The following is a 56,042-nucleotide window of genomic DNA, read 5'->3' as shown; positions in this document are numbered from 1 at the left end:
GGGCCGTGCAGGTCCAAGAACGGGCTGTTGAGCACCAACCCCCCGACGGTGGCGTGGGCCGCGGCATCGCGGCGGCGAAGCCGGTCCAGCCACAACGACACGATGAGCCCCCCGGCGGAATGGCCGTACACCAGAACCCGGGGGGACCGGTCGTGCTCCCGGATGACGGCCAGCGCGTGTTCGAGTTCGGCGTCGTAGTCGTCGAGATTGGTGATGAAGTGCGGCGTCTGCCCGTCGCGGCGCGACCGGCCGCATTTCTGTAGGTCCAGCGCGTAGAAGGCGAAGCCACGATCGGCGAAGTGATCGGCGAGCGCCGTGTTGAAGAAGTAATCGGTGTAGCCGTGCACGGCCAGGACCGCGTGGCCCGGGCCGGGCCGCCGGGCCGGCTCACCGCGCCGGATCAGCGTCGCGACGATCTCCCCTTCGCCGACCGGGTCGGGCCCGAGGGGGATGGTGCGCTGCCAATAGCCGGGCAGGACATCGGGTTCCCAGCCAGTCACCCCGCCACTCACCAGGCCAGCTTAGAGGTTTTGCTGGCCACCGGGGGGCGCGTGCCGTTCGTGCCGGGTTTACCTCGGGATAGCCTGAGTGTCGGCGCAGTCGAGGAAAGGACCAAGGAGCAGGTGTCGTCGCTGGCCAGAACCGCACGCACGGACGTCGTGCTGGTGGGCGCGGGCATCATGAGCGCAACGCTGGGTGCGTTGCTGCGCAGGCTGCAGCCCGACTGGTCGATGACCGTTGTCGAGCGGCTGGACGCCGTCGCAGCGGAAAGCAGCAGCCCCTGGAACAACGCCGGCACGGGGCATTCCGCGCTGTGCGAGCTCAACTACACCCCGGAGAACGCCGACGGTTCGATCGACATCACCAAGGCGGTGCGCATCAACGAGCAGTTCCAGGTGAGCCGCCAATTCTGGGCGTACGCCGTCGAGAACGGGATGGTGACCGATACCGGCTTCCTCAACCCGCTTCCGCACGTGAGCTTCGTCCGCGGCGCGCGGCGCGTCGAGTTTCTGCGCCGACGGCAGCGGGCCCTGGCGCCCAACCCCCTGTTCGCCGGCACCGAATTCATCGACGACCCGAGCGAGTTCGCCCGCCGGCTGCCGTTCATGGCCGCCAGGCGCGACTTCTCCGAGCCGACCGCCCTGAACTGGGCCTCGCACGGCACCGACGTGGACTTCGGTGCGCTGGCCCGCCAACTCGTCGGCTTTTGCGTGCAGGGCGGCGCGACCGCGCTGTTCGGCCACGAGGTCCGCGATCTGACACGGCAGTCCGACGGCACCTGGACGCTGCTGCTGCGCAACCGGCGCACCGGCGAGAAGCACCGGCTGAACGCCAAATTCGTCTTCGTCGGGGCCGGCGGCGACGCGCTGCCGTTGCTGCAGAAGTCCGGCATCGAAGAGGTCAGGGGTTTCGCCGGATTCCCCATCGGCGGCCGGTTCCTGCGCACCGACAACCCGCAGCTCGTCGCCGCCCACCGGGCCAAGGTGTACGGGGTGCCGGCACCGGGAGCCCCGCCGCTCGGCGCTCTGCACCTGGACCTGCGGTTCGTCAACGGCAAACCGTGGCTGGTGTTCGGGCCGTACGCCGGCTGGTCGCCGAAGTTCTTGAAGCACGGCCGCCTGTCCGACCTGCCCCGCTCGGTGAAACCCGACAACGCGGTGTCCATGCTTGGGGTGGGCCTCACCCAGCTGAAGCTGGTCAACTACCTGATCGGCCAGCTGCGGCTGTCCGAACCGGACCGCATCCACGCGTTGCGCGAATTCGCGCCCAGCGCGGTGGATTCCGACTGGGAGCTGACCGTGGCCGGTCAGCGCGTGCAGGTGATCCGGCGCGACAGGCGCAAGGGGGGCGTGCTGGATTTCAGCACCACCGTGCTGGCCGCCGCCGACGGCAGCATCGCCGGGCTGCTGGGCGGCTCTCCGGGAGCGTCGACGGCCGTGTCGGCCATGCTCGAGGTGTTGCAGCGGTGCTTCGCCGACCGCTACCGCTCCTGGCTGCCCGCGCTCAAAGAGATGGTGCCGTCGCTGGGCGTCGAGCTGTCCAATGAGCCGGCGCTGTACGACGAGGTGTGGTCCTGGAGCACAGACGTGCTGGGGTTGAGGTCCGATTCGGGGGTTCGGTCATGAGTGAAGCTTTGCGTCGGTCCTGGGCCAAAGACCTTGGCGCGCGGACCCTTTACGAGCTGCTCAAGTTGCGGGTGGAGGTGTTCGTGGTGGAACAGGCCTGCCCGTACCCGGAGCTCGACGGGCGCGACCTGCTCGCCGAGACGCGGCACTTCTGGCTCGAGACGCCCGAGGGCGAGGTGATCTGCACCTTGCGCTTGATGGAGGAGCACGCCGGCGGCCGAAAGACGTTCCGGATCGGCCGGCTGTGCACCAAACGCAGCGCCCGCGGGCAGGGCCACACCACCCGGCTGCTGCGCGCCGCCCTGGCCGAGGTGGGCGACTACCCGTGCCGGATCGACGCGCAAACCTATCTGGCCGACATGTACGCCCAGCACGGCTTCGTGCGCGCCGGTGATGATTTCGTCGACGACGGCGTCCCGCACGTGCCGATGCTGCGCCCGGGCTCCGGCCTGACGGAGCTACCGTGAGGCCGTATCCGTTCAGCGCGATCGTCGGGCACGACCAGCTGCGCCTGGCGCTGCTGTTGTGCGCGGTTCGACCGGAGATCGGCGGCGCGCTGATCCGGGGCGAAAAGGGCACGGCCAAGTCGACGGCCGTGCGCGGTCTGGCGGCGCTGCTGTCCGCCGCCAACGGTAGCGAGGGGGCCGGACTCGTCGAAATGCCGCTCGGCGCAACCGAAGACCGGGTGATCGGCTCGCTGGACCTGCAGCGGGTGCTGCGCGACGGCGAGCATGCCTTCTCGCCGGGGCTGCTCGCCCGCGCCCACGGCGGGGTGCTCTACGTCGACGAGGTCAACCTGCTGCACGACCATCTGGTGGACGTGCTGCTGGACGCCGCCGCGATGGGCCGGGTGCACATCGAACGCGACGGCATCTCCCATTCGCACGAGGCCCGGTTCGTGCTGATCGGCACCATGAATCCCGAAGAGGGCGAGCTGCGCCCGCAACTGCTGGACCGGTTCGGTCTCACCGTCGACGTGCACGCGTCGCGCGACGTCGACGTGCGGGTCCAGGTCGTCCGCCAGCGCATGGCCTACGAGGCCGACCCCGACGCATTCGCCGAAAGCTACGCCGACGCCGAGGCCGAGCTGGCCCGCCGGATCGCCGACGCGCGGGCGCTGGTCGGTCAGGTGGTGTTGTCGGACAACGAATTACGGCGCATCGCCGCGGTGTGCGCGGCGTTCGACGTCGACGGGATGCGGGCCGACCTGGTGGTGGCCCGCACCGCCGTCGCGCACGCCGCCTGGCGCGGGGCCACGTCCGTCGAGGAGCAAGACGTCCGGGTCGCCGCCGAGCTGGCATTGCCGCACCGGCGCCGGCGGGACCCGTTCGACGACCCCGGCCTCGACCGCGATCAGCTGGACGACGCGCTGGCGCAAGCCGGCGACGGCGATCCCGACCCCGAACCCGACCCCCAGCCGCCCAGCGGGAGCGGCGACTCCGCCGATGTGAGCGCGCCGCAAGCCAATTCGCCCGCACCGACGAAGACCAGGCCCAGCGCGCCGCCGTCGAAAACCTTCCGCACCAAGGCGCTGACGGTGCCCGGCGTCGGGGCGGGAGCGCCCGGGCGGCGCTCGCGGGCCCGCAACTCCGCGGGCAGCGTCGTCGCGGCCGCCGACGGCAATGACACCGGCTCGGGCGCGCACGGGCTGCACCTGTTCGCCACCCTGCTGTCGGCCGCCGAGCGCGCCGCGGCCGGACCGTTGCGGCCGGCCCCGGATGACGTGCGGCGGGCGATCCGCGAAGGGCGCGAAGGCAACCTGGTGATCTTCGTCGTGGACGCGTCGGGTTCGATGGCGGCGCGCGACCGGATGGCCGCGGTGAGCGGCGCGACGCTGTCGCTGCTGCGCGACGCCTACCAGCGCCGCGACAAGGTCGCCGTGATCACGTTCCGCCAGCAGGAGGCGCGGCTGTTGCTGCCACCGACGTCGTCGGCGCACATCGCCGGCCGGCGACTGGCCCGATTCGACACCGGCGGCAAGACCCCGCTCGCGGAGGGGCTGCTGGCCGCGCGGCAGCTGATCGTCCGGGAGAAGGCCCGCGACCGGGCCCGGCGTGCCCTGGTGGTGGTGCTCACCGACGGCCGGGCCACCGCCGGGCCGGATCCGTTGGCCCGCAGCCGGTCCGCGGCCGCCAGGCTGGCGGCCGAGGGCGCCGCCGCGGTGGTGGTGGACTGCGAAACGTCTTATGTGCGGCTGGGTCTGGCCGGGCAACTGGCCCGCCAGCTCGGCGCGCCGGCCGTGCGCCTGGAGCAGTTGCACGCGGACTCCCTGACGCGCGCCGTGCGCAACGCGGCCTGAGAAAGGTAATCGCTCATGCCCCAAGGCCGCCCGCTTCAGGTCCCCGATGACGGCCTGAGCACCAGGGCCCGGCGCCACACCCCGGTGCTGGCGGTCCACACCGGCCCCGGCAAGGGCAAGTCGACGGCCGCATTCGGGATGGCGCTGCGCGCCTGGAACGCCGGACTGTCCGTCGCGGTGTTCCAATTCGTCAAGAGCGCCAAATGGAAAGTGGGCGAGGAGACCGCCTTCATGCAACTCGGGCGCATACACGAACAGCACCACGTGGGCGGGCCGGTCGAATGGCACAAGATGGGGGCGGGCTGGTCCTGGTCGCGCAAGGCGGGCAGCGAGCTCGATCACGCCGCGGCCGCGGCCGACGGGTGGGCCGAGATCTCCCGCCGGCTGGCCGCGCAGCGCCACGATTTCTACGTGCTCGATGAATTCACCTACCCGCTGAAGTGGGGCTGGGTGGACGTCGACGAGGTGGTGGACGTGCTGCTGGCGCGGCCCGGCCACCAGCACGTGGTGGTGACCGGGCGGGATGCCCCGCGGCGGTTGATCGACGCCGCCGACCTGGTCACCGAGATGACCAAGGTCAAGCACCCGATGGACGCGGGCCGCAAGGGTCAGAAGGGCATCGAGTGGTGAGTGTCCCCGCGGTCGTCGTCGCCGCGCCGGCGTCGGGCAGCGGAAAGACCACCGTCGCAACGGGTTTGATCGGTGCCCTGCGGCGGGCGGGTCATGTGGTGGCGCCGTTCAAGGTCGGCCCCGACTTCATCGACCCCGGCTACCACGGCCTTGCGGCCGGGCGTCCCGGCCGCAACCTGGACCCGGTGCTGGTCGGCGAGGACCTCGTCGGCCCGCTGTACGCCCATGGGGCCGGCGGCGCCGACATGGCGGTGGTGGAAGGGGTGATGGGGCTCTTCGACGGGCGGATCGGCCCCGCCGCCGCCGGCCCCGCGGAGGGCTCCACCGCCCACGTCGCCGGCCTGCTCGGCGCACCCGTCGTCCTGGTCGTCGACGCGCGCGGCCAGAGCCACAGCATCGCCGCTCTGCTACACGGCTTTTCGACGTTCGACACCGCGACGCGGGTCCGCGGCGTGATCCTCAACCGGGTCGGTTCGGCCCGGCACGAGCACGTGCTGCGGCAGGCCTGCGAGCAGGCGGGCGTCGCGGTGCTGGGCGCCATCCCGCGCACGGCCGAATTGGAGCTTCCGACAAGATATTTGGGTCTGGTCACCGCGGCGGAGTACGGGCGGCGGGCGCGGCAGGCGGTCGAGGCGATGACCGACCTCATCGCCCGCCACGTCGACCTGGCGGCCGTGGCGGCCGTCGCCGCGAGCCGGGCCGCCCCGCCGTGGGACCCGACGGCGGCGGTGGGGGAGACGCCGGGCCGGCGGGCCACCGTGGCGATGGCGGCGGGCAAGGCGTTCACCTTCGCCTATGCCGAGCATGCCGAGCTGCTGCGCGCCGCCGGCGCCGACGTCGTCGAATTCGACCCGCTGGCCGAGGAGTTGCCCGACGGGACGGACGCGGTGGTGCTGCCCGGGGGCTTTCCGGAACAGTTCACCGCGGAACTCTCCGCCAACGACGCCGTGCGCCGCCAGATCAACGAGCTGGCCGCCGCGGGCGCGCCCATCCACGCCGAGTGCGCCGGCCTCATCTATCTGGCCACCGAACTCGACGGCTACCCGATGTGCGGGGTGCTGGCCGGGTCGGCGCGGTTTACCCCGCAGCTGACGCTGGCCTACCGTGACGCGGTCGCGGTGGCCGATTCATCGCTGTATTCCGCCGGGCAGCGGGCGGTGGGGCATGAATTCCACCGGACCGCAGTCAATTTCAGCGACAGCTACCAGCCCGCCTGGGTGTACCGGGGCGCGGACGCCGATGCCGTGCGGGACGGTGTGGTGCACGCCGGCGTGCACGCCTCCTACCTGCACACCCATCCGGCCGCGGCGCCGGGGGCCGTCGCGCGGTTCGTCGCGCACGCCGCGACGGCGCGAGCGTAACCACACCGCGAAAAATCGCGCCGAAATTCGCAGTGCCGTCACGCTCGCGGGGCCAACAGCACCAACCACTAGGCTTGCCCGGTGACCGAGAACGCCTACCTCGCTGGACTGCGGCTGGCCGGCAAAAAGGTCGTCGTCGTCGGCGGCGGCACGGTTGCCCAGCGCCGGTTGCCCCTGCTCATCGCCAGCGGGGCCGACGTCCACGTCATCTCCCGCAGCGCCACCAGGTCGGTCGAGGTGATGAGCGGAATCACCTTGTCCCTGCGCGAATACCGCGACGGCGACCTGGACGGCGCCTGGTACGCGATCGCCGCCACCGATGATCCCGAGGTGAACGCGGCGGTGGTCGCCGAGGCCGAACGCCGCCACCTGTTCTGCGTCCGCGCCGACATCGCCGTGGAGGGCACGGCCGTGACACCGGCGTCCTTCAGCTATGCCGGGTTGTCGGTCGGGGTGCTCGCCGGCGGTGAGCACCGCCGGTCGGCGGCGATCCGCTCGGCCATCCGGGAGGCGTTGCAGGCCGGGCTCATCGCCACGGACAGCGCCGCGAGCTCCGACGTCGTGCGCGGTGGGGTGGCGCTCGTGGGTGGAGGCCCCGGCGACCCCGAACTGATCACGGTGCGCGGACGCCGCCTGCTGGCCCACGCCGACGTCGTCGTCGCCGACCGGCTCGCGCCGCCGGAACTGCTGGCCGAGCTGCCCCCGCACGTCGAGGTCATCGACGCGGCGAAGATCCCTTACGGGCGGGCGATGGCGCAGAACGCGATCAACGACGTCATGATCGACCGCGCCCGGTCCGGGAAGTTCGTCGTACGCCTCAAGGGCGGCGACCCGTTCGTCTTCGCCCGCGGGTACGAGGAAGTGCTCGCGTGCGCCGACGCCGGGATCCCGGTCACCGTGGTGCCGGGTGTGACAAGTGCCATAGGAGTGCCCGCGCTGGCCGGTGTGCCGGTCACGCATCGGGCCATCAATCACGAATTCGTCGTGGTCAGCGGCCACTTGGCGCCTGGACATCCCGAATCGTTAGTGAATTGGAATGCGCTGGCCGCCTTGACGGGCACCATTGTTTTGCTGATGGCCGTCGAGCGCATCGAGCTTTTCGCAGAAGCGCTGATACAAGGCGGTCGACCTGCGGATACGCCGGTGCTGGTGGTGCAGCACGGCACGACGGCTGCTCAGCAGACTTTGCGGGCCACCCTGGCCGACACGCCGGAAAAGATCCGGGCCGAGGGCATCCGACCTCCCGCGATCATCGTGATCGGGCCGGTGGCGGCTTTCGGGCTTTAAACGGATCTTAAGATTACTGTAAGGTAACCCTTTATGACGGCCCTCAACGACAGTGAGCGCGCGGTGCGGAACTTCACCGCCGCGCGCCCCGATCGTCCGGCCCCGGAGCGCGCCACGCGCCCGGCGGAGACCGCCTCCACTCGCGTCAGCAAGTACTATCCGGCCTGGCTGCCTTCGCGTCGCTTCATCGCGGCCGTGATCGCCATCGGCGGCATGCAGTTGCTGGCGACCATGGACAGCACCGTCGCCATCGTCGCGCTGCCCCGGATCCAGAACGAGCTGAGCCTGTCCGACGCCGGCCGCAGCTGGGTGATCACCGCGTACGTCCTCACCTTCGGCGGGCTGATGCTGCTGGGTGGCCGGCTCGGCGACACGATCGGGCGCAAGCGCACCTTCATCGTCGGCGTCGCGCTGTTCACCATCTCCTCGGTGCTGTGTGCGGTGGCGTGGGACGAGGCCACCATGGTGATCGCCCGGCTCTCCCAGGGCGTCGGGTCCGCCATCGCCTCGCCGACGGGCCTGGCGCTGGTGGCCACCACATTCCCGAAGGGGCCGGCGCGTAACTTCGCGACGGCCGTGTTCGCCGCGATGACCGCGATCGGGTCGGTGATGGGCCTGGTGGTCGGCGGAGCGCTGACCGAGGTGTCCTGGCGGCTGGCATTCCTGGTGAACGTGCCGATCGGGCTGGTGATGATCTACCTGGCCCGCACCGCGCTGCGCGAGACCAACCGCGAGCGGATGAAGCTCGACGCGACCGGGGCCATGCTGGCCACGCTGGCCTGCACCGCCGCCGTGTTCGCCTTCTCGATGGGGCCGGAGAAGGGCTGGGTGTCGATCACCACCGTCGGCTCCGGTGTGGTGGCCATGGCCGCGGCGCTGGCCTTCATCATCGTGGAGCGCACCGCCGAAAACCCCGTCGTGCCCTTCGACCTGTTCCGCGACCGCAACCGGCTGGTCACCTTCGCCGCGATCTTCCTCGCCGGCGGGCTGATGTTCAGCCTGACGGTCTGCATAGGCCTGTACGTGCAGGACATCCTCGGCTACAGCGCGCTGCGCGCGGGCGTCGGCTTCATCCCGTTCGTCATCGCGATGGGGATCGGCCTGGGCGTCTCTTCGCAACTGGTGTCGCGGTTCTCGCCCCGGGTGTTGACGATCGGCGGCGGGATTCTGCTGTTCTGGGCGATGCTCTACGGCTGGGCGTTCATGCACCGCGGCGTGCCCTATTTCCCCAACCTGGTGCTCCCCATCATCGTGGGCGGCATCGGCATCGGCATCTGCGTCGTCCCGCTGACGCTGGCGGCGATCGCCGGTGTCGGTTTCGACCAGATCGGCCCGGTCTCGGCGATCGCGCTGATGCTGCAGAGCCTCGGCGGCCCGCTGGTGCTGGCGGTCATCCAGGCCGTGATCACCTCGCGCACGCTGTACATGGGCGGCACCACCGGCCCGGTGAAGATCATGAACGACCTGCAATTGCATGCGCTCGACCAGGGCTATACCTACGGCCTGCTGTGGGTGGCCGGAGTGGCCGTCATTGTCGGCGCTGCGGCGCTGTTGATCGGCTACACGCCGGCACAGGTCGCCCACGCACAAGAGGTCAAGGAAGCGATCGACGCCGGCGAGCTGTAGCTCACCGCCCATGCCGTGGCGCGTTGTCGCGCGTCGGGAACCATGTGGTGCTCGCCGGATTTGATAGCGCCGGCGATATCAAATTTCTGAAGATTCACCTCGTCTCCTGACGGCCGTGCGCCCGCGATCGACGAACCCTCGACCAGTTAGGCTGGCCCGCTGTGATTACCCGGATGTCCCAGCTGTTCTTACGCACCCTGCGCGACGATCCCGCCGACGCCGAAGTGCCCAGCCACAAGCTGCTCATCCGGGCCGGCTACGTCCGGCCCGTGGCGCCCGGGCTGTACAGCTGGCTGCCGCTGGGCCTGCGGGTGCTGCGCAGGATCGAAGCCGTCGTCCGGGAGGAGATGGACGCGATCGGCGGGCAGGAGATCCTGTTCCCCGCCCTGCTGCCGCGCGCGCCGTACGAGACGACGAACCGGTGGACCGAATACGGCGACGGCGTGTTCCGCCTCAAGGACCGCCGCGGCAACGACTACCTGCTCGGGCCGACGCACGAAGAGGTGTTCACCCTGACCGTCAAGGGTGAATACAGCTCCTACAAGGACTTTCCGGTTTTGCTCTACCAGATCCAGAACAAGTACCGCGACGAGGCGCGGCCCCGCGCGGGGATCCTGCGGGTGCGCGAGTTCCTGATGAAGGACTCCTATTCCTTCGACATCGACGACGCCGGGCTCAAGGCCGCCTACCACGCGCATCGGGAGGCCTACCAGCGCATCTTCAACCGGCTGCAGGTCCGCTACGTGATCGTGTCCGCGGTCTCGGGAGCGATGGGCGGCAGCGCGTCCGAGGAGTTCCTGGCCGAAAGCCCGGTCGGCGAGGACACCTTCGTGCGCTGCCTGGAGTCCGGGTATGCGGCCAACGTCGAGGCGGTCATCACCGCCCGCCCGGAGGCCAAACCCATCGACGGGCTGCCGGAGGCGGTGGTCCACGACACCGGTGACACCCCGACCATCGCCACCCTGGTGGACTGGGCCAACCAGGCGGACCTCGGTCGCACCGTCACCGCGGCCGACACGCTGAAGAACGTGCTGCTCAAGGTGCGCCAGCCCGGCGGGGAGTGGGAACTGCTGGCCATCGGCCTGCCCGGCGACCGCGAGGTCGACGACAAGAGGCTGGGCGCGGCGCTGGAACCGGCCGACTACGCGCTGCTCGACGACGCCGACTTCGCCGGGTACCCGTTCCTGGTGAAGGGCTACATCGGACCGAAGGCGCTGCGCGAGAACGGCGTTCGCTATCTCGTCGACCCGCGTGTGGTGGACGGGACCAGCTGGATCACCGGGGCCGACGAACTGGGCCGGCACGTCGTCGGCCTGGTGGCCGGCCGGGATTTCACCGCCGACGGCACCATCGAGGCCGCCGAGGTGCGCGACGGTGATCCGTCTCCCGACGGCGCCGGCCCGCTGGTCTCGGCGCGGGGCATCGAGATCGCACACATCTTCCAGCTCGGCCGCAAATACACCGACGCGTTCGCCGCCGACGTGCTCGGCGAGGACGGCAAGCCGGTGCGGCTCACCATGGGCTCCTACGGCCTCGGGGTGTCGCGGATGGTGGCGGTGATCGCCGAGCAGCACCACGACGAGCTGGGCCTGCGCTGGCCGCCGGCGATCGCGCCGTTCGACGTCCACCTGGTGATCGCCAACAAGGACGCCGACGCCCGCACCGGGGCCACCTCGTTGGCCGGCGACCTGGACCGGCTGGGGGTCGACGTGCTGCTCGATGACCGGCAGGCGTCGCCCGGGGTCAAGTTCAAAGACGCCGAGCTGCTGGGCGTGCCCTGGATCCTGGTGGTGGGCCGCGGCTGGGCCAACGGCGTGGTGGAGCTGCGCGACCGCTTCACCGGAGAGACCCGCGAGCTGGCCACCGGGCCGTCGCTGGCCACCGACCTCGCGGCCGCCCTGGCCGGATAGGGCGAAAAGCCTTGCGGCGCTAGTCGTTTCCGCCCGGGAAACTCGTCGTGATGGGCCAGGCGCCCAGCACGCGGTTCCATCGGGCGGCCATCACGGCGCTTTGCGTCAGGGCCGTCGCGGCGAACGCGCGGTCGTCGGCCGTCTCGGCGTGCTCGATCACCACCCGCCAGGCCGACGCGCCGTCGTTCTCCATCCGCGCGGCCAGGCGCGCCGCGTCCGCCGCGCTGCCCACCAGCAGGGGCAACTGATAACCGGCGGCGGCGACGGGCGCGTTGACCTTGCGCGCCGTCAGCATCGCGATCACGTCGTCGCGGCGTTGGCGGTGCTGGGCCAGGGCCTCCACCACCATGCCGTTCACGCTCGGCGGCGACAGTGCCGACACCATGCCGTAGCCGTAGATCGTCGAGTGCTCGATGGCCAGCGCGTCGCACAGTGCCGCGTTGTCGGCGTCCTTGCCGGAGCTCATATCGACGGGCCCCCGGGCACCAGGGCGACCGTGTACGACGCCGTGCAGGACGCGATGATCGAGGCCAGCAGCCCCGCCCGGTAGCCCGATTCGCCCGCGACCAGGCGGTTGGCGCTGTCCGCCGAGGCGCGCAGCGCGTTGATGACGTCGGACACCGGCGGCGGGGGCGGCGGTGGGCCGGCCGGTGCGGCCGGGCTCGGGGCGGGGGCCGACGTCTCGCTCGTCGACGACGTGGTGATCTTGCCGGCGGCCCGCGAGATCTCGGTGGACAGGGCGCGGGCGTGCGCGGCGCGCTGGCTCGCGACCACCGTCAGCGCAGCGGCGATCTGCGGTGGGTTGCCGACGGCCGCCGCGGCCGCCCCTGCCAGTGCGCTGTCCTTGCGGGCCTGGTCCAACGGCCCCAGCAGCTCTTCGACGGCCGGGGGTTTGGGCGGGGACTCGCCGCAGGCGGAGGTGACCACCCCGAGCGCAGCCAGAGCCGCACCGCCGGCGAGCACACCCCGCCGGTTGACGACGGGATCTGCGCTAGACACAAACACATCCTGCCATCGGTGCGGAGGTGGGTACGAAGCCAGGACGCGATCCGGCCGTCAGACGCGATTCCTGGCGTATCGTTGATAGCTGGCTCTCGCGGGACGGCAGCCTTCGCGTTCCGCCGGGACACTGGAGCCGCCCGCAAGCCAGCGGGGCGGCGACGCCCTCCAGCTGACCGGACAACTCAAGATGAGGAGCTCGCCGTGACCACCGGGCTACCTTCGCAGACGCAGGTGATCGAGCTACTCGGTGATGAGTTCGCGCGCGCGGGATACGAGATCGAGGACGTGGTCGTCGACGCCCGGACGCGTCCGCCGCGGATCACGGTGATCGCCGACGGCGACAAAGCCCTCGACCTGGACACCATCGCGACGCTGTCGCACTCGGCGTCGGCTTTGCTGGACGGCCTCGACGACCTCGGGGACCGTTACGTGCTCGAGGTGAGTTCGCCCGGGGTGGACCGCCCGCTGACCACTGAAAAGCATTTCCGCCGCGCCCGCGGCCGCAAGGCCGACGTCATGCTCGTCGACGGTTCGCGGCTGACCGGCCGGATCGGCGAGACGAGCGGTGACGCGGTCGCACTGGTGGTCCGTGCGGGCCGTGACTATCGGCTGCGCCGGATCCCGCTCGCCGATATCGCCAAAGCCGTTGTCCAGGTGGAGTTTTCGCCCCCAGCTCAAGCGGAGTTGGACTTGGCGGGCCGGGCCGACAGGACGGAGGCCGGAACATGAACATCGACATGGCCGCGCTGCATGCCATCGAGGTGGATCGGGGCATCTCGGTCAACGAGCTGCTCGAGACGATCAAGTCGGCGCTGCTCACCGCCTACCGGCACACCGAGGGCCACCAGAACGACGCGCGCATCGAGATCGACCGCAAGACCGGCGTCGTCAAAGTGGTCGCCCGCGAGACCGACGAAGACGGCAACGTGATCAGCGAGTGGGACGACACCCCGGAGGGTTTCGGCCGCATCGCCGCCACCACCGCCCGCCAGGTGATGCTGCAGCGGTTCCGTGACGCGGAGAACGAACGCACCTACGGCGAGTTCTCCACCCGCGAGGGCGAGATCGTCGCGGGCGTCATTCAGCGGGACAGCCGCGCCAACGCCCGCGGGCTGGTCGTCGTCCGGATGGGGACCGAGACCAAAGCCTCCGAGGGCGTGATCCCCGCGGCCGAACAGGTTCCCGGCGAGAGCTACGAGCACGGCAACCGGGTGCGGTGCTACGTGATCGGGGTGACCCGCGGCGCGCGGGAGCCGCTGATCACGCTGTCCCGCACGCACCCCAACCTGGTGCGCAAGCTGTTCTCCCTGGAGGTCCCCGAAATCGCCGACGGGTCGGTCGAGATCGTGGCGGTGGCGCGGGAGGCCGGCCATCGCTCCAAGATCGCGGTCAAATCCAACGTCCCCGGCCTGAACGCGAAAGGGGCCTGCATCGGCCCCATGGGCCAGCGGGTCCGCAACGTGATGAGCGAGCTGTCCGGCGAGAAGATCGACATCATCGACTACGACGAGGACCCGTCCCGCTTCGTGGCCAACGCGTTGTCGCCGGCCAAGGTGGTCTCCGTGTCGATCATCGACCCGAACGCCCGCGCCGCCCGCGTGGTGGTGCCCGATTTCCAGCTGTCGCTGGCCATCGGCAAGGAGGGCCAGAATGCGCGGCTGGCCGCCCGGCTCACCGGCTGGCGCATCGACATCCGCGGCGACACGCCCGGCGGATCGGAGCCGCATTCGGCGGGTCACCCCGAAAACGGGGCCACCCACGGGATGGCGCACGACCGCTAGCGCGGCCGGCCGGCCCGGGGGCACCGCCCCGCGGGGCGGCGGCCCGCACCTCGGGCGGTTCTGACCATCGGATAAGTGACGCTAGACTGAGCCGTGATCCAGCGTGAGCCTTCGGTCTCGGCGCACAAACGTGTGGACGGACCAGTCCGGACGTGTGTCGGGTGCCGGAAGCGAGAGCTGGCCGTCGAACTGCTTCGCGTCGTGGCTGTGCCGGACGGGAACGGCGAATACGCCGTGATCGTTGACACCGGGACCAGCCTGCCGGGGCGGGGTGCGTGGCTGCATCCCGTGCCGCAGTGCGTGGAACAGGCGATTCGGCGGCGGGCTTTCACCAGAGCGTTGCGCATCAACCGTCCACCGGACACATCCGCGTTGGTCGAGCACCTAGAGTCTCTAGCAGCGCTCGACTTGCCCGGCAACAGAAGAGGCAGCAAAGAACATGAGCACACCGTGAAGTCCCGATGACTCGCATTCCTATGCGTTACAGCTAATTCCCGAGGCGCGGCCCCACGACTGTCGCCTCTCAGACAGGAGATGTAGTGGCAGGTAAGGCCCGCGTACACGAGTTAGCCAAGGAACTCGGTGTCACCAGCAAGGAAGTTCTCGCCCGGCTGAATGAGCAGGGCGAATTCGTAAAATCCGCATCATCGACGGTGGAGGCGCCGGTCGCTCGTCGACTGCGCGAATCGTTCGGGGGCGGCAAGTCGGCTCCCCACAAGACCGCGCCCAAGCCGGCCGCGAAGGCTCCCGTCAAGGGGCCGGACAAATCGCTCGACCAGGCCCTCGACAAGGCCATCGGTAACGGTGAATCGGCCGGCGCACCCGCGGGCGGGACAACGACCGTCGCCGCCCAGGCGGCCCCGGCGCCCGCGGAGGCGCCGGCGCGCCCCGGCCCGGTGCCCGGCCGCCCGTCACCGGCACAGCCGAAGCCGCCCGCTCCAGGGCAGCCGACCGGTCAGCCCTCCGCCCAGCCCGGTCCGCACCCCGGGGTCAGGGCCGCCCGGCCCGGCCCGGCGCCCCGCGCCCCGGCGGTGGCCGTCCCGGCGGCCCCGGCGGCCGTGACGGCGGCGGCGGCAACTACCGCGGCGGTGGCGGCGTCGGCGCCGCGCCCGGCGGTGGCGGCGCTCCGGGAGGTTTTCGGGGCCGTCCCGGTGGCGGTGGTGGCGGCGGCGGTGGCCGGCCCGGTCAGCGCGGCGGCGCCGCCGGCGCGTTCGGCCGTCCCGGCGGTGCGCCCCGGCGTGGTCGCAAGTCGAAGCGGGCGAAACGCGCCGAGTACGAGAACATGCAGGCGCCGGTCGTCGGCGGCGTGCGGTTGCCGCACGGCAACGGCGAGACCATCCGGCTGGCCCGCGGCGCGTCACTTTCCGACTTCGCGGACAAGATCAACGCCAACCCGGCCTCGTTGGTGCAGGCGCTGTTCAACCTCGGGGAGATGGTGACCGCCACCCAGTCCGTCGGTGACGAGACGCTTGAGCTGCTGGGCAGCGAGATGAATTACGTCGTCCAGGTCGTCAGCCCGGAGGACGAGGACCGCGAGCTGCTGGAATCCTTCGACCTGACCTACGGCGAGGACGAGGGCGGCGAGGAGGACCTGCAGACCCGTCCGCCGGTGGTGACCGTGATGGGTCACGTCGACCACGGTAAGACGCGACTGCTGGACACCATCCGGAACGCCAGCGTGCGCGAGGCCGAGGCTGGTGGCATCACCCAGCACATCGGTGCCTACCAGGTGGGCGTCGACTTCGAGGGCAGCGAGCGGCTGATCACGTTCATCGACACCCCGGGTCACGAGGCGTTCACCGCCATGCGTGCCCGCGGCGCGAAGGCCACCGACATCGCGATCCTGGTGGTCGCCGCCGACGACGGCGTGATGCCGCAGACGGTGGAGGCGATCAACCACGCGCAGGCGGCCGACGTGCCGATCGTGGTGGCGGTCAACAAGATCGACAAGGAGGGCGCCGACCCGGCCAAGATCCGGGCCCAGCTCACCGAATACGGTTTGGTCGCGGAGGATTTCGGCGGCGACACGATGTTCGTCGACATCTCGGCGAAGGAAGGCACCAACATCGAGGCGCTCGAGGAGGCGGTGCTGCTGACCGCCGACGCCGCCCTGGACCTGCGGGCCAACCCCGACATGGAGGCCCAGGGTGTGGCGATCGAGGCGCACCTGGACCGCGGTCGCGGCCCGGTCGCCACGGTGCTGGTGCAGCGCGGCACGCTGCGCGTCGGCGACTCCGTGGTGGCCGGCGACGCGTACGGCCGTGTCCGCCGCATGGTCGACGAGCACGGTGACGACGTCGAGGAGGCGCTGCCGTCGCGGCCGGTGCAGGTCATCGGGTTCACGTCCGTGCCGGGCGCCGGCGACAACTTCCTGGTCGTCGACGAGGACCGCATCGCTCGCCAGATCGCCGACCGGCGCAGCGCGCGTAAGCGCAATGCGCTGGCGGCACGGTCGCGCAAGCGGATCAGCCTGGAGGACCTGGACTCGGCGCTGAAGGAAACCAGCCAGCTGAACCTGATCCTCAAGGGCGACAACGCCGGTACCGTCGAGGCGCTCGAGGAGGCCCTGATGGGCATCCAGGTCGACGACGAGGTGATGTTGCGCGTCATCGACCGCGGTGTCGGTGGCATCACCGAAACCAACGTCAACCTGGCGTCGGCCTCCGATGCGATCATCATCGGCTTCAACGTGCGCGCCGAAGGGAAGGCGACGGAGCTGGCCAACCGCGAGGGCGTCGAGATCCGCTACTACTCGGTGATCTACCAGGCGATCGACGACATCGAGAAGGCCCTGCGCGGCATGCTCAAGCCGATCTACGAGGAGAACCAGCTGGGGCGGGCCGAGATCCGCGCCATCTTCCGGTCCTCCAAGGTCGGCATCATCGCCGGGTGCATGATCAGCTCGGGCGTGGTGCGCCGCAACGCCAAGGCCCGGCTGTTGCGGGACAACATCGTGGTCGTCGACAACCTGTCGATCACTTCGCTGCGACGGGAGAAGGACGACGTGACCGAGGTCCGCGAGGGCTTCGAATGCGGTATGACGCTGGGCTACTCCGACATCAAGGAAGGCGACATCATCGAGTCCTACGAGCTCGTCGAGAAGGAGCGCGCCTGATGGCCGATCCGGCTCGGGCGCGCCGACTGGCCAAACGCATCAACACGATCGTCGCCTCGGCGATCGAGTTCGAGATCAAGGATCCGGGGCTGGACGGGGTGACCATCGTCGACACGAAGGTCACCGCCGACCTGCACGATGCGACGGTGTTCTACACCGTGATGGGCCGAACACTCGACGACGAGCCGGACTACGCCGCCGCTGCCTCGGCGCTGGAGCGGGCCAAGGGCGCGCTGCGCACGATGGTCGGGGCGGGCACCGGTGTACGCTTCACGCCCACGTTGACCTTCACCCGCGACACCACGTCGGACACCGTCCAGCGGATGGACGAGTTGCTGGCCCGCGCCCGGGCGGCGGACGCCGACCTGGCGCGGGTTCGCTCGGGGGCCAAGCCGGCCGGCGAGGCCGATCCCTACCGTGCCAGCGGGCCCAGCGACGGGGATGCCGGTGACGACGACCGACGCCAAGACTGAGCTGTCCCGCGGCGCGGGAGCCGGAGCGCGGGTCGACGTCCGCGGGGCGGTCGAATTGCTCTCCGCCGCAGCGACTATCGCGGTGGTCGCCCATGTCCACCCCGACGCCGACACGATCGGCGCGGGCCTGGCGCTGGCGCTGGTGCTGGACAGGTGTGGCAAGACCGTCGAGGTGGGTTTCGCCGAGCCGGCGACGCTGCCGGAGTCGCTGTCGTCGCTGCCCGGTTGCCGGCTGCTGGTCGATGCGAACGCCATGCGGCGCGACGTCGATCTGGTTGTCACCGTTGATGTTCCGAGCCTCAAGCGACTGGGCGCGCTGAGCGACCTGGCCGGTGCGGGGCGGGAGTTGCTGGTGATCGACCACCACGCCTCCAACGAGATGTTCGGGACCGCCAACTTCGTTGACGTGTCGGCGGATTCGACCACCATGATGATCGCCGACATCCTCGACGCGTGGGACAAGCCGATCGACCCCGACGTCGCGCACTGCATCTACGCGGGGCTGACGACGGACACCGGGTCCTTCCGCTGGGCCACGGCCCGCGCCCTGCGGCTGGCGGCCCGGCTGGTCGAGACGGGCGTCGACAACGCCGCGATCAGCCGCACGCTGATGGACACCCACCCCTTCACCTGGCTGCCGCTGCTGTCCCGCGTGCTGGGCTCGGCGCAGTTGCTGCCCGACGCGGTGGGCGGCCGTGGGCTGGTGTATGCCGTTGTCGGGCACCAGGATTGGGTGACATCGCGCCCGGAGGAAGTCGAGAGCATCGTCGACGTCGTGCGCACCACGCAGCAGGCCGAGGTGGCCGCGGTGTTCAAGGAAGTCGACCCGCAGCGGTGGTCGGTGTCGATGCGGGCCAAGGCCGCGGTGGATCTGGCGGCCGTCGCGTCCGCATTCGGCGGGGGCGGCCACCGGCTGGCGGCCGGCTATTCGGCGAGCGGCCCGATCGACGACGTCGTGGCGGCGCTGCGCACGGCGCTGGGTTAGAACAGGCTAGAAAGCCCAGCTGCCGGAGCGTTGCAGCACGAACCCGTGGTCCCCGCTGGTGGTGTCCAGGCAGGCGACCAGGTTGTCGGCGCCGACGGCGCACGTGACGTTCAGGTAGGTCAACTTCTGGCCCGCGCTCAACAACTTGCCGGCCGGCGGCAGGGCGGCCGGGCTGCCGTCGCAGCCGCCGTAGGACATGCGGCTCAACTGGTAGCCGGGCCCCTTGAACTCGGCCGAACCCACCAGGCAATCACCCGGGTGCGGGCGTCCGCCCAGTACGGGGACGTCGTCGATGCCGGGCATGTCGCCCTTGCACTTGATGTCCTGTGACGGCTGCGGCGCCGGTGCCGGGCCGCCGTAGAAGTCGCACACCAGGGTGTAGGGGGTGGAGAAACTGATCCGGGGCGCAGTTCCCGGACCGGTGCTGGTCACAAAGCCGTCCGCCGGGACGGGCGCGAAGCCGTCCAGGTTGGGAAATCCCGGCGGCGGCAGGGCGGCCGCACGCGGTGCGAGTCCCGCGATCGCGGCCACCGCGAGCGTCACGGCGCCCGCGAACACCCTCACGATGACATCGACGACAGCACGCATCAGCTGATCGTATTGGTTGCCCGCGACCGGCGGGGCCGGACCGCCGCGCCTACCGGACCTGGGCCCGCCCCCGCTGCAGCACCGCCTCGCGGTTGGCGGCGATGTCGTCGCCGCTGGTGCGGAACTGGCGGGCCGCCGTCGCTTCGAGCCACAGCCCCGCGCTGGTCTGCGCATCGTCGATCCGGTGATAGGACGCCAGCAGCGCGCGCACCGCGTCCTGGTTGTTGCCGACGATCGACGCCGCCACCCCGCGGGCGGTGGCCAACAGCTGGTCGTGCGGCACCACCTCGGTCACCAACCCGGCGCGCAGCGCGTCCGTGGCCGACAGATAGTCCCCGGTCATGCTCATCCGCCGGGCCAGCCCGACGCCCACCTTCTGCGGCAGCCGCACGCTCAGCCCCCAGGTGGGCAGCAGGCCCACCCGGGCGTGGGTGTCGGCGAACCGGGCGTTCTCCGAGGCGATCAGGATGTCGCAGTACAGGGCCAGCTCCAGCCCGCCGGTCACGGCGGCCCCGTTGATCGCGCCGATGACCGGCTTGCTCAGCGCCGGCCAGCGCGGGGAGATGTCCGGAAGCGCCGAGGAACCGCCCAACTCCTTGAGATCGAGTCCCGCGCAGAACACCGGGTCGGTGCCGGTGACGATGACGACGTCGACGGCGTCGTCGGTTTCCGCGTCGGCCAGGGCCCCGAAGAACCGGTCCCGCAGCGCCGAGGACAGCGCGTTGCGGGATTGCGGCCGGTTGAGGGTCAGGGTGCGCACCCGCTCGTCGGTGTCGATCAGCAGGATGTCGTCGGTCATGAGATCACCGTAAAGGGTCGGGTGCCCCGCCTATCGTTGAGGCATGTGCAGGAACATCACCGAGCTGCGCGGCCTTGAACCGGCGGCCACGCCCGAGGAGATCGCGGCGGCGGCGCGCCAGTACGTGCGCAAGGTCAGCGGGATCACCCGACCCACCGGGGCCAACGCCGAAGCCTTCGAGGCGGCCGTCGCCGAGGTCACCGAGACGACGACGCGGTTGCTCGCGGCGCTGCCCGCGCGGCGACAGCCGCCCAAGACCGTCCCGCCGCTGCGCCGGCCCGTGGGGGTACCACCCGCTCGCGGGGGGCGTGATCGCCCGACTGGCCGGGGCGTGATGGCGGCCAGCGCGACATGACCATCACCGCGACATGACCAACACCGCGACATGACCATCACCGCGACCATGCCCGCGCTCAAGGAGTGGAGCGCCGCCGTGCACGCCCTGCTCGACGGCCGCCAGCGGGTGCTGCTGCGCAAGGGCGGCATCGGGGAGAAACGGTTCGACCTGGCCGCCCGCGAGTTCCTGCTGTTCCCGACCGTCGCGCACAGCCACCGCGAGCGCGTCCGGCCCGAGCATCGCGATCTGCTCGACGGGGCGGCCGCCGACAGCACCGAGGACCGTCTGGTGATCCGGGCGGCCGCGAAAGTCGTTGCGGCCGTGGAGGTCAACCGGCCGGAGGGCCTGGCGGCGATCGAGGACCTGCATATCTGGACCGCCGAGTCGGTGCGGGCCGACCGGCTCGACTTCCGGCCCAAGCGCAAGCTGGCCGTGCTGGTGGTAGCCGTGCACCCGCTGAGGAAGCCGGTGGAGATCACCCGGACGCCCGAGTACGGCGGCTGCAAGAGCTGGGTGGAGCTGCCGGTGCGCGCGCCGGTGGCACCGCCGGTGCTGGACGAAGCCGCGCTAGCCGAGGTCGCCGCGCGCGTCCGCGGCGCCGTTGGCTGACAGGTCCGGCGGCCCGACGGGCAGCAGCAACCGGGAGCGTCCGTACCGCACCGTGTGGGTGGCCGGCCTGGACTGCCGTCCCGTCAGGATCGGCTCATCGGTGCCCAGGTTGCGGGCGTAGCGCGGAAACCAGCTGCCGGCGATCAGCACGCGGATGCGTGAGCCGGCGCGGAAGCGGTGGGCGATGCCGTCAAGCTCGACGCGGACCGTCTTCTTCGAGTTCTTGGCCGGGTTCTTGGCCGGGTTCTTGGCAGGGGTGTCCAGCCGCCGGTAGCCGTCGCTGACGTTGGTCGACCGACCCCTGGCGTCGACCTCGCTCACCCGCACGAACAGGTCGACATGCGGGGTGTCCGCGCCGTGCGCCAGCTCGACGACCGGGCTGCCGTAGATGCAGAGGTCCTGCGTGAGGGTCAGGCTGGTGAAGGCCAGCACGTCGTCGCGCGCCGCGAGCCGGCTGTCGTCGCGGTAGCCGCCGTTCGGCGACAGCAGGGGGCCGCCGGTGGTGGGCGTCGGGTGGGCCGGGTCGTAGCGGAAGGTCGCCGGCGCCAACCGGGTCAGGTCCGTCGGCGCGGTCTCACCCAGGTGACCGCCGGGGCGCAGATACAGCGCGCGCTCGGTGGTGGCCGGCGGCCAGTCGGCCGCGTTGCGCCAGCCCTGCCCCGTGACGTAGGCGCGGACCCGGCTGGGCCGGTGCGGGCCGGGGGCGCCACCGAGGTGGGTGTCCAGCCAATCCAGTGACTCCCGCAGGCAGGTGCTCAGCCCAGTCGTGAGTATCTGGGTGTGCGTCCACGGGCCCATGGTGAGCGCGACGTCGACGCCCCGGGCCCGCAGGTGCGCGTACTGCTGCAACGTCTGCCTGACGAAGATGTCCTGCCAACCGCCGATCAGCAGGACGGGCACGTCGACGCGGTCCAGCGCGTCGCCGCAGCGCAGCGCATCCCAGAACGGATCGCTCGGGTCGGTGTGCTCGACCCACGACTCGAACCACGGTGCGCCGGCGCCGAGCAGTGCCCGGGCCGTGTCACCCACCGGCAGCCCGAGCGCCGCCCGCGTCACCCGGTTCCGGTTCTGCAGCTGGCGCAGCGCCGACCGGGCGCGCACCGGGTCCTCCTGATGGGCGACCATGTCGCTCCACCCCAGAAAGTCGTTGATGGCGAACGAGCCGGTGCCCCACACGGACGCGTTGAAATCGTGCGGCCCCACCGTGATGACCGCAGCGGCCAGCTCCGGGGGCGGATCCTGCAGCAGCGCCCACTGGGTGAACCCCAGGTACGACATCCCGATGGTGGCGAACCGGCCGGTGAACCAGGGCTGCTCGCGCAGCCAGGCCACCGTGTCGGCGCCGTCGGCGACCTCGTTGGCCATCGGCTCGAAATCCCCGCCCGAGCCGAACGTGCCCCGGACGCTCTGCAGCAGGACGTGGTAGCCCCGCGCCGCGTACAGCGCGCCGAACAGCAGGGAGAACGGAAACGCGCGCCCGTACGGCCCGCGGACCAGCAGAGTGCCCGCGGCCGGCGCGGTGTTCGGCGCGTAGTGATCGGCCACCAGGTCGACGCCGTCGCGCATGGGCACCCGGACTCGCCGCACGGTGTACTCGGCGGTCGCCGGCGGCAGGCGCAGCAGCCGCCCGGCCGCCTTGGCGCCGAGGTGTCGCACGGTGTGCAGCGTGGGCTGGGCGGCTCGCGTCGAGGTGATACTCACGGTGCCAGGTTAAGGCCCGGCCCGCCTTCAGAACTTGTAGTACGGCGCGAGGTCGTTGGCGCGCTGCAGGTCGGTGGACATGCAGTCCACCTCGGGATTGGAGTAGACCGTCGAGTAGTAGAGCGCCTGCTGCAGCACCCCGTAGCTGGTCTTGAACACGACCATGCAGGAGTAATACCAGTAGCTGTTGTGATACGTCGGCTTGAGCACCCAGTACTGCGCGGCGCGGTGGCCCGCGATGGTGGTCTCCACGGCGTCGGGCGGCAGCGTCTCCTCGTAGGTGCGCCAGATGATGGGCTCGACGGCCAGCTGGTAGTTACCCGCGTCGAAGTGGCAGCGCAGGCCGTCTTCGTGCTCGGGCGGGGTGAAGGCCAACCCGAGCCGCTGCACCGCGTCGAACGGGATGTCCTCGCACGCGTCGAACGGCCGCGGGTCGGTGGTCGCCACGATCGGGCTCTTCATGGTGGTTTCCATCGGCGCCGCGGTCGAGCGCAGTTCCACGCGCCCGGCCCCCGCCGGCCCCGGCGCGGCGCCCTGCCAGCCGACCGAGCCGGCTACGGCCGCGGCGACGAGGGCACCGACCGCCCCGATCAGACGCACCTTGGCGAACACGACACCCCCTGACGGCCCGGCGGCCCTTGCCCGGGAGTGTACAAGTCGCCCCGCCACGGCCACAGACAAACAAGAACACGTTCTAATGCCACGGGCAAGGGCCGGTCCCGGCCGGCCCGCGGCCGCGGGTCATTAGTCTGGTTAATCGTGGCTGGTCAAAACTCGGACAACCAATCGACGAACAGCGGGCAACCGACGCTGTGGGCCGTCTCCGATCTGCACACCGGCCACCTCGGCAACAAGCCGGTCACCGAGTCGCTGCACCCGTCCTCGCCGGACGACTGGCTGATCGTGGCCGGTGACGTCGCCGAACGCACCGACGAGATCCGTTGGGCACTCGACCTGCTGCGCCGCCGCTTCGCCAAGGTGATCTGGGTCCCGGGCAACCACGAGTTGTGGACCACGACGCGCGATCCGGTGCAGATCTTCGGCAAGGCCCGCTACGACTACCTGGTCAACATGTGCGACGAGATGGGCATCGTCACGCCCGAGCATCCCTTTCCGGTGTGGACCGAGCGCGGGGGACCGGCGACCATCGTGCCGATGTTCCTGCTGTACGACTACAGCTTCTTGCCCGAGGGCGCGGCCAGCAAAGCCGAGGGCCTGACCATCGCGCGGGAGCGCAACGTGGTCGCCACCGACGAATTCCTGCTGTCGCCCGAGCCCTACCCCACCCGGGAGGCCTGGTGCCGGGAGCGCCTGGCCACCACCCGCGCCCGTCTCGAGAAACTCGACTGGATGACACCGACCGTCCTGGTGAACCATTTCCCGCTGGTCCGTGACCCCTGCGACGCGTTGTTCTACCCGGAATTCGCGCTGTGGTGCGGAACCACCAAGACCGCCGACTGGCATACCCGCTACAACGCGGTCTGCTCGGTCTACGGTCACCTGCACATTCCCCGCACCACCTGGTACGACGACGTGCGCTTCGAGGAGGTGTCGGTGGGCTACCCGCGGGAGTGGCGGCGCCGCAAGCCGCACCACTGGCTGCGCCAGGTGCTGCCGGATCCGGAGTACGCGCCCGGATACCTCAACGACTTCGGCGGTCACTTCGAGATCACACCCGAGATGCGGCAGCAGGCCGCGCAGTTCCGGGAACGGTTGCGGCAGCGGCAATCACGATGACCGAGGACATGCTGGTTTCCTCGGTGCTGCCGGCATCGGACGGCCTGGCCTACGCGGAGGTGTACACCGATCCGCCCGGCCTCGTGCCGCTGCCCGAAGAGGAGCCGCTGATCGCGAGGTCGGTGGCCAAGCGCCGCAACGAGTTCGTCACCGTGCGGCACTGCGCGCGGGTCGCGCTGGGCGAGCTCGGCCTGCCGCCGGTGCCGATCCTCAAGGGCGACAAGGGCGAACCCTGCTGGCCCGACGGCGTGGTGGGCAGTCTCACCCATTGCACGGGCTATCGCGGTGCGGTCGTGGGTCGCGCCGAAGCGGTGCGCTCGGTGGGCATCGACGCCGAACCCCACGACGTGTTGCCCGACGGTGTACTGAACGCGATCAGCCTGCCGGAGGAGCGGCACGAGATGGCCACGCTGCCCGAGGGCCTGCATTGGGATCGAATCCTGTTCTGCGCCAAGGAAGCAACGTACAAGGCGTGGTTCCCGCTGACCAAGCGCTGGCTGGGTTTCGAGGACGCCCACATCGTGCTCGACCTCGACCCGCCCGACGGGTGCACCTCCGGGGTCTTCGTGTCCAAGATCCTGATCGACGGGCGGGCGCTCGACGGCCCGCCGCTGACCGCGCTGAGGGGCCGGTGGTCGGTGGAGCGGGGGCTGGTGCTGACCGCCATCGTGCTATGACCTCCAGCAGCGGCCCGGGGATCGGTCCGGGACTAGTCCTCGTCGACAAGCCGGCCGGGATGACCAGCCACGACGTGGTCGGGCGCTGCCGGCGCATCTTCTCCACCCGCAGGGTGGGACACGCGGGAACGCTGGACCCGATGGCCACCGGCGTGCTGGTGATCGGCATCGACCGCGCCACCAAGATCCTGGGCCTGTTGACGGCGGCATCCAAGTCCTACGCCGCCACCGTCCGGCTCGGCCAGACGACGTCCACCGAGGACGCCGAAGGCGAAGTGCTGCACAGTGTTTCGGCCGCGCACCTGACTCGGGAGGCGATCGACGCCGCGGTCGCGGGCCTGTGCGGCGACATCGAGCAGGTGCCGTCGGCGGTCAGCGCCATCAAGGTGGACGGCCGCCGCGCCTACCGGCTGGTGCGCGAGGGCCAGGCCGTCGAGCTCGCGGCCCGGCCGGTGCGCATCGACCGGTTCGAGGTGCTCGACGTCCGGCCCGCCGGTGAGTTCGTCGACGTGGACGTGGAGGTGGACTGCTCGTCGGGGACCTACGTTCGCGGGGCGGCCCGCGCCTGCACCTTATACCAATCTGACGGCGTTGCGGCGCACCCGCGTCGGTCGCTTCACGCTGGACCAGGCCCGCTCGCTCGACGACCTGGCCGACCGGCCCGGCCTGTCGCTGACGCTGGACGAGGCGTGCCTGCTGAACTTTGCGCGCCGCGACCTGACCGCCGAGGAGGCGGACGCGACCGCCAACGGGCGGCCGCTTGTCCCGGCCGGCATCCAGGGCGTCTATGCCGCCTGCGACGCCGACGGGCGGGTCATCGCGCTGCTGCGCGACGAGGGCGCGCGCACCAGGTCGGTGGTCGTGATCCGCCCGGCGACGCTCGAGGAATAGGCTGACCCGAAATCGGTACCGTCGGAAAGGGGACAACGATGTCCAACAAGGTTTACGTCGTCGGCGTCGGCATGACGAAATTCGAGAAGCCGGGCCGCCGCGAGGGCTGGGACTACCCCGACATGGCGCGCGAGTCCGGAACCAACGCGCTGGCCGACGCCGGCATCGACTACCGCGAGGTGCAGCAGGGCTACGTCGGTTATGTCGCCGGCGATTCGACGTCCGGGCAGCGGGCGCTCTACGAGCTGGGTATGACCGGCATTCCGATCGTCAACGTCAACAACAACTGCTCGACCGGTTCGACCGCGCTCTTCCTGGCGGCCCAGGCCATCCGCGGCGGGATCGTCGACTGCGCCCTCGCGCTCGGCTTCGAGAAGATGCAGCCCGGCTCGCTGGGTGGGGGCGCCCAGGACCGCGAATCGCCGATGGGCAAGCACGTCAAGGCGATGGCCGCGATCGACGAGTTCGCGATGCCCGTCGCGCCGTGGATGTTCGGCGCCGCCGGCCGCGAGCACATGAGGCAATACGGCAGCACCGCGGAGCATTTCGCCAAGATCGGCTACAAGAACCACAAGCACTCCGTCAACAACCCGTTCGCGCAGTTCCAGGACTCCTACACGCTGGAGGACATCCTGGCCGCACGGATGATCTCCGACCCGCTCACCAAGCTGCAGTGCTCGCCGACGTCCGACGGTTCCGGCGCGGCGATCCTGGCCTCGGAGGGCTTCGTCGACAGCCACGGGTTGGCCGCCCAGGCGGTGGAGATCGTCGGTCAGGCCATGACCACCGACTTCGAGTCCACCTTCGACGGAAGCGCCAAGAACCTGATCGGCTACGACATGAATGTCCAAGCGGCGCAACAGGTTTACCAGCAGTCCGGGTTGGGGCCCGAAGACTTCCAGGTGATCGAGCTGCACGACTGCTTCTCGGCCAACGAGCTGCTGCTCTACGAGGCGCTGGGCCTGTGCGCCCCGGGCGAGGCGCCCAAGCTGATCGACAACGGCGACACCACCTACGGCGGGCGGTGGGTGGTCAATCCGTCCGGCGGGCTGATCTCCAAGGGCCACCCGCTGGGTGCGACGGGCCTGGCGCAGTGCGCCGAGCTGACGTGGCAGCTGCGGGGCACCGCCGACAAGCGGCAGGTCGACAACGTCAGCGCCGCACTGCAACACAACATCGGGCTGGGTGGCGCGGCCGTCGTCACCGCCTACCAGCGCGCCGAGCGCTAGCGGCGCCGGCCCCTGGGCTAGCCCACCACCCAGATCGCCCGGGCGGCCGGGCTGCCCAGGTCGACCGTCGTCTCGACTCCGTCGCCGGATGCGATCGCCACCGAGATCATGCCGGCGAACTCCCGACGGGTCAGGACCCGCAGTCGCGAGTCGAGGTTGATGCCGACATCGGCGAAATAGCGCAGCATCTCCGGGTCGGCGTCGGAGATGCGGGCCACGGTTCCGGTGTCCCCGTCGCCGCACGCCCACAGCTGCCGCGCCGGCGGGGTGGGCACCTGCCCGTCCGAGGCTGGGATCGGGTCCCCGTGGGGGTCGCGCTGCGGGAACCCCAGCTTGGCGTCGATGCGGGCCACCAGCCGATCCGACACCGCGTGTTCGAGCACCTCGGCCTCGTCGTGTACCTCGTCCCAGCCGTAACCGAGCTCGTTCACCAGGAAGGTCTCCAGCAGCCGGTGCCGGCGCACCATCGCCAGCGCCGCCCGCCGGCCCGCCTCGGTCAGGGTCACGGCCCCGTATTTCTCGTGGTCGACCAGGCCCTGCTCGGCGAGCTTGCGGATGGACTCCGAGGCCGTACTGGCCGACACCCCGATCTTCTCGGCGAGCATCTTGGTGCTGACCTTTTGTGGCGCGTCCTTGGGGGACCACTCCTGGGCGTTCCAGATGGCCTTAAGGTAGTCCTGGCCGACCGCGGTGATGCCGCCACGCTCTTCGTCAGCCCTCACAACGATCCTCACGACGATCCTCACAACGACCCTCACAACGACCCTCACCAGGACCCCTCACAACGACAAAGTTTAGGCAACCCAGGCCTGATCGTGTGCTCCTCGACACCCTCGTGGTGGCGGATCTCCCGGCCGACGGCGGGTGGCCGTAGGCTTGCCCTCGTGCAGCGGTGGCGCGGCCAAGACGAGATTCCCACGGACTGGGGCAGATGCGTGCTCACCATCGGCGTATTCGATGGCGTGCACCGGGGCCATGCCGAACTGATCGCGCATGCGGTCAAGGCCGGACGCGCGCGCAACGTGCCGACCGTGCTGATGACCTTCGACCCGCACCCGATGGAAGTGGTCTACCCGGGCAGCCATCCGGCGCAGCTGACGACGCTGACGCGGCGCGCCGAGCTGGTCGAGGAGATGGGCATCGACGTCTTCCTGGTGATGCCGTTCACCAGCGACTTCATGAAGCTGACGCCCGAGCGCTACGTCCACGAGCTACTGGTGGAACACCTGCACGTGGTGGAGGTGGTGGTGGGGGAGAACTTCACCTTCGGCAAGAAGGCGGCCGGCAACGTCGAGACGCTGCGGCGCGCCGGGGAGCGCTTCGGGTTCGCCGTCGAGTCCATGTCGCTGCTGTCCGAGCATCACAGCAACGAGACGGTGACGTTTTCGTCCACCTACATCCGGTCCTGCGTGGACGCCGGCGACGTGGTGACGGCCATGGAGGCGCTGGGCCGCGGGGCGAGGGGCGGGGCATGGAGCTGGGATTCCCGACCGCCAACGTGGCGCCCCCGATGTATTCGGCGATCCCGGCCGACGGCGTGTATGCCGCGTGGTTCACCCTGCTCGGGCACGGGCCGGTGACCGGCACCGTCGTCCCGGGCGAGCGCTACCAGGCCGCGGTGTCCGTGGGCACCAACCCGACGTTCTCCGGACGCACCCGCACCGTCGAGGCTTTCGTCCTGGACACCACCGCCGACCTCTACGGCCAGTACGTGGCGCTGGACTTCGTCGGCCGCATCCGCGGTCAGACCAAGTTCGGTTCGGTGAAGGACCTGATCGACGCGATGGGCAAGGACACCGACCGCGCCCGCGCGATGCTCTCGGCGCGGGACTGACCCGCCGCGCTTTCAGGAGGCCAGCAGGTCGTCGATCTGGTTGATCGCCGACGAGGCGCCCTCGACCACGCCCATGTCCAGCACCTGCTGAAGCGCCTCGGCGGACTCGTAGGTGCTCACGTAGGTCGCCCGAGTGCCGCCGCCGTGCTCGGCGAAGGTGTACACGTTCACCGAGACCGGCAGGTCGGGGTTGGGATTGAAGTCCGGGTCGGCGAAGCCGTCGAGGAACGAGAAGCTCGTCGGTTCGTCGACGGCCGTGATCTCCCAGTAGCCGGCGTACTTCTCGCCGTCCGGTCCGGTCATGAAGTAGGTCGTGCGACTGCCGGGCGTGAGGCTGTGGTCGACGACGGTCGCCGGGTGCGACGGCGGTCCCCACACCTTCTCCAGCTGACGCGGGTCGGCGTAGACCTGCCAGATCCGTTGCACCGGAGCGGCGAAGTCCGCGGTGATGGTCAGCGTCAGGTTCTCCAGATCGTGCTGGACGTCGGTGACGGGCATGGTTCAGTCCTCCCTGGTCGGGTTGGTGGTGGAATCGGTCGAGTCGGATGCGATGAGTTCGTCGACGCGCGCGATGTGACCGCGCCAGAGCAGTTCCAGCTCGGTCAGCAGGGAAGCGACCGACCGCACGGCCGTCACGTCCCCCCTGGCCAACTGCTCGCGACCGCTGCGTCGTTTGGTTATCAGGCCGGCCTTCTCGAGCACGGCGACGTGCTTCTGCACCGCCGCAAAGCTCATGTCGTATTTCAGTGCGAGCGCGGACACCGAATGTTCCCCGGCCAGCGTCCGGCGCATGATGTCGCGCCGGGTCCGGTCGGCCAGCGCGTGGAACAGGGCATCCACCCGGTCCTCTTGAGCTACGGCCACGCCCAAAACGTACAACCAAATGGTTGTATGTTGTCAAGGGGTGACCACCGGCCTGTGATTTCGGCCGACGTCACCGCCGCTGATAGACTCGCCCACCGAGTACGGCGTGTGCTGCAGTCCGCGGTGGCCACGCCCGACGTATTTTTCGCGGCACCGATTGATGGAGATGTTTTCGTGGCGCTGACCGCCGAGCAGAAAAAAGAAATCCTGGGCACCTACGGCCTGCATGACACCGACACCGGTTCCCCGGAGGCGCAGGTCGCGCTGCTGACCAAGCGGATCGCCGACCTGACCGAGCACCTCAAGGTGCACAAGCACGATCACCACTCGCGGCGGGGTCTGCTCCTGCTGGTCGGTCGGCGGCGCCGGCTGCTCAAGTACGTCGCCCAAATCGACGTGGAGCGGTACCGCTCGCTGGTCGAGCGCCTGGGTCTGCGCCGCTGACGCTCGGAAACCGCCAATTGGTGTAGCCCTGCCGACGGGCTGAGTTCGCCATGTAGAGTGGGAGCGTTCTGGGCCGATTCGGCCCGAGCAAACGGTGCGGTCACGCAGATCCGCGTGTGCCGTTCCAGCGTGTCACTGCGCACGTCACATGGGAGCAGCCCGGTCTGCATCGGGCGGTCTTCGGTAGTGGCTGCCGGGCTCTCCGGATCTGGGGCAGGTCGGCCGCTTCGATCGATGGCCGTAGCCGCATTCAGACTCTTTCCTCTCCTAAGGAAGCTCTCGGGTTACCTGCGCGTGACCACGCGAAACAGCTGAATACCCAGAGAGGCCGTACGGACACCCATGTCTGTCGCTGAAATTGAAGAAGGCGTGTTCGAGTCAACCGCCGTTATCGACAACGGGAGCCTCGGCACCCGCACCATCCGTTTCGAGACCGGCCGGCTGGCCCAGCAGGCCGCCGGCGCCGTCGTCGCGTACCTCGACGACGAGAACATGCTGCTGTCGGCGACCACCGCCAGCAAGAGCCCCAAGGAGCACTTCGACTTCTTCCCGCTCACCGTCGACGTCGAGGAGCGCATGTACGCCGCGGGCCGCATCCCCGGTTCGTTCTTCCGTCGCGAGGGCCGGCCCTCCACCGACGCGATCCTGACCTGCCGGCTGATCGACCGCCCGCTGCGGCCGTCGTTCGTCAACGGGCTGCGCAACGAGATCCAGGTCGTGGTGACGATCCTGAGCCTGGACCCCAACGACCTGTACGACGTGCTGGCGATCAACGCCGCCTCGGCCTCCACCCAGCTGGCCGGCCTGCCGTTCTCCGGTCCCGTCGGGGGCGTGCGGGTGGCGCTGATCGATGGCACCTGGGTCGCCTTCCCCACGGTCGAGCAGCTCGAACGGGCCGTGTTCGACATGGTGGTGGCCGGCCGCATCGTCGGCGAGCATGACGGCAAGCCGGACGTCGCGATCATGATGGTCGAGGCCGAGGCCACCGAGAACGTCATCGAGCTCGTCGAGGGCGGCGCCCAGTCACCGACCGAGACCGTCGTGGCCGAGGGCCTGGAGGCCGCCAAGCCGTTCATCGCCACGCTGTGCGCCGCGCAGCAGGAGCTGGCCGACGCCGCCGCCAAACCCACCGGGGACTACCCCACGTTCCCCGACTACGGCGACGACGTCTACTACTCGGTGGCCTCGGTGGCCACCGACGAGCTGGCCAAGGCGCTGACCATCGGCGGCAAGGCCGAGCGCGACGCGCGCACCGACGAGCTGAAAGCGGAAGTGCTGGCGCGCCTCACCGGGGCCTCTGCGACCTACGAGGGCCGCGAAAAGGAGGTCAGCGCCGCGTTCCGCTCGCTGACCAAGAAGCTGGTGCGCCAGCGCATCCTGACCGACCACTTCCGCATCGACGGCCGCGGCATCACCGACATCCGCGCGCTGTCGGCCGAGGTCGCCGTGGTGCCGCGGGCGCACGGCAGCGCGCTGTTCGAGCGCGGCGAGACCCAGATCCTGGGCGTGACCACGCTGGACATGGTCAAGATGGCCCAGCAGATCGACTCGCTGGGGCCCGAGACCACCAAGCGCTACATGCACCACTACAACTTCCCGCCGTATTCGACCGGTGAAACCGGCCGGGTCGGCTCGCCCAAGCGGCGCGAGATCGGGCACGGCGCGCTCGCCGAGCGCGCCCTGATCCCGGTGCTGCCCAGCGTCGAGGAGTTCCCCTACGCCATCCGCCAGGTGTCCGAAGCGCTGGGCTCCAACGGCTCGACGTCGATGGGATCGGTGTGCGCGTCCACGCTCGCCCTGCTCAACGCCGGGGTGCCGCTCAAGGCGCCGGTCGCCGGCATCGCGATGGGCCTGGTGTCCGACGACGTCGAGGTGGACGGCAAGACCGAGCGTCGCTTCGTCACCCTGACCGACATCCTGGGCGCCGAGGACGCGTTCGGCGACATGGACTTCAAGTGCGCCGGCACCAAGGACTACGTCACCGCGCTGCAGCTGGACACCAAGCTCGACGGCATCCCGTCCCAGGTCCTCGCGGGTGCCCTGGCGCAGGCCAAGGACGCGCGCCTGACCATCCTCGAGGTGATGGCTGAGGCCATCGACTCACCCGACGAAATGAGCCCCTACGCGCCGCGGGTGACCACCATCAAGGTCCCGGTGGACAAGATCGGCGAGGTCATCGGGCCCAAGGGCAAGGTGATCAACGCCATCACCGAGGAGACCGGCGCGCAGATCTCCATCGAGGACGACGGCACCGTGTTCGTCGGCGCCACCGACGGCCCCTCGGCCCAGGCGGCGATCGACCGGATCAACGCCATCGCCAACCCGCAGCTGCCGACCGTGGGCGAGCGGTTCCTCGGCACCGTGGTCAAGACCACCGATTTCGGCGCCTTCGTGTCGTTGCTGCCGGGACGTGACGGCCTGGTGCACATCTCCAAGCTCGGCAGGGGCAAGCGCATCGCGAAGGTCGAGGACGTCGTCAACGTCGGCGACAAACTGCGGGTCGAGATCGCCGACATCGACAAGCGCGGCAAGATCTCCCTCGTCCTGGTCGAGGAAGACTCCGCGGCCCCGGCCGACGCCGGGGCTCCTCAGGAGGCCGCGCCAGCCGATGCCGCGACAGCCAGCAGCTGATCGCGCCGCGGCCCTGCGCCGCGGCACGCAGACGCTTGAGGTCGAATCGTCGACCACGCTGCGCCGCAGCACGCTTCCGGGTGGTCTTCGGGTCGTCACCGAGTACCTGCCGTCGGTGCGTTCGGCGTCCGTCGGCGTCTGGGTGGGCGTCGGATCGCGCGACGAGGGTGCCACCGTGGCGGGGGCGGCGCACTTCCTCGAGCATCTGCTGTTCAAGTCGACGCCCACCCGAAGCGCCGTGGACATCGCGCAGGCGATGGACGCCGTCGGCGGGGAGCTGAACGCCTTCACGGCCCAGGAGCACACCTGCTACTACGCGCACGTGCTGGACAGCGACCTGGAGCTGGCCGTCGACCTGGTGTCCGACGTGGTGCTCAACGGCCGGTGCGCCGCCGAGGGCGTCGAGCTGGAGCGCGACGTGGTGCTCGAAGAGATCGCGATGCGTGACGACGATCCCGAGGACGCGCTGGGGGACATGTTCCTGGGCGCGATGTTCGGCGACCACCCGGTGGGCCGGCCGGTGATCGGCACCGCGCAGTCGGTGTCGTCGATGACCCGGACCCAGCTGTACTCGTTTCACGTGCGCCGCTACACGCCGGAACGCATGGTGGTCGCGGTGGCCGGCAACGTCGACCACGACGAGGTCGTCGCGCTGGTGCGTGCGCACTTCGGGCCGCACCTGGTCCGCGGGCGCCGGCCCATCGCGCCGCGCAAGGGTGCCGGACGGGTGACCGGACGGCCCAGTTTGCTGCTGGGCAACCGGGACGCCGAGCAGACCCACGTGGCGCTGGGCGTGCGGACCCCGGGGCGTAGCTGGCGGCACCGCTGGGCGCTGTCGGTGTTGCACAGCGCACTGGGTGGTGGCCTGAGTTCCCGGCTGTTCCAAGAGGTTCGCGAGTTGCGCGGACTGGCCTATTCGGTCTACTCGACGGTGGACATCTTTGCCGACAGCGGCGCGCTGTCCGTCTACGCCGCCTGCCAGCCCGAGCGGTTCGCCGAGGTGATGCAGGTGACCAACGAGGTCCTCGAGTCGGTGGCCCGCGACGGCATCACCGAGGCGGAGTGCCGCATCGCGAAGGGGTCGTTGCGCGGCGGGCTCGTTCTCGGTTTGGAGGATTCCAGCTCGCGGATGAGCCGTCTGGGCCGCAACGAACTGAACTACGGCGAGCACCGCAGCATCGAGCAGACCCTGCGGAAGATCGACCAGGTGACGGTCGAGGAGGTCAACGCGGTTGCCCGCCGGCTGCTCAACCAGCCCTACGGTGCCGCCGTCCTGGGGCCCTATGCCTCCAAACGGTCACTGCCCCAACAACTTCGGGCGATGGTAAATTAGCTCCGTGGTACTGGGCTTTTGGGACATCATGGTGCCCATCGTGGGTGCACCGATGGCCGGCGGACCGGGCACGCCCGAGCTGGCCGCGGCGGTGTCCAACGCGGGCGGGCTCGGCTTCGTCCCCGGCGGCCACCGCAGCGCGGAACGGTTCGCCGAGGACATCGCCTCCGCGCGCGCGGCCACCACCGGCCCGCTCGGCGTGAACCTGTTCGTCCCCCAGCCCAGCGTCGCCGACTGGATGGCGCTGGACTACTACGCCGAGGAACTCGAGGAGATCGCCGACTACTACCAGGTCGAGGTCGGGCACCCGCAGTACGGCGACGACGACGACTGGGAGAGCAAGCTCGAAGTGGTGGCCGACGTGCGGCCCGAGCTGGTCTCGTTCACCTTCGGGGTGCCGCCGCCCGACGTCATCCGGCGGCTCGGCGCGCTGGGACTGTTGGTGATGGTCACGGTGACGTCGGCCTACGAGGCCGGAGTGGCCGTGGCCGCCGGCGCGGACAGCCTCATCGTCCAGGGCCCGGACGCGGGCGGGCACCGGGGCACGTTCGCGCCCGACATGGAGCCCGGCAACGAATCGCTGCACCAGCTGATCGATCGCATCCGCCATGCGCACGACGTCCCGGTCGTCGCGGCCGGCGGCCTGGGCACCGCCCGCGACGTCACCGCCGTGCTGAACCGGGGCGCGGTCGCCGCGCAGGTCGGCACCGCGCTGTTGCTCAGCGACGAAGCCGGCACCAGTACCGCGCACCGCACCGCCCTGAAGAACCCGGTCTTCGGCACCACCGTTGTCACGCGCGCGTTCTCGGGCCGCTACGCGCGCGGCCTGGAGAACAACTTCACCCGGCTGCTGGACAACGTGGCGCCGCTGGGCTACCCGGAGGTCAACCAGATGACCAGCCCGATCCGGGAGGCGGCGGCCGCCATGGAGGACCCGAACGGGATACCGTTATGGGCCGGAACGTCGTTCAAGGAGGCCCAACCCGGGCCGGCGGCCGACATCATCGCCAGCCTGGTGGAGCGCGACTAGGCGAGCAGGCCCGCCGGATCGGTGAACGGCAGACCCAGGTCGGCGGCCACCCGTTGGGACAGCAGCCCGCCGTCGTGCGTCGAAAGGCCTTTGGCCAGAGTGGGATCCGATCGGCATGCCGCGCGCCAGCCGTGGTCGGCCAGTTCGAGCACGTAGGGCATGGTGGCGTTGGTCAGCGCCACGGTCGACGTCTTGGGCACCGCGCTGGGCATGTTGGCCACGCAGTAGAACTGCTTGTCGTAAACGGCGAACGTCGGGTCATCGTGCGTGGTCGGCCGGGAATCCGCGAAGCAGCCGCCCTGGTCGATGGAGATGTCCACCAGCACTGCGCCCGGCTTCATCTGCGCCACAAGCGAATTCGGGACTAGTTCCGGCGCCTTGCCGCCCGGCAACAGGACCGCCCCGATCAGCAGGTCGGCGCGCGTGACGGTACCCTCCAGCTCGTACGCCGACGAGTAGCGCGTGCGCACCTGTCCGCCGAATTCGGCATCGAGCAGGCGCAGCTTGCCGATGTTGACGTCGAGAACCGTCACGTTCGCGCCCATGCCGCCCGCGACCCGGGCGGCGTTGTAGCCGGCCGTGCCCGCGCCGATCACCACGACATCGGCGGGCTTGACGCCCGGGACCCCGCCCATCAGCACGCCGCGTCCGCCGTGGGTGCGCATCAGGTGGTAGGCGCCGACCTGGGCCGACAGCCGGCCGGCGACCTCGCTCATCGGAGCCAGCAACGGCAAGGTACCGTCGGCGGCCTGCACCGTCTCGTAGGCGATCGACGTTGTGCCGGAAGCCAATAGCGCTTCGGTGCAGGTGGCAGAGGCGGCCAGGTGCAGATAGGTGAAGAGCACCTGATCCTGGCGCAGGAGGCCGTATTCGGACTCGATCGGTTCCTTCACCTTGAGCAGCAGGTCGGCCTCGGCCCACACCTGTTCGGCCGAGTCGGCCAAGCGGGCGCCCGCCGCCTTGAACTCGTCGTCGGGGATGGACGACCCGTCCCCGGCGCCGGCCTGCACGAGCACTTCGTGACCGCGACGGGTCAGTTCCGCGACGCCGGCGGGTGTGATGGCCACCCGGAACTCGTTGACCTTGGTCTCGGTCGGTACGCCGACTCGCATGCTTGCCCCTTGCTTCGAACGGTTCGCACTCAAGTGTGGAGAAAGTTCCGATCGGCCGCAATCAAGCTGAAATCCCCTGCACGCTGGCTATGATCGGCGGATGACCGACCCGTGCGTGACCGCCACCGTGCAGGTCGATGCCCGCCCCGAGGTGGTGTATCGGCTCCTCACCGACCTGTCCACGCTGGCCTCATTTGCCGAGGAGGCGGTGGCGATGGAGTGGCGCAAAGGCGATGCCGCGCGTCCCGGGGCCGTGTTCACCGGTCACAACGAAAGCAGCAAGCGGAGCTGGAGCACCACGTGCACCATCACCGACGCGGAACCGGGTCGCGTCTTCGCGTTCGACGTGCGGCACACCGTCGTCCCGATCGCGCGCTGGCAATATGACATCGTGGCGGCAGACGGCGGTTGCCGGGTCACCGAAAGCACCTGGGACCGCAGGCCCCGCTGGTTCCGCAAGCTCGCCGGCAGGGCCACCGGCGTTCCGGATCGCGTGGCCGCCAACACCGAACACATCCGGCTCACCTTGCAGCGCCTCAAACAGCGCGCCGAGTCCGAGTAGCCGACGGCCGCCAAAGCTAACGCCGGTGCAGCCGATAGCCCAGATGGGCGACTTTGACGCCGGGCAGCGGCTCCCAGTCCAGGGTGCGCCCATCGGCGTGAAAGTCGTTCTTCTCGTAGAAGGTTCGCGCCTGGGTGTTGTGTTCGGCGCACCACAGGACGACGTCTCCCGGCGGGCTTTCCGTCAAGGCCGTGGCTAGCAGGCGCCTCCCGACACCGTGGCGCTGGCAGTCGGCCGCGACGTAGAGCGAATCGAGTTCCACCTGTGCGGGATTCGCGGGGTCGGGGCCGAAGATCGTCATCCCGATTGTGCGCGAACCGGATTCGGCGATCCACATGCTCCAGTGGCAGCGCTGCAGGATACCCGGGTACGCCAGAATGGCCCAGCGCCGCGGCGATCCGAGCAGGTCGAGCGTGGCGTCCGGCAGTACGCCGGCCCAGGACTGCCGCCAGACCGGATAGTGCATCTCGGCCACCCGGGCGAGGTCGGTGCGGCCGGCCCGGCGGATCGCGATGTCGAACGGGATGTCACCGGTCGTCACCGGCGCGATTGCTCCAGGTAGGCGGCCAGCGCGTTGGTCAGGCCCCGCCGCGCCATATCCAGGTCGGCGTACGAGCCGAGCTGGCGTTCGGACACCAGCCCGCGCATCGCGCCGGGGATCAGGGCGGCCACCTCGCGCACCCGCTCGGGGTCGACGTCCAGGCCGGCGAAGGCGTTCTGGCAGGTCTCCAGCCAGCTCTTGCCCCAGGAGAACAGCTCGGCGGCGGTGCGCGGGAACAGGCGCTCGAGCTCGGCGGGGTCGCGGGGGAGCGCCGCCCGCAGGTTCTCGATCGCGCGTGAATCCGGCGACGCCAAGCCGTCGTAAAGGGTGTCGATGATGGCGCCGACCCGCTCGCGCAGGGGCGCGTCGGGTGAGACCGGCGTCGACAGCGTCGAGAAGGTCGCGGCGCGCCGCTCGGCCGTGTGGTGCAGCACCGCGGCCCAGAAGCCGTCGGTGTCGCCGAACTGGTATTGCACGGCGCCCCAGGTGGCGCCGATCTCCTTGGCGATGCGGTTGGCCGACACCGAGCCCGGGTCGCCGGATGCCAACGACTTGAGCGCGGCTTCGAGCATGCTCTCCCGGGTGGCGTTGCCACGCCGGTTGGGGCGCCGGCTCGCGGTTCCGGCCGCGTTGACGTGCCGAGTCATCTGCCGAGCCTATCGCGTGCCGAGCCTATCGCGCCCAAAGTTTCATAGAGGGTACTTTGATTTGACTGAGGTCCCGCCTATCATCTCTTCCAAGGAGGGATCCCGCATGGCTAAGCCGCCGTTGTCGATGAAACCAACCGGCTGGTTCCAGGTCGCCTGGTCCGATGAGATCGGTGTGGGCGACGTGCACACCATGAAGTATTTCGACCAGGAGATGGTCGCCTGGCGGGTCGAGTCCGGCCAGCTCACCGTGATGAACGCCTACTGCGAGCACCTCGGTGCGCACCTGGGTTACGGCGGCACGGTCGTCGGCGAGGTGTTGCAGTGCCCGTTCCACGGGTGGCAGTGGAGCCAGGAGGGTCGCAACGTCTGCATTCCCTACCAGGACCGGCCCAATCGGGGCCGTCGCATCCGCACCTACCCCGTCGCGGAACGCAACGCGTCGGTCTACATCTGGCATGACGTCGAGCGCCGCGAGCCGTACTTCGACGCGCCGGACGTCTTCGCCGCATTTCGCGACGGCAGCAGCGCCGACGACTACTACCCGCAGCAGCGGTTGTACCGGCAGGCCCTGGAGCTGCACCCGCAGTACGTGCTCGAAAACGGCGTCGACTTCGCGCATTTCAAGTTCGTGCACAACACGCCGATCGTGCCCGTGTTCACCCGGCACGACTTCGCCGAGCCGGTGTCGTTCGTCGACTTCACCATCACCTTCGAAGGTGACGACGGGCAGAAGATCGAGGACGTCAACAGCGGTGTCGAGGCCATCAACGGCGGCCTGGGCATCGCGGTGACCAAGAGCTGGGGGATGATCGACAACCGCACCATCTCCGCGGTCACCCCGGTCGACGAGTTCACCTCCGACGTCCGGTTCATGGTCTACATCGGCCGGACCGCGGGTAAGGACCCCGACCGCGCCGAGCGCAAGGCGGCCGAGTTCGGGCGCGAGGTGATCCGCCAGTTCGAGCAGGACATCGAGATCTGGCGACACCAGCGCTATTCGGACCCGCCGGCGCTGGCCACCGACGAGTACGAGGGCTTCACCGCAATCCGCAAGTGGGCCAAGCAGTTCTATCCCGAGGCATTCGCATCACAGGAAGGCTCAATGCAATGACCAGCGCACCGATCCGCGTGTTCCAGGTGGCCACCGGAAACGTCGGTTCGGAGATGATCAAGCGGATCGCCACCCAGCCCGACCTCGAACTCGTTGGCGTGCATTGCTATTCGCCGGAGAAGGTCGGCAAGGACGCAGGCGAGCTCGCCGGGATCGCTCCCAACGGCGTCAAGGCCACCGGCACCATCGAGGAGATCATCGCTGCCAAGCCGGACGTGCTCACCTTCCACGGCGTGTTCCCCGACGAGGACCTCTATGTCAAGGTGCTCGAGGCCGGGATCAACATCGTCACCACAGCCGACTGGATCACCGGCTGGCACCGCGACAAGAACCATCCGCACCCGTCGGGCAAGCCGGTGAGCCGGCTACTGGCCGAGGCCTGCGAAAAGGGCGGCGCGACGTTCTACGGGACCGGGATGAACCCGGGCCTGAATCAGATACTGGGCGTGGTGTGTTCGGCGGACGTCGCCGACATCGAGAACGTCACCACGATCGAATCCGTGGACGTGTCGTGTCACCATTCCAGGGACACCTGGATCGAGGTGGGCTACGGCCAGCCGGTCGACGATCCGGAAATCCCGGCCAAGCTGGAGAAGTACACCCGCGTGTTCGCCGACAGCGTGCTGATGATGGCCGACTGCTTCGACCTGACCCTCGACGAGGTGAGGTTCAGCTACGAACTGGGCGCCTGCACCAAGGACGTGGACCTGGGCTGGTACACCCTGCCCAAGGGCTCGCTGGGCGGCAACTACATCAAGTACCAGGGCATGGTAGATGGCGTTCCCCGCGTCGAGACGCACCTGGAGTGGCAGATGACCCCGCACACCGATCCGAGCTGGAACATCAAGGGCTGCTACATCACCCAGATCAAGGGCGACCCGTGCATCTACAACAAGCACATGATCTTCCCCAAGCCCGGCGTTGACCTGTCCAATCCGGACAACTTCGCCTCCATCGGCATGACCGTCACCGGCATGCCCGCGCTGGCCTCGATCAAGTCCGTCGTCGCGGCGCCGCCGGGGCTCGTCACCAGCGCGGACCTGCCGCTGCGCGGGTTCGCCGGCCGGTTCAAGATCTAGCCGGCTGCGGGGGCCGGGAGCCGGCGCCTCGTTAGCGGCGCGAGCACCACCGAGTCGTCATACCGCGTCGTCACACCGCGTCGTCACACCGCTTGCCCGACCCGTGCGCGCAGAAAGGGAACGACCACGTCGGCGACCCGGTCGGGTTGCTCGAGCCACGCCCAGTGGCCCACACCGGGCAGCCGTTCAACATGTGCGCGGGGAAACACGCGACGCTGGCGTTCGGCCTGTTCGACGGGGATGTAGACGTCCGCGTCGCCGAACACCACCAGTGTGTCGGGATCACGGTCGCGCAGTGGCTCGACGAGCGCGCCCATGTCCTGCGGACGGGTCGAGCGGTAGAGCCGCAGCACGGCCCGCTTGGTCCCGGCGTCGACGAGGTGTCCGGCGATCACGTCGACCCAATACTCGGGTAGCCCTGGGTTGTCATGGCGGACGACGAATCGCGCGAGGCGAGGGGTGGTGGTCCGCATGAACAGCTCCCCAGCGACGGGCGTGCGCCACACCCGCGCCAGCCGGTGCCACTTGTAGTCCAACAGCACTCCGCTGTTGATCAGCGTGACGCTGGCGACCTGGTGTGGATTGGCGGCGGCCCAGGTCAACGCGAACGGGCCGCCGAAGTCGTGGCCGACCAGGTGCACGCGTTCGATGGCCAGTTGCCCGATCACCCCGCCCAGGTGTGCGCCGTAACTGGCGAGCGTGTAGTCCTGGTCTGACCTCTTGTCCGCTCCACCGAAACCCGGCATGTCGGGCGCGACAACCGCGGCGAACTCGGCGACCGGTTCCATCAGGGGTTGCCAGTCGCGGGCGGCGTCGGGGTTGCCGTGGACGAAAACCACCGCCTCGCCGGTGATGCCGGTGCCGCCGATCAGCACCGGCGAGCGCACACCGTTCACCGAAAGCGTGCGAGTCTCGAAATCGGTCATCTGGAGAGCATCCTTCGTTGTCGTGTGCGGCGCCGTATTTCGGCTCACAGGCCGGCGGCGCGCTCCAAGTCCTTCAGCGAGGTGTCGAGGTGGCCGAGCACGCGCTGCAGGTGCGGCACGCTGCGGCGGCATCCCACCAGTCCGAAGTCGACCGTGTCGGCGGTGCTCGACAGCGTGATGTTGAGTGCTTGCCCGTTGATCGCGATCGACATCGGGTAGTTGCTTTCGAGGCGGGCGCCGTTGTAGTACAGCGGCTCTCGCGCACCGGGCACGTTGGAGATGCAGATGTTGAACGGCGGCCGGGTGGCGCCGGTCAGGCCCGGCAGGCCGTGCAGCACGGCCGGACCGAGGAGGAGCATGGACAACGCCGTCGCCTGCGAGCGGGGCAGCTGCGACAGCACGTTCTTGTTCTGGCGCATCGACGAGTGGACGGTGCTCAGGCGTTGAGCGGGGTCGTCGAGGTCGGTCGCGAGGTTGCACAACACCCCGCCGACCACGTTGCCGCCCACCGCATCGCCGTCCCTGCGCAAGCTCACCGGAACCATTGCCACCAAAGGCGCGTCGGGAAGCGCGTCGTAGTCGGTGAGGTAGGCGCGCAGCGCCCCGGCGCACATGGTCAAGACGACGTCGTTGACGCTCACGCCGGCCGCGTTCTTGACCGCCTTGATCCGGTCCATCGGCCACGACTGCGCAGCGCATCGCCGCGCGCCGCCGATGGGAACGTTGAGCATGGTCCGTGGGGCCCGATAGGGCAGCGTCAGCTGTTGTTCCATCAGCGCGGCCCGCGCCAGCCGAAGCGAGGAAGGGCCAAGCGTGGCAACCGATCCCAGCACGCCCCTGAGGCTCGGTCCGCGGGCCGCACGTGGGGGCGCCGGCGGTTCCGGCGACCAGGGCGCACGCGTTTGGGCGCCGTTGTGGTCGGTCGCGTTGGTGGTTAGCGGCCGCTGCAGCAGGGTGAGCCCGGATACCCCGTCCACGAGCGCGTGGTGAATCTTGGTGTAGACGGCGAAGCGCCCGTCCTTGAGGCCGTCGATGAGGTGCGTCTCCCACAGCGGACGGTGCCGGTCCAGCGGATTGCCGTGTAGCCGTGAGGTCAGCTCCAGGAGTTCGCGTAACCGTCCCGGTGCCGGCAGGGCTGATCGCCGCACGTGGTAGGGCAGATCGACGTCGTGATCGTACGACCAGCCGACGTTGCTGAGTGCCCCGTGAAACGCCATGGGGCGCTTGCGGAATATCGGCGACACGTCCGTGCTTTGCAGCATCGCCTCGTGTATGTCTTGCACGAAATCGGGCCCGGCGTCCGCGGGAGGGGTGAACAGCTGAAGCGCGCCGACGTGCAGCGGGTGTTCACGCGACTCGGCCGACAAGAACAGCGATTCCAGCGGTGACATCAGTTCCATGGTGAGTTCCATGGTGGTGTTCTCCGTGCGTTACGCGGTCAGCGCCGGCTCGGCGCCGCCGGTCGGTGGGGATGCCGCAAATCGCAGGCTGTCGTCGTCGACCGGGCCTTCGCGCAGCATTTTGTAGTCGGCGCGGTAGTCCATGCAGGTGCGCCACGGCCCTACCACGCCCTGGTGCGGGAACTTCTCGACCGAGCGCTTGACGTAGCCGGCGCCGACCTCCAGCAGGGGACGGGTCGACATGGTCGCCGGGGCCAGCGGATAGCAGATGCTCTGGCCGCGGGAGTCCATCAACCCCAGCAGCCGGCAGAAGTGCTCACATACCAGCCCGACCTTCAACGTCCATGAGGAGTTGGTGTAGCCGATCAGGTACGCGAAATTCGGGACGTCGCTCAGCAGAAAGCCCTTGAAAGCCACCTTCTTCGACACGTCGACGGACACGCCGTCCACCGAGAGTGCGATCCCGCCGAACGCCAGCAGGTTCAGCCCGGTGGCCGTGACCACGATGTCGGCTTCCAGCTCGCGGCCGGACTGCAGCCGGATTCCCCGCTCGGTGAATGTGTCGATCCGGTCGGTGACCACCGAGGCCCGCCCGTCGCGGATCGCGGCGAACATGTCGGAGTCCGGGACGGCGCAAAGCCGTTGGTCCCACGGGTTGTACGCGGGCCTGAAGTGCTCGTCGACCGGATAGCCCTTGGGCAGCTGCTTGGCGTTGAGGTGGCGGATCAGTCGGCGGGCGGCGGCCGGATGCTGCCGGCAGAACCGCCAGATCAACCGTTGCTTGGCGATGTTCTTATACCGGGTAAGGGCGTAGGCGCGGTCACGGCCGATCAGCTTGGGCAGCGTGTTGGCGATGCGGTCCTCCGAGGGCACCGGCACGATGTAGGTCGGGGAGCGCTGCAGCATCGTCACGTGTCCCGCGGTCTCGGCCATGGCCGGGACCAGCGTCACCGCCGTCGCACCGCTGCCGATGATCACCACCCGCTTGCCGCGGTAATCCAGGTCCTGCGGCCAATGCTGAGGATGCACCACCTGCCCGCGGAACCGCTCGCGCCCCGGGAATTCCGGGGCGAACCCCTCGTCGTAGCGGTAGTAGCCGCTGGCGCAGAAGAACCATCGACAACTCATGGTGACGCGTTCGCCGGTGGCCCGGTCGATCTCGACCAGCCAGCGCGCGTCGCTGGTGGACCACGCCGCACTGATCACCTTGTGGCCGAACCGAATCGCGCGCCCGATGCCGTTCTCAGCCACCGTCTGGTGCAGGTAGGACATGATCGCGTCGGCGCTGGCGATCGCCTTGTCGTTTTCCCAGGCCTTGAACTCGTAGCTGAACGTGTGCAGGTCGGAATCGGAGCGAATACCCGGATACCGGAACAAGTCCCAAGTTCCGCCGATCTCGTCGCGGGCTTCTAGGATCGCGAAGCTCTTGGTCGGCGCCATGGTCTGCAGGTAGTACGCGGCGCCGATGCCGGAGATGCCGGCGCCGACGATCAACACGTCGACGTGCTCAATATCGTTGATATTCATCGTGATTCCTGTCTTGTCGAGCGGCTTGGGGTTTATTGGGGTTTATTGGGCGGCCTTGGCCATCTGCGCGGAAACCCACCGGGCCAGTGGGGGAGCGACGCGGGACAACCCGTACATGACGTGTGCCTCCGCGGCGATGGGCGCGACGGCGCGATCGTTTCCGATCGCACGCAAGATGTTGCGGGCCGCGCGCTGCGGTGTGTATCCCCTCCTGCGGTAGGTGGCGGCGAGGCGCTGGCGGCGGCCTTCGGTGTCACCCGCCCCGCGGATCGGGCTGGATTTCGTGATGGCGGTGTTGATCACGCCCGGGCAGACGGCGGTGACGCCGATGCGGTAGGGCTTGAGCTCGGTGCGCAGTGCCTCCGAAAGACCCAAGACGGCGAACTTGGTCGCGCTGTAGGCCGACAGTGCGGGATTGGCAAGCAGTCCCGCCGCCGAGGACAGGTTGACGACATGCCCACCGCGACCGGAGTTGACCATGGCCGGGACGAAGGCGTCGCAACCGTGCACGACACCCATCAGATTGATCGAGACCAGCCATTCCCAGTCCTTGAGGCTGGTGTCCAGGAAGCCGCCGACAAGTCCCACCCCGGCGTTGTTGACCACGATGTCGACCCCGTTGAAGTGAGCGAATGCCGCGTCGGCGAACCCGGTCATCTGCTCGGGGTCGGACACGTCCACCCGGCGAGTGATCACGTCACGCCCAAGCCCGCGCGCGGCTTCGGCGGTTTCGGCGACCGCGGCGTCGTTGATGTCACACAGCGCGAGGTTGGCGCCGCGCTGCGCGCACAGCAGAGCCAACTCGCGGCCGATGCCGCTGCCCGCTCCGGTGATGGCGACGACGCGACCGGACAGGTCTGAGGTGTTGAGGCGGGATCCGAATCTGAACATGGGAGCAAACTAAGGCCGGCCCGCGATGGTGGTCTCGTGCGACGACGCCAACGTTGGGCTCGGTCATTGTGACGCCGCGACAGCCGGACTACATTCCGGCCATGGAGCTCGAATGGCCGCCGGTGCAAGACCCGGCCGCGCAGCGGGTATGGCAGCAGGTGCTGGTGCCGATCGCGGCCGAGTTGCGTGCCGGCGCCACCGACCTGGCCGAGCGCTCCGTCGCCCGGATGCAAGCCGAGCTCCCGCAGCTGTTTCCCGACGACCAGACGGTCAGGGAGAACGTGGTGAGCAGCGACGCGAGCCTGCGGCAGCTGGCCCAGATCATCGAGCTCGGCGCAGATCCGCGTCGGGTGGAGCTGCCGCCGTCCACGCAAGCGATCGCGCGCGCGGCCGTGCAGCGCCAGGTGGCGTTGGCCGATCTGATGCGGTTTTACCGGCTGGCTCAGGAACTGGTGTGGCAGTGGATGCTCGCCCGGATCGCGGCGACGGCGAAAGACGCCGCCCAACAGGCGAAGGCGATGGAGCTGGCCACCGGGTGGATGTTCGCCTACGTCGACGGGGCGATGATGCGGGCCGAGCAGACCTACGAGGTCGAGCGGGACGCATGGTTGCGTGGCGCGACCGCGGCCCGCGCGAGCGCGGTCGACGACATTCTCGCCGAGCGTGAGCGGGAACCGCTGCGCGCGTCGAAAAGACTGCGCTACGACATCAATCGCCAGCATGTCGCCGTCATCGCGTGGGTTGACGACCTGCCCGAAGAGGGCGACGCCCAGCCGCTGTTGGGCCGCGTCATCGCCGGCATCGGGCGCGTCACGGGGGCGGAAAGTACCCTGGTCCATCCGTCGGGTTCCCTGGCGGTTGCCGCGTGGGTGAGCCGCCGGGGCCCGCTCACGGTGCGGGAGGCGACGCTGAGCGGTGCCGAGCAACCGGCGAGCGTCCGCCTCGCCTTCGGTGATCCGGCTCGTGGGCTCAAGGGCTTTCGCCGGAGCTACCTCGAGGCCGCCCACGCGCGGCGCGTGGTATCGCTGATGGGGGCCCGCGGTGCTTCGGTCACCCATTACCGCGATGTCGCCGTCGCCGCTCTTGCCAGCGTGGACCGGGAGCATGCCACGACGTTCGTCACCAGGGTGCTGGGGCCGCTGGCCGCCGACAACGAGGACACCTATCGGCTCGCGACGACGCTGGCGGTCTATCTGGGCGAAAACCGCAGCCGCGTGCGCGCCGCCCAGCGGCTCACCGTGCACCCCAACACCGTCACCTATCGCGTGAACCAGGCCGAGGCGATCCTGGGCCGCAGCATCGACACCGACACGCTCGAGCTGTCTGTCGCGCTGGCGCTATTGCCGGCCCTGCCCGGTCTGGAGCATTTTCGGCACGCCGAATTGTGAGCCGAGCACAAACGCGGCCGTCAACGTTGTCTCGCCGCGCCGAGCGGATGCGGCCGACCGCTCCTATGTTTTGCTCCAGCCGCGCTGCGGTAGCAAACAATCCTCTCAAGGAGAAGTTGGAATGCAGACCCTGCCAGAGCTCGACGTCAATTACATCGACGGCGCCGAAAACCCGTGGATTCCCTTCGCCCCCCTGTCCGACCAGGTTCTCCTGAAGTACTGGAAGGTCGACCCGGTGCGGGCCGAGATCATCGTGTCGATGAAATTCCCTGCCGGACTTGAGCTTCCGCCGCACTACCACACCGGCATCGTGGTCGGCCACACCGTCAGCGGCGCGTGGCGGTACAAGGAGAACGACTGGATCTCCCGCGCGGGCGACACCGTCTACGAGGTCGCGGGCTCCTCGCACACGCCGCAGAGCCTGGAGGACACCGAGGTGTTCTTCTTCCTGGCCGGTGAGCTGCTCTTCCTCGACGAGAGCAAGACCATCCTGTGGCAGGAGAACCACAAGACTTCGGTGGAGCGCTACAACGCCTACTGCGCCGCGAACGACATCGCCGCGCGCGACCTGACGAGCTGGAGCGCATGATGGCCACCGCGATCGAACCGAATGAAGGCCAGCTGGCCACGCTGGTGGCCGCGGCGTCGGACAACGACAGCCCCGTGGTCATGATCAACCTCCTGCAGTTCAAACAAGACGGAGCGGCGCACTACCAGCGCTACGCCAAGGAGGTTCAGCCGTTCCTCGAATCGGTGGGCGCCACGCTCGTCTACGCGGGAGACGCCAGCCACGTCGTCGCCGGCGACCTCGACCGTCCGTTCTGGGACGCCATCGTCGTCGTCCGCTACCCGTCGCGGGCGGCGTTCGTGTCCATGGCGACGAACCCCGAGTACTACGAGCGCGCTCACGTGCATCGGGCGGCCGCGCTGCATAGCACCCATCTGGTCGCCACGGATCCCTGGGCATCGGCCGCCGACGGGGCGCAGCCGCGCTAAGGGACGTCGTCGTCACGCTCTTCCTCGAAGAGGCGTTCCGGGTGGTGGTAGTCGTTGCTGCCCGGGCCGCGGCCCAAGCGCGGCGGCGGAATCCATTCGGTGCGTCCGTTCGGGAGTTTCCTTGTCCGCCAGCCCTTGTCGATCAGCTTGTGGTGCTGCGCGCAGGCGAAGGTGAGCTTGTCGGCGTCGGTCAATCCGCCGCCGGCCCACTCGTCGAGATGGTGGACCTCGCACCAGTAGCCCGGCGCGTCGCAGCCAGGATGCGTGCAGCCGCGGTCCTTCGCGTACAGCACGATGCGCTGATCCGGGGTGGCGATTCGCCGCGTCCGGCCGAGATACAGCGGGCGGCCCGAGTGCTCATCGAACACCGCCAGATAGTGACGCCTCTCTGTGTCAAGGGTGTTGGTTGTAGCGTGTGATTGCGGGCCCGGGAAGTGACTTGTCTGAAGTGTCGGTGTACGGGGTATTAGCCGATCGCGCGAGACAACAGAGTCGCCCCCGAGTGTCCTCCCGGGTCCGCCTCGTCTGGGTGGGCATCGCGGGTTAGTTGTCGGTAGACGGCGTCGGAGAGGCGTCGTTTGAGGCAGCGCATGGCCTCGCGTTTGCTCTTCCCTTCGGATCGTTTGCGCTGGTAGTAGGTCCGGCCGGGGGTGTCGGAGCGGATCTGGGTGAGCGCCATGACGTGCAGACAGGCGTTGAGCTGGCGGTCACCTGCGCGGGAGAGCCGGTGGCGGACGACGTCGCCGGAGGACACCTCGATGGGGGCGGTGCCGGTGTAGGTGGCGAAGGCGGCTGCTGAGCGGAATCGGTGGACGTGTCCGACGCGGCTGATGATCTTGGCGGCCGAGACTGTTCCGATGCCGTGCAGCTCGGTGAGGGTGGTGCCCGAGGTGGTGACCGCGGACTGGATGTCGTCAGCGGCCTTGGCAATGCGGCGGTCGAGGTGACGGACTTCGGCCACCATGTCGACGGCCAAGGCGCGCAATGCCTTAGCGGCGGCATCTCGGGGACGGATCGCGCCTAGCAGCGTAGCGGCACGTTCGGCGGTCAAAGTGCCCGATGCTCCGCCGGGGCTCAGCTTGGTGAGCAGGACGTGCAGCCGGTTGATGGTTTGAGTGCGGGTCTTCACCAGATCCTCGCGGTGTTCGACTATTGCTCGTAGCGCGGTCGCGGCGTCATCGACGGTGACCGTCGTGAGGTGGGCGGCGTTGAGAGCGGCGATCCCGACCGACACGGCGTCGGCGTCGTCGTTCTTACGACCGTGCCCGGTGGACAGAAGCCGTACGCGGGCAGCGAGTTTGGCGGGAACGTCCATGACGTCCACTCCATCGTGGACCAGCTGGGCGGTCAACGGAGCGCCCATTCCGTGCGCCCCCTCGATGGCCCACATGCTGGCGTGCCAGGCGCGCGCGAAGCGGCGCAGTGACCGGTAGCCGTCCCGGCTGACCGATACCCGCAAGGTGGCCAAGGGCTGCAGAGACTCGCCGACTGCGACGGCGGTCCACGACGCTTTGTGGGGGTCGATGGCGATCACCACCCGTCGGTCGATGGTTAATACCGCTGACATGTCTCACTCCTCACTTCGATATGTTGAAAGCGAGGAGGGCACATCAACTTTCGGCTTAGCAGGCCTCTCTCAAGCCACTCCTCGTTTGCGGCGATGACCGGACGCAGGTCACTACTAAGTCAACCCCTACCGGTGACAGGTGCGCGTCGAGCGGAGCCGGCCACCGCCTAGAGAAGCATGGCTGCAGGCCACGCTCTCTTGCTCCCAATTCAACAAGTTGGTAGGCGTGGCGGGCCATCCGGAGCACGTCGCGCATCGGCAGCACCGTTCCTCCGCCGGTGACCGCCCGCCCGGTGCCGGCCGTCAGCTCCTGCAGCGTGGTGGAGACGATAACGGTGACCGGTAATCCATTGTGGGATCCCAGTTTCGGATCGCCCAGCCGGCCGCGCACCAAGGCATTCAGGGCGTCGTGCTGGCGTTGCGCGTGGCTGCGCAGGTCGCCGCTCGCCGACTCGTCGCTGGCTTCGCCTTCGACACAGGGCGTTTCGTCGTCCGGGTTGCACATGCCGGGCGCGGCGAACCGCGCCAGCCAGGCATCGAGGTTGGCGCGCAGTTCCGGGGACGCGACCAGTCTCCCGACGCTCATCCCGTCGAGGCGCTGCCCGGTCCAGGCGAAGCCGCGCTGCCGCGCGCGGTCGGCGTCGGAGAACTTGCCGTCCGGGTTGATCCGCAGCGCGCACCGGTGCGCGACCTTTTCCAGCTGGTCGGGACGCAAGCTCACCGCCTGCTGGGCCAGGAATCGCTCGGCCTTCTGCACAGTGTCGACCGGCGTCTCGCCGGGCAGGTCGCGGACGAACGTCTGGATCACCCGCAGGTGCTGACCGTCGAGCATGCCGTCACGCCACGCCCGGGCGGTGGCCGGCAACTTCGGCGGCAGCGCCTGGCCGGTGAGGGTCAGCCGCGGGGACAGCTGTCTGGCGTCCCGAAGCCGGCGGGCCGCCTCGGCAGGGCTGATCCGCAGCCAGTCGGCGACCACCTTGTGTACGGGGCCGCCGACGTGGGCAGGGTCCTCCTTCGCCAGGCCGGCGATCGCATCGTGGTTGGCCGCGACCTGGCGGCGTAGTGCTGTCTCCCTCCGCTCCAGCGCCCGCAGTCGGACCGCGGGCGGCAGGGCGTCGAGATTTCGTTGGGCGATCGCTGCCACGGCCGCGTCAAGCGCGTCCAATTCGGCGGCTATGTCCGCCGGCATGTCGATCGAACTCATGTTCGAATAGTATCGGCCAGCGCCGATGCCGACACCCCCGAATGCGCTGGCTGTGGATAAGCATCCAACTGTGGACAAAACCAAGCGGTCTAGGGTGAAGCCCATGCGGGTAGGCGTCTTGGGAGCTAAGGGCAAGGTCGGTTCGGCGATGGTGGCGGGCGTGCATGCCGCCGACGACCTGACCCTGTCCGCGGAGGTGGACGCCGGCGACCCGCTCGGCCTGTTCACCGACTCCGACACCGAGGTGGTCATCGACTTCACCCACCCCGACGTGGTAATGGGCAACCTGGAGTTCCTGATCGGCAACGGAATTCACGCCGTCGTCGGCACCACCGGCTTCACCGCCGAACGCCTGCAGCAGGTCGAGGCGTGGCTGGCGAAGAGCCCCCGCACCTCGGTGCTGATCGCGCCCAACTTCGCGATCGGCGCGGTGCTGTCGATGCACTTCGCCAAGCAGGCGGCGCGCTTCTTCGAGTCCGTGGAGGTGATCGAGCTGCACCACCCGCACAAGGCCGACGCCCCGTCCGGTACCGCCGCGCGCACTGCCAAGCTGATCGCCGAAGCGCGAAAAGGCCTGCCGCCCAACCCGGATGCCACCAGTACCGGCCTGCCGGGTGCGCGCGGCGCCGACGTCGACGGCATCCCGGTGCACTCGGTGCGGCTGGCCGGGCTGGTCGCCCACCAGGAGATCCTGTTCGGCACCGAGGGGGAGACCCTCACCATCCGCCACGACAGCCTGGACCGCACCTCCTTCGTGCCGGGCGTGTTGCTGGCCGTGCGGCGCGTCCAAGAACGGCCCGGCCTCACCGTGGGGCTCGAGCCCCTGCTCGACCTGCAGTGAACATGAACGCCACCCTGCGCACCCAGTTGCTCATCGCGCTCCTGTGCGTCGCGATGCTGGCGTACTTCGTGCTGCTGGGGCGGATGGCCGTCGCGATGATCGCCTCGGGCCGGGCGGCCGCCGTGGGGCTGGGGCTCGCGGTGATGGTCATGCCCCTGATCGGGCTGTGGGCGATGGTGGCGACGCTTCGCAACGGGTTCGCGCACCAGAAGCTCGCCCGCCTGATCGCGGCCGACGGCATGGAGCTCGACACCAGCGGGCTGCCGCGACGGGCGTCGGGCCGCATAGAGCGGGACGCCGCCGACGCGCTGTTCGCCACGGTACGCACCGAAGTCGACGACCATCCCGACGATTGGCGGCGCTGGTACCGGCTGGCGCGCGCCTACGACTACGCGGGGGACCGCCGCCGGGCGCGGGCGGCCATGAAGACGGCGCTCGAATTGCAGGGCCGCCCATGAGCAAGACGCTGCTGATCGTCCACCACACGCCGTCGCCGCACTGCCACGAGATGTTCGAGGCGGTCGTCAACGGCGCCACCGATCCCGAGATCGAGGATGTCGAGGTCGTCCGCCGGCCGGCGCTGACCGTGTCGCCGGCCGAGATGCTGAGCGCCGACGGCTACCTGCTGGGCAGCCCCGCCAACCTGGGCTACATGAGCGGGGCGCTCAAGCACGCGTTCGACTGCTCCTACTATCAGCTGCTCGACTCGACGCGGGGGCGCCCGTTCGGCCTGTACTTGCACGGCAACGAGGGCACCGAGGGCGCCGAGCGCGGTGTCATGTCGATCACCACCGGCCTGGGCTGGACGAAAGCCGCAGAGACCGTGGTGGTTTCGGGCAAGCCGGACAAGGACGACCTGCGGGCCTGCTGGGAACTTGGCGCGACGGTCGCCGCCCAGCTGATGGCCTAGCTGACGGCCTAGCTGATGGACTAGCTGATGGACTAGGTGTGGGGCGGATTGAACGCCTCGGCCGGTTGGGCCAGGGCCAGCGCGGAGCTGGTGCCGATCGGGCCGTGCCGGTCGAACAGGGTGGCGGCGCCGGTGGCCACGCCGGCCGTGCCGTAATGGCTTTGCGCGGCCAGGCCCAGGTACTCACCGTCGGGCAGGCGGCTGGCGGTGACCGTGTAGTCGGCGTTGATGTAGCGCAATCCGCCGGTGCCCCAATGGGTCAGCGAACTTGTGATGTCACCGACGAAAGCCAGTCGGGTGAATGGGGTCAGGGGATAGCCCTGCACCATCGGGCGAAAGATCCGCGTCCAGGCGAACTTCCGGGAATGCGACTGTTCCCACTCGCCGGCCGCGATGCCCGGGCTGCCCGCGGTGGTGGCCCCGTATCCCCAGATCAGAAAGGGCATGTCGGTGGGAATGGCCTCGGGGTCGGCAGGCAGCGGCGGCATGGCCAGGGGCGCCGACCACACCGTCCCGTCGGGATGATCCCCCCGCCGCAGGAACAGCGCGCTGGCCCGCGCGACGGTGTTGCCGTTCTGCACCAGAGCGCCGTCAACGAGCTTGATCCGCCGGCCCTCCCGCTGCACCGAGGTGCGGATCTGCACGGGTTCGAGCAACGCCGGACGCAGCAGGTCGACCGTGAGACGGGCCGGCTGGAAGTCGGGCTCGACGCCGGATTGCTCTATGCCCCAACCCAACAGGCCACCGACGTTCTGGCCGCCCATCGCGGCGCCCCATGGTCCCCGGGTCAGCGGGCCCGGAACATACGAGTCACCGTCGACGGTGAAGAAGGCCTCGGGCACACCGGCGGGATCAGTCGTCACCGCTATGACGATAGGACACCGTGTGGCCAAAGCCGCGCGGTGTCACGCGCGGGTGGGTATCGCGACCTGCAGCGCGGTGCCGCCACCGGGCGGACTGGCAATGTCGAGGCGGCCCCCGAGCGCCTCGACCCGGTCAAGCAAGCCGAGGAGCCCGGATCCGTTGCGGCTGTCCGCTCCACCGACCCCGTCGTCGCGGATGGCGACCATCAGCTCCGCCTCGTCGGTCCGGGCGTCGACGTCGATCAGTGAGGCGCGCGCGTGTCGGGTCGCGTTGGTAAGTGCTTCCGCCACAACGTAGTACGCCGCGACTTCGACCGACTCGGGAATCTGTTCTTCCAGCGCCAGGCGAACGGTGACCGGAATGGGGCAGCGGCGGGCGAGCGCCTCGAGCGCCGGACCGAGCCCTCCTCTGGACAAGATCGCCGGATGAATGCCCCGGGCGAGCTCCTGGAGATCGGCCGACGCCGCGCTCAGACCCGTGACGGCCGCCGAGATCTCGTTCTTCAGCGAACCCAGTTCGGGCGGGACGCCGGCCTCGATCGAGCGCAGTTGCAGCGCAAGCGATACCAGCCGCTGTTGCGCCCCGTCGTGCAGATCGCGCTCCAGGCGGCGCCGGGCATCGTCGGCGGCCGTGACGATCCGCGCTCGCGACGCCGTGAGCGCCGCGTGCGCTTCCGCATTGGCAATGGCGGCCGCGACCAGCTCGCTGAACTCGCCGATCCGCTGTTCGGTATCGGGCGGCAGCGGCTCCGCGGCGGAGCCGACGACGGCGACACCCCACAGCCTGCCCTCGACCACGATGGGTGCGCCCACGCCGCTGCGCAATCCGAGACGGCGAATCAGCGCCGCCACGTCGCCAATCGCCGTGTCGTGACTGTCCATTCGAGCGGGCTGACCGGAATCGGCCACCATGGCGCCGATGTTCTGCCCGCCCAGGGACCAGCGGCTGCCGACGGGCATCTGCGCCACCTGCACGGGGTCGTCACGGGCCGCGACAAGCGTTGCGGTGCCGTCGTTCTCGTAGCGCCAAAGCGAAGCGTTGGCGACACCGAGCGATCTCGCCAGCTCGTGGGCGACCGCCGGGAAGACGTCCGATGGGCGGACTCCGCGCGCGACCAGAGTGGCAACCCGGCGAAGCGCGGCTTGTTGCTCGGCCAGCACACCGAGCTCGTCGCGGCTCGCCTCGGCGTCTCGCCGCCGCTGTTCGGCGTCCGCGGCGTGAGCCCGTGCGGTGCGCGCCAGGGCGTTTGCCACCAGTCCGACGACGACGAAGACCAGCAATGCCGTCCAGTCCTGAGGCTGGCTCGGCACCATCGTGCTGTCCGGCCAGCCACGAAAGTAGTCGAAAGCGAGCGCGCTGAGCGCCGCGGTGGCGGCGGCCAGTCCGGGGCCCCAGCCGGTAGCGACGATCAGCACCCCGATCAGGTAGAGGACGCCGAAGGCGTTGTCCTCGGCGAGCGTCTTGAGCAGCAGCATGACGGCGGTCTCCACGCCGATGCAGGCGGTCGCGACCGCGATCCCCAGCGGCGTGGGCAGTGGGTCGCGCGACAGCAACCTCCAGCCCAGGCGAGACAGGGCCTGCGACTTGGCTTTCGGCACCGGTCAGCGGGCCTTCAGGAAGGTGACGACCGCACGAACCCGTCGGTGATCGTCCGGGGTTTCGCGCAGCTCCAGTTTGGTCATGATGCTGCGGACGTGCTTCTCGACGGTGCCCTCGGTGACCCACAGGCGGCGGGCGATGCCGGCGTTCGAGCGCCCTTCCGCCATCAGGGCGAGGACCTCCAACTCCCGTGGGCTCAGCGCGGCCAGCGGGTCGTTGCGCGTGCGCGATTCGACCAACTCCTGGACCAGAGCCGGATCGACCACACATGCGCCGCCGGCGATGCGGCCCAGCGTGTCCAGGAAGTCGTCGACATCGGTGACCCGCGTCTTCAGCAGGTAACCGACGCCGCGGCCGCTGGCCAGGAGCCGCATCGCCGGCTCGACGTCCACGTGCGCGGACAAGATCACCAGCCCGACCGGCGGCAGCTCCTCGCGGATTGTCATCGCGGCGTCGAGTCCTTCGGTGGTGCCCGTCGGCGGCATCCGGATGTCGACGATCGCCAGCTCCGGCTTTTCCCGGCGGACCAGCTCGAGCAGGCTCGCGGCGTCACCGGCCTGACCGACGACGCGGTAACCGGACCGGGTCAGCAGGCTGGCCAATCCCTCCCGCAACAGCACGTCGTCGTCGGCGACGACGACCCGCGTGCCCGGCTTCTCCGGCTCCACCCGACCCGATCCTCTCGTATGATCCGCACCGGCAGTCCCGAGCGTAATTGCAGCCAGCGGGTATCGCCGCGGTCAGGCTGGCGGTCCCGCGAGACGGGTGTCAGCACCGACGACACCGACCCGGTGGCGCGCGAGCCTGGGGTCATGACGACGACCACCGCATCTTCGGCCAGTATCCGTGCCGTCGGCGGCCGGTATCTGGTGAGGTCCGTTGTCCACCTCGCCGAACTCCTCGCCTTCGACGCCGCCGTCTTGCTGGCAGGAGTTCGTCTGACCGGATTAGGCTTGTCGGAGCTGTGTTTGCTGGTGCTGCCGCCGATGATGGCCGGCTCCGGGGCGGTCCTGACGTTCTTCGCCCTCAACGGGATGCTGCTGCGCTCAGAGGCGGCCGAGGCGGCCGTCGAGCGCACCCCCGATCTCGTCAGTGGAACCCGTTAGTGCGCATGCTCGTCCGCTTATGTATGGGGCGGGTAGCCGCCGGGTGAGGAGGGGCCGCGACGTGATCGCCGAGATAGTGCTCACCGCCGTCCTGGCGCTGGGCTGCGGTGTCGGGACACCGGTCCATGCCGACCGCGGCGTCTTCGGCACTCTCGGCTGCAGCTGCCCGGACACGCCTTCAGGCGGCCCGGTTCAACAACACGACATAGACCGGGGGATCGCGGACGGTCTGTCCGGTTCGCCGCCGGGATCACCGCGCTGATCCGGCAGCACCGTTTCGAGCTCAGGGACGGGGCGGCCCACTACGCTCACAGCGGACGCAACTGTTCTTTGTGACGGAGGTCGAGACGTGACGCAGCGGGGAGCGGTCCTCGACATTTCCCGGGACAACAACCCGTTCCCCACGACCGGCGTGACTCGCGGTGCCGACGGCGTCCCGCGCTACGACGATCTCCCGGCCACCCTGCTC

At 69.5% G+C, this 56,042-nt stretch carries 55 protein-coding genes and 5 pseudogenes (2 of these 60 cut by a window edge); 37 read left to right on the top strand and 23 right to left on the bottom strand.

The genetic code is table 11. The features are described from left to right. Window positions 1-500, bottom strand: partial view of an alpha/beta hydrolase gene (locus C1737_RS10435; protein WP_067924892.1) — the 5' portion only. 523 nt of this gene lie to the left of the window's left edge; the window shows 500 of its 1,023 coding nt (coding positions 1-500); its start codon is at window positions 498-500; its stop codon lies beyond the left edge, outside the window. A 132-nt stretch (window positions 501-632) separates the two neighbouring features. On the opposite strand from C1737_RS10435, the gene mqo reads away from it, so the two are divergent. From mqo to C1737_RS10395, 8 genes are all read left to right on the top strand, one after another. Further along, window positions 633-2,126, top strand: coding sequence for a malate dehydrogenase (quinone) (mqo, locus tag C1737_RS10430; protein WP_102419883.1), 1,494 nt, complete (start codon window positions 633-635; stop codon window positions 2,124-2,126). Beyond that, window positions 2,123-2,593 carry a GNAT family N-acetyltransferase gene (locus C1737_RS10425; RefSeq protein WP_067924889.1) on the top strand — a complete coding sequence of 157 codons (471 nt, stop codon included), beginning with the start codon at window positions 2,123-2,125 and terminating at the stop codon, window positions 2,591-2,593. The genes mqo and C1737_RS10425 overlap by 4 nt, the downstream gene beginning before the upstream one ends. Further along, complete coding sequence (locus tag C1737_RS10420; RefSeq protein WP_102418085.1) at window positions 2,590-4,425, top strand: magnesium chelatase subunit D family protein; 1,836 nt, start codon at window positions 2,590-2,592, stop codon at window positions 4,423-4,425. The genes C1737_RS10425 and C1737_RS10420 overlap by 4 nt, the downstream gene beginning before the upstream one ends. A 15-nt stretch (window positions 4,426-4,440) precedes the next feature. Next, entirely contained in the window at window positions 4,441-5,055 is a 615-nt protein-coding gene (gene cobO / locus C1737_RS10415) for a cob(I)yrinic acid a,c-diamide adenosyltransferase (protein WP_102418082.1), read from the top strand. Next, complete coding sequence (locus tag C1737_RS10410) at window positions 5,052-6,416, top strand: cobyrinate a,c-diamide synthase (RefSeq protein WP_102418080.1); 1,365 nt, start codon at window positions 5,052-5,054, stop codon at window positions 6,414-6,416. The genes cobO and C1737_RS10410 overlap by 4 nt, the downstream gene beginning before the upstream one ends. Window positions 6,417-6,497: 81 nt before the next feature. Continuing rightward, window positions 6,498-7,703: a uroporphyrinogen-III C-methyltransferase gene (gene cobA / locus C1737_RS10405; RefSeq protein WP_102418077.1), complete on the top strand. Its 1,206-nt coding sequence runs from the start codon at window positions 6,498-6,500 to the stop codon at window positions 7,701-7,703. Between the two features lie 33 nt (window positions 7,704-7,736). Further along, window positions 7,737-9,329: an MFS transporter gene (locus C1737_RS10400; RefSeq protein WP_102418075.1), complete on the top strand. Its 1,593-nt coding sequence runs from the start codon at window positions 7,737-7,739 to the stop codon at window positions 9,327-9,329. A 161-nt stretch (window positions 9,330-9,490) separates the two neighbouring features. After that, window positions 9,491-11,239, top strand: a complete 1,749-nt coding sequence (locus tag C1737_RS10395; protein WP_068098642.1) for a proline--tRNA ligase — start codon at window positions 9,491-9,493, stop codon at window positions 11,237-11,239. Window positions 11,240-11,258: 19 nt separating this feature from the next. Here C1737_RS10395 and C1737_RS10390 read toward each other — a convergent pair whose 3' ends face one another. Both C1737_RS10390 and C1737_RS10385 read right to left on the bottom strand, forming a co-directional pair. Further along, entirely contained in the window at window positions 11,259-11,705 is a 447-nt protein-coding gene (locus C1737_RS10390) for a ferritin-like domain-containing protein (RefSeq protein WP_067924867.1), read from the bottom strand. Then, a complete protein-coding gene (locus C1737_RS10385; RefSeq protein WP_067924907.1) occupies window positions 11,702-12,238 on the bottom strand; it encodes a hypothetical protein in 537 nt (178 codons plus the stop codon). Before C1737_RS10385 ends, C1737_RS10390 begins: the two co-directional genes overlap by 4 nt. Before the next feature lie 204 nt (window positions 12,239-12,442). Here C1737_RS10385 and rimP point away from each other — a divergent pair, with 204 nt between their 5' ends. The 6 genes and pseudogenes from rimP to C1737_RS10355 all read left to right on the top strand — a co-directional run bounded on the left by rimP (window position 12,443) and on the right by C1737_RS10355 (window position 18,595). Then, on the top strand, window positions 12,443-12,970 hold the full coding sequence (rimP, locus tag C1737_RS10380; RefSeq protein ID WP_102418073.1) for a ribosome maturation factor RimP: 528 nt from the start codon (window positions 12,443-12,445) through the stop codon (window positions 12,968-12,970). Next, window positions 12,967-14,022 (top strand): transcription termination factor NusA, encoded by a 1,056-nt coding sequence (gene nusA / locus C1737_RS10375; RefSeq protein ID WP_067924858.1) that lies wholly within the window; start codon window positions 12,967-12,969, stop codon window positions 14,020-14,022. Before rimP ends, nusA begins: the two co-directional genes overlap by 4 nt. Before the next feature lie 93 nt (window positions 14,023-14,115). Next, a complete protein-coding gene (locus C1737_RS10370) occupies window positions 14,116-14,487 on the top strand; it encodes a YlxR family protein (protein ID WP_082972794.1) in 372 nt (123 codons plus the stop codon). A 74-nt stretch (window positions 14,488-14,561) separates the two neighbouring features. Then, window positions 14,562-17,137: pseudogene (gene infB, locus C1737_RS10365) on the top strand (translation initiation factor IF-2). Continuing rightward, window positions 17,137-17,610 carry a 30S ribosome-binding factor RbfA gene (rbfA, locus tag C1737_RS10360; protein WP_067925335.1) on the top strand — a complete coding sequence of 158 codons (474 nt, stop codon included), beginning with the start codon at window positions 17,137-17,139 and terminating at the stop codon, window positions 17,608-17,610. Before infB ends, rbfA begins: the two are co-directional and overlap by 1 nt. Continuing rightward, window positions 17,585-18,595: a bifunctional oligoribonuclease/PAP phosphatase NrnA gene (locus tag C1737_RS10355; RefSeq protein ID WP_102419882.1), complete on the top strand. Its 1,011-nt coding sequence runs from the start codon at window positions 17,585-17,587 to the stop codon at window positions 18,593-18,595. Before rbfA ends, C1737_RS10355 begins: the two co-directional genes overlap by 26 nt. 6 nt (window positions 18,596-18,601) lie before the next feature. Here C1737_RS10355 and C1737_RS10350 read toward each other — a convergent pair whose 3' ends face one another. Together C1737_RS10350 and C1737_RS10345 are read right to left on the bottom strand one after the other, a co-directional pair. Then, a complete protein-coding gene (locus C1737_RS10350; protein ID WP_068095556.1) occupies window positions 18,602-19,183 on the bottom strand; it encodes a hypothetical protein in 582 nt (193 codons plus the stop codon). Window positions 19,184-19,232: 49 nt separating this feature from the next. Next, window positions 19,233-19,982 carry an enoyl-CoA hydratase gene (locus tag C1737_RS10345; RefSeq protein ID WP_102418070.1) on the bottom strand — a complete coding sequence of 250 codons (750 nt, stop codon included), beginning with the start codon at window positions 19,980-19,982 and terminating at the stop codon, window positions 19,233-19,235. A gap of 43 nt (window positions 19,983-20,025) precedes the next feature. Here C1737_RS10345 and C1737_RS10340 point away from each other — a divergent pair, with 43 nt between their 5' ends. Next, window positions 20,026-20,337 carry a DUF2277 domain-containing protein gene (locus C1737_RS10340; protein WP_102418068.1) on the top strand — a complete coding sequence of 104 codons (312 nt, stop codon included), beginning with the start codon at window positions 20,026-20,028 and terminating at the stop codon, window positions 20,335-20,337. A gap of 30 nt (window positions 20,338-20,367) precedes the next feature. Beyond that, window positions 20,368-20,928 (top strand): DUF1802 family protein, encoded by a 561-nt coding sequence (locus C1737_RS10335; protein ID WP_102418066.1) that lies wholly within the window; start codon window positions 20,368-20,370, stop codon window positions 20,926-20,928. On the opposite strand, the gene C1737_RS10330 is transcribed toward C1737_RS10335, so the two are convergent. Next, on the bottom strand, window positions 20,887-22,629 hold the full coding sequence (locus C1737_RS10330) for a CocE/NonD family hydrolase (RefSeq protein WP_102418064.1): 1,743 nt from the start codon (window positions 22,627-22,629) through the stop codon (window positions 20,887-20,889). The two genes, C1737_RS10335 and C1737_RS10330, sit on opposite strands and share 42 nt — an antisense overlap. 27 nt (window positions 22,630-22,656) lie before the next feature. Continuing rightward, window positions 22,657-23,241 carry a DUF3558 domain-containing protein gene (locus tag C1737_RS10325; RefSeq protein ID WP_068098681.1) on the bottom strand — a complete coding sequence of 195 codons (585 nt, stop codon included), beginning with the start codon at window positions 23,239-23,241 and terminating at the stop codon, window positions 22,657-22,659. 147 nt (window positions 23,242-23,388) lie between these two features. On the opposite strand from C1737_RS10325, the gene C1737_RS10320 reads away from it, so the two are divergent. The 4 genes and pseudogenes from C1737_RS10320 (at window position 23,389) to C1737_RS10305 (ending at window position 27,163) form a co-directional block, all read left to right on the top strand. Continuing rightward, the gene (locus C1737_RS10320; RefSeq protein WP_068098683.1) at window positions 23,389-24,366 is read left to right on the top strand and encodes a metallophosphoesterase; all 978 of its coding nucleotides are present in this window, start codon (window positions 23,389-23,391) and stop codon (window positions 24,364-24,366) included. Then, window positions 24,363-25,043 carry a 4'-phosphopantetheinyl transferase gene (locus C1737_RS10315; RefSeq protein WP_102418061.1) on the top strand — a complete coding sequence of 227 codons (681 nt, stop codon included), beginning with the start codon at window positions 24,363-24,365 and terminating at the stop codon, window positions 25,041-25,043. Before C1737_RS10320 ends, C1737_RS10315 begins: the two co-directional genes overlap by 4 nt. Then, a pseudogene (gene truB / locus C1737_RS10310) lies at window positions 25,040-25,934 on the top strand (tRNA pseudouridine(55) synthase TruB). The gene C1737_RS10315 and the pseudogene truB overlap by 4 nt, the downstream one beginning before the upstream one ends. 38 nt (window positions 25,935-25,972) lie before the next feature. Further along, the gene (locus C1737_RS10305) at window positions 25,973-27,163 is read left to right on the top strand and encodes a lipid-transfer protein (RefSeq protein ID WP_102418058.1); all 1,191 of its coding nucleotides are present in this window, start codon (window positions 25,973-25,975) and stop codon (window positions 27,161-27,163) included. Between the two features lie 17 nt (window positions 27,164-27,180). On the opposite strand, the gene mntR is transcribed toward C1737_RS10305, so the two are convergent. Then, entirely contained in the window at window positions 27,181-27,885 is a 705-nt protein-coding gene (gene mntR / locus C1737_RS10300) for a manganese-binding transcriptional regulator MntR (protein WP_102418055.1), read from the bottom strand. A 162-nt stretch (window positions 27,886-28,047) separates the two neighbouring features. Here mntR and C1737_RS10295 point away from each other — a divergent pair. Beyond that, window positions 28,048-28,997: pseudogene (locus C1737_RS10295) on the top strand (bifunctional riboflavin kinase/FAD synthetase). Window positions 28,998-29,009: 12 nt separating this feature from the next. On the opposite strand, the gene C1737_RS10290 reads toward C1737_RS10295, so the two are convergent. Together C1737_RS10290 and C1737_RS10285 are read right to left on the bottom strand one after the other, a co-directional pair. After that, a complete protein-coding gene (locus C1737_RS10290; RefSeq protein ID WP_102418052.1) occupies window positions 29,010-29,495 on the bottom strand; it encodes an SRPBCC domain-containing protein in 486 nt (161 codons plus the stop codon). 3 nt (window positions 29,496-29,498) lie between these two features. Next, window positions 29,499-29,861: a helix-turn-helix transcriptional regulator gene (locus tag C1737_RS10285; protein ID WP_067923408.1), complete on the bottom strand. Its 363-nt coding sequence runs from the start codon at window positions 29,859-29,861 to the stop codon at window positions 29,499-29,501. Window positions 29,862-30,035: 174 nt separating this feature from the next. Between C1737_RS10285 and rpsO the strand changes: the two genes are divergently transcribed. From rpsO to C1737_RS10265, 4 genes are all read left to right on the top strand, one after another. Continuing rightward, a complete protein-coding gene (gene rpsO / locus C1737_RS10280) occupies window positions 30,036-30,305 on the top strand; it encodes a 30S ribosomal protein S15 (RefSeq protein WP_003878661.1) in 270 nt (89 codons plus the stop codon). A 342-nt stretch (window positions 30,306-30,647) separates the two neighbouring features. Further along, the gene (locus C1737_RS10275) at window positions 30,648-32,936 is read left to right on the top strand and encodes a polyribonucleotide nucleotidyltransferase (protein ID WP_068098696.1); all 2,289 of its coding nucleotides are present in this window, start codon (window positions 30,648-30,650) and stop codon (window positions 32,934-32,936) included. Further along, entirely contained in the window at window positions 32,914-34,269 is a 1,356-nt protein-coding gene (locus C1737_RS10270; protein WP_102418049.1) for a pitrilysin family protein, read from the top strand. The genes C1737_RS10275 and C1737_RS10270 overlap by 23 nt, the downstream gene beginning before the upstream one ends. A gap of 4 nt (window positions 34,270-34,273) precedes the next feature. Further along, window positions 34,274-35,299 carry a nitronate monooxygenase gene (locus C1737_RS10265; protein WP_067920141.1) on the top strand — a complete coding sequence of 342 codons (1,026 nt, stop codon included), beginning with the start codon at window positions 34,274-34,276 and terminating at the stop codon, window positions 35,297-35,299. Here C1737_RS10265 and ald read toward each other — a convergent pair. Further along, window positions 35,296-36,411, bottom strand: a complete 1,116-nt coding sequence (gene ald, locus C1737_RS10260) for an alanine dehydrogenase (RefSeq protein WP_067920139.1) — start codon at window positions 36,409-36,411, stop codon at window positions 35,296-35,298. The genes C1737_RS10265 and ald overlap by 4 nt on opposite strands. Window positions 36,412-36,511: 100 nt before the next feature. Between ald and C1737_RS10255 the strand changes: the two genes are divergently transcribed. Then, window positions 36,512-36,973 carry an SRPBCC family protein gene (locus tag C1737_RS10255; protein WP_068098698.1) on the top strand — a complete coding sequence of 154 codons (462 nt, stop codon included), beginning with the start codon at window positions 36,512-36,514 and terminating at the stop codon, window positions 36,971-36,973. Between the two features lie 16 nt (window positions 36,974-36,989). On the opposite strand, the gene C1737_RS10250 is transcribed toward C1737_RS10255, so the two are convergent. Together C1737_RS10250 and C1737_RS10245 are read right to left on the bottom strand one after the other, a co-directional pair. Then, window positions 36,990-37,514, bottom strand: a complete 525-nt coding sequence (locus C1737_RS10250) for a GNAT family N-acetyltransferase (protein ID WP_068098700.1) — start codon at window positions 37,512-37,514, stop codon at window positions 36,990-36,992. Then, window positions 37,511-38,161: a TetR/AcrR family transcriptional regulator gene (locus tag C1737_RS10245; protein ID WP_102418046.1), complete on the bottom strand. Its 651-nt coding sequence runs from the start codon at window positions 38,159-38,161 to the stop codon at window positions 37,511-37,513. Before C1737_RS10245 ends, C1737_RS10250 begins: the two co-directional genes overlap by 4 nt. A gap of 106 nt (window positions 38,162-38,267) precedes the next feature. Between C1737_RS10245 and C1737_RS10240 the strand changes: the two genes are divergently transcribed. Further along, window positions 38,268-39,275, top strand: a complete 1,008-nt coding sequence (locus C1737_RS10240) for a Rieske 2Fe-2S domain-containing protein (RefSeq protein WP_102418044.1) — start codon at window positions 38,268-38,270, stop codon at window positions 39,273-39,275. Next, window positions 39,272-40,354 (top strand): dihydrodipicolinate reductase, encoded by a 1,083-nt coding sequence (locus C1737_RS10235; protein ID WP_102418041.1) that lies wholly within the window; start codon window positions 39,272-39,274, stop codon window positions 40,352-40,354. Before C1737_RS10240 ends, C1737_RS10235 begins: the two co-directional genes overlap by 4 nt. Before the next feature lie 83 nt (window positions 40,355-40,437). Here C1737_RS10235 and C1737_RS10230 read toward each other — a convergent pair whose 3' ends face one another. From C1737_RS10230 to C1737_RS10215, 4 genes are read right to left on the bottom strand one after another with little or no spacing between them, the layout of a single operon-like run. Further along, a complete protein-coding gene (locus C1737_RS10230; RefSeq protein WP_102418039.1) occupies window positions 40,438-41,280 on the bottom strand; it encodes an alpha/beta fold hydrolase in 843 nt (280 codons plus the stop codon). 44 nt (window positions 41,281-41,324) lie between these two features. Further along, the gene (locus C1737_RS10225) at window positions 41,325-42,680 is read right to left on the bottom strand and encodes a wax ester/triacylglycerol synthase family O-acyltransferase (protein WP_199182959.1); all 1,356 of its coding nucleotides are present in this window, start codon (window positions 42,678-42,680) and stop codon (window positions 41,325-41,327) included. A gap of 30 nt (window positions 42,681-42,710) precedes the next feature. Continuing rightward, window positions 42,711-44,207, bottom strand: coding sequence for an NAD(P)/FAD-dependent oxidoreductase (locus C1737_RS10220; RefSeq protein WP_102418037.1), 1,497 nt, complete (start codon window positions 44,205-44,207; stop codon window positions 42,711-42,713). A 42-nt stretch (window positions 44,208-44,249) separates the two neighbouring features. Beyond that, the gene (locus C1737_RS10215) at window positions 44,250-45,098 is read right to left on the bottom strand and encodes an SDR family NAD(P)-dependent oxidoreductase (RefSeq protein ID WP_102418034.1); all 849 of its coding nucleotides are present in this window, start codon (window positions 45,096-45,098) and stop codon (window positions 44,250-44,252) included. 101 nt (window positions 45,099-45,199) lie between these two features. Between C1737_RS10215 and C1737_RS10210 the strand changes: the two genes are divergently transcribed. From C1737_RS10210 to C1737_RS10200, 3 genes are all read left to right on the top strand, one after another. Continuing rightward, the gene (locus C1737_RS10210; RefSeq protein WP_102419880.1) at window positions 45,200-46,486 is read left to right on the top strand and encodes a CdaR family transcriptional regulator; all 1,287 of its coding nucleotides are present in this window, start codon (window positions 45,200-45,202) and stop codon (window positions 46,484-46,486) included. A 121-nt stretch (window positions 46,487-46,607) separates the two neighbouring features. Next, window positions 46,608-47,075 carry a 2,4'-dihydroxyacetophenone dioxygenase family protein gene (locus C1737_RS10205; protein ID WP_102418033.1) on the top strand — a complete coding sequence of 156 codons (468 nt, stop codon included), beginning with the start codon at window positions 46,608-46,610 and terminating at the stop codon, window positions 47,073-47,075. After that, window positions 47,072-47,482 carry a DUF1330 domain-containing protein gene (locus tag C1737_RS10200; RefSeq protein ID WP_231980651.1) on the top strand — a complete coding sequence of 137 codons (411 nt, stop codon included), beginning with the start codon at window positions 47,072-47,074 and terminating at the stop codon, window positions 47,480-47,482. The genes C1737_RS10205 and C1737_RS10200 overlap by 4 nt, the downstream gene beginning before the upstream one ends. Here C1737_RS10200 and C1737_RS10195 read toward each other — a convergent pair. The 3 genes and pseudogenes from C1737_RS10195 to C1737_RS10185 form a co-directional block, all read right to left on the bottom strand. Continuing rightward, window positions 47,479-47,862: pseudogene (locus C1737_RS10195) on the bottom strand (DUF222 domain-containing protein); the annotation flags it as partial. The gene C1737_RS10200 and the pseudogene C1737_RS10195 sit on opposite strands and share 4 nt — an antisense overlap. 86 nt (window positions 47,863-47,948) lie before the next feature. Continuing rightward, window positions 47,949-49,049: an IS110 family transposase gene (locus C1737_RS10190; protein ID WP_102418031.1), complete on the bottom strand. Its 1,101-nt coding sequence runs from the start codon at window positions 49,047-49,049 to the stop codon at window positions 47,949-47,951. A 151-nt stretch (window positions 49,050-49,200) separates the two neighbouring features. After that, window positions 49,201-50,253 (bottom strand): annotated as a pseudogene (locus C1737_RS10185) (13E12 repeat family protein); the annotation flags it as partial. A 103-nt stretch (window positions 50,254-50,356) separates the two neighbouring features. On the opposite strand from C1737_RS10185, the gene dapB reads away from it, so the two are divergent. Genes dapB through C1737_RS10170 form a run of 3 tightly spaced genes read left to right on the top strand, consistent with a single transcriptional unit; the run spans window position 50,357 to window position 52,004 of the window. Beyond that, entirely contained in the window at window positions 50,357-51,094 is a 738-nt protein-coding gene (dapB, locus tag C1737_RS10180; protein ID WP_102418027.1) for a 4-hydroxy-tetrahydrodipicolinate reductase, read from the top strand. Between the two features lie 2 nt (window positions 51,095-51,096). After that, window positions 51,097-51,552 carry a hypothetical protein gene (locus C1737_RS10175; protein WP_102418024.1) on the top strand — a complete coding sequence of 152 codons (456 nt, stop codon included), beginning with the start codon at window positions 51,097-51,099 and terminating at the stop codon, window positions 51,550-51,552. Beyond that, window positions 51,549-52,004: a flavodoxin family protein gene (locus C1737_RS10170; RefSeq protein WP_102418021.1), complete on the top strand. Its 456-nt coding sequence runs from the start codon at window positions 51,549-51,551 to the stop codon at window positions 52,002-52,004. Before C1737_RS10175 ends, C1737_RS10170 begins: the two co-directional genes overlap by 4 nt. 32 nt (window positions 52,005-52,036) lie before the next feature. Here C1737_RS10170 and C1737_RS10165 read toward each other — a convergent pair whose 3' ends face one another. From C1737_RS10165 to C1737_RS10155, 3 genes are all read right to left on the bottom strand, one after another. Then, complete coding sequence (locus C1737_RS10165) at window positions 52,037-52,867, bottom strand: thioesterase family protein (RefSeq protein WP_102418019.1); 831 nt, start codon at window positions 52,865-52,867, stop codon at window positions 52,037-52,039. Between the two features lie 42 nt (window positions 52,868-52,909). Continuing rightward, entirely contained in the window at window positions 52,910-54,343 is a 1,434-nt protein-coding gene (locus C1737_RS10160; RefSeq protein ID WP_233214730.1) for a DUF4118 domain-containing protein, read from the bottom strand. 126 nt (window positions 54,344-54,469) lie between these two features. Beyond that, a complete protein-coding gene (locus C1737_RS10155) occupies window positions 54,470-55,135 on the bottom strand; it encodes a response regulator transcription factor (RefSeq protein ID WP_102418016.1) in 666 nt (221 codons plus the stop codon). A gap of 144 nt (window positions 55,136-55,279) precedes the next feature. Here C1737_RS10155 and C1737_RS10150 point away from each other — a divergent pair, with 144 nt between their 5' ends. The 3 genes from C1737_RS10150 to C1737_RS10145 form a co-directional block, all read left to right on the top strand. Continuing rightward, on the top strand, window positions 55,280-55,573 hold the full coding sequence (locus C1737_RS10150; protein ID WP_142393453.1) for a hypothetical protein: 294 nt from the start codon (window positions 55,280-55,282) through the stop codon (window positions 55,571-55,573). 61 nt (window positions 55,574-55,634) lie between these two features. Further along, window positions 55,635-55,835 carry a hypothetical protein gene (locus C1737_RS26605; protein WP_142393452.1) on the top strand — a complete coding sequence of 67 codons (201 nt, stop codon included), beginning with the start codon at window positions 55,635-55,637 and terminating at the stop codon, window positions 55,833-55,835. Window positions 55,836-55,922: 87 nt separating this feature from the next. After that, window positions 55,923-56,042: the beginning of a class I adenylate-forming enzyme family protein gene (locus C1737_RS10145; RefSeq protein WP_102418011.1), read on the top strand. It continues 1,425 nt past the right edge of the window; the window shows 120 of its 1,545 coding nt (coding positions 1-120); it begins with the start codon at window positions 55,923-55,925; its stop codon lies beyond the right edge, outside the window.

The organism is Mycobacterium sp. 4858, from assembly GCF_900240975.1.
In the GTDB taxonomy this organism is placed as follows: domain Bacteria; phylum Actinomycetota; class Actinomycetes; order Mycobacteriales; family Mycobacteriaceae; genus Mycobacterium.
Note: the sequence above shows the minus strand (reverse complement) of the source record. Positions and strands in the feature narration are given on the sequence as shown.

Bases quoted from the DNA above. Each gene is read 5' to 3' on its own strand.
- C1737_RS10425 (WP_067924889.1), top strand. From the start codon at position 2,123: ATGAGTGAAGCTTTGCGTCGGTCCTGGGCCAAAGACCTTGGCGCGCGG.
- cobO (WP_102418082.1), top strand. From the start codon at position 4,441: ATGCCCCAAGGCCGCCCGCTTCAGGTCCCCGATGACGGCCTGAGCACC.
- C1737_RS10400 (WP_102418075.1), top strand. From the start codon at position 7,737: ATGACGGCCCTCAACGACAGTGAGCGCGCGGTGCGGAACTTCACCGCC.
- C1737_RS10390 (WP_067924867.1), bottom strand. From the start codon at position 11,705: ATGAGCTCCGGCAAGGACGCCGACAACGCGGCACTGTGCGACGCGCTG.
- nusA (WP_067924858.1), top strand. From the start codon at position 12,967: ATGAACATCGACATGGCCGCGCTGCATGCCATCGAGGTGGATCGGGGC.
- rbfA (WP_067925335.1), top strand. From the start codon at position 17,137: ATGGCCGATCCGGCTCGGGCGCGCCGACTGGCCAAACGCATCAACACG.
- C1737_RS10350 (WP_068095556.1), bottom strand. From the start codon at position 19,183: ATGCGTGCTGTCGTCGATGTCATCGTGAGGGTGTTCGCGGGCGCCGTG.
- C1737_RS10345 (WP_102418070.1), bottom strand. From the start codon at position 19,982: ATGACCGACGACATCCTGCTGATCGACACCGACGAGCGGGTGCGCACC.
- C1737_RS10340 (WP_102418068.1), top strand. From the start codon at position 20,026: ATGTGCAGGAACATCACCGAGCTGCGCGGCCTTGAACCGGCGGCCACG.
- C1737_RS10335 (WP_102418066.1), top strand. From the start codon at position 20,368: ATGACCATCACCGCGACCATGCCCGCGCTCAAGGAGTGGAGCGCCGCC.
- C1737_RS10315 (WP_102418061.1), top strand. From the start codon at position 24,363: ATGACCGAGGACATGCTGGTTTCCTCGGTGCTGCCGGCATCGGACGGC.
- C1737_RS10305 (WP_102418058.1), top strand. From the start codon at position 25,973: ATGTCCAACAAGGTTTACGTCGTCGGCGTCGGCATGACGAAATTCGAG.
- C1737_RS10290 (WP_102418052.1), bottom strand. From the start codon at position 29,495: ATGCCCGTCACCGACGTCCAGCACGATCTGGAGAACCTGACGCTGACC.
- C1737_RS10275 (WP_068098696.1), top strand. From the start codon at position 30,648: ATGTCTGTCGCTGAAATTGAAGAAGGCGTGTTCGAGTCAACCGCCGTT.
- C1737_RS10270 (WP_102418049.1), top strand. From the start codon at position 32,914: ATGCCGCGACAGCCAGCAGCTGATCGCGCCGCGGCCCTGCGCCGCGGC.
- ald (WP_067920139.1), bottom strand. From the start codon at position 36,411: ATGCGAGTCGGCGTACCGACCGAGACCAAGGTCAACGAGTTCCGGGTG.
- C1737_RS10255 (WP_068098698.1), top strand. From the start codon at position 36,512: ATGACCGACCCGTGCGTGACCGCCACCGTGCAGGTCGATGCCCGCCCC.
- C1737_RS10245 (WP_102418046.1), bottom strand. From the start codon at position 38,161: ATGACTCGGCACGTCAACGCGGCCGGAACCGCGAGCCGGCGCCCCAAC.
- C1737_RS10240 (WP_102418044.1), top strand. From the start codon at position 38,268: ATGGCTAAGCCGCCGTTGTCGATGAAACCAACCGGCTGGTTCCAGGTC.
- C1737_RS10235 (WP_102418041.1), top strand. From the start codon at position 39,272: ATGACCAGCGCACCGATCCGCGTGTTCCAGGTGGCCACCGGAAACGTC.
- C1737_RS10230 (WP_102418039.1), bottom strand. From the start codon at position 41,280: ATGACCGATTTCGAGACTCGCACGCTTTCGGTGAACGGTGTGCGCTCG.
- C1737_RS10225 (WP_199182959.1), bottom strand. From the start codon at position 42,680: ATGGAACTGATGTCACCGCTGGAATCGCTGTTCTTGTCGGCCGAGTCG.
- C1737_RS10220 (WP_102418037.1), bottom strand. From the start codon at position 44,207: ATGAATATCAACGATATTGAGCACGTCGACGTGTTGATCGTCGGCGCC.
- C1737_RS10215 (WP_102418034.1), bottom strand. From the start codon at position 45,098: ATGTTCAGATTCGGATCCCGCCTCAACACCTCAGACCTGTCCGGTCGC.
- C1737_RS10210 (WP_102419880.1), top strand. From the start codon at position 45,200: ATGGAGCTCGAATGGCCGCCGGTGCAAGACCCGGCCGCGCAGCGGGTA.
- C1737_RS10205 (WP_102418033.1), top strand. From the start codon at position 46,608: ATGCAGACCCTGCCAGAGCTCGACGTCAATTACATCGACGGCGCCGAA.
- C1737_RS10200 (WP_231980651.1), top strand. From the start codon at position 47,072: ATGATGGCCACCGCGATCGAACCGAATGAAGGCCAGCTGGCCACGCTG.
- C1737_RS10190 (WP_102418031.1), bottom strand. From the start codon at position 49,049: ATGTCAGCGGTATTAACCATCGACCGACGGGTGGTGATCGCCATCGAC.
- dapB (WP_102418027.1), top strand. From the start codon at position 50,357: ATGCGGGTAGGCGTCTTGGGAGCTAAGGGCAAGGTCGGTTCGGCGATG.
- C1737_RS10175 (WP_102418024.1), top strand. From the start codon at position 51,097: ATGAACGCCACCCTGCGCACCCAGTTGCTCATCGCGCTCCTGTGCGTC.
- C1737_RS10170 (WP_102418021.1), top strand. From the start codon at position 51,549: ATGAGCAAGACGCTGCTGATCGTCCACCACACGCCGTCGCCGCACTGC.
- C1737_RS10160 (WP_233214730.1), bottom strand. From the start codon at position 54,343: ATGCTGCTGCTCAAGACGCTCGCCGAGGACAACGCCTTCGGCGTCCTC.
- C1737_RS10150 (WP_142393453.1), top strand. From the start codon at position 55,280: ATGACGACGACCACCGCATCTTCGGCCAGTATCCGTGCCGTCGGCGGC.